47 protein-coding genes (2 of these 47 cut by a window edge) are annotated in these 57671 nt (G+C 47.4%); 20 read left to right on the top strand and 27 right to left on the bottom strand.

Features of this window, described 5'->3' with window-relative positions; all coding sequences use genetic code 11:
- From ACW6QF_RS05645 to ACW6QF_RS05620, 6 genes are all read right to left on the bottom strand, one after another.
- Nucleotides 1–1031, bottom strand: the 5' portion of a protein-coding gene (locus tag ACW6QF_RS05645; RefSeq protein WP_456087110.1) for a dipeptidase. It extends 610 nt beyond the left edge of the window; the window shows 1031 of its 1641 coding nt (coding positions 1–1031); the start codon lies at nt 1029–1031; its stop codon lies off the left edge, out of view.
- Nucleotides 1032–1042: 11 nt separating this feature from the next.
- The gene (nhaD, locus tag ACW6QF_RS05640; RefSeq protein ID WP_298552338.1) at nt 1043–2452 is read right to left on the bottom strand and encodes a sodium:proton antiporter NhaD; all 1410 of its coding nucleotides are present in this window, start codon (nt 2450–2452) and stop codon (nt 1043–1045) included.
- 158 nt (nt 2453–2610) lie between these two features.
- Nucleotides 2611–3447, bottom strand: a complete 837-nt coding sequence (nfo, locus tag ACW6QF_RS05635; RefSeq protein ID WP_456087109.1) for a deoxyribonuclease IV — start codon at nt 3445–3447, stop codon at nt 2611–2613.
- A gap of 21 nt (nt 3448–3468) precedes the next feature.
- Nucleotides 3469–3942 (bottom strand): PaaI family thioesterase, encoded by a 474-nt coding sequence (locus tag ACW6QF_RS05630; protein ID WP_456087108.1) that lies wholly within the window; start codon nt 3940–3942, stop codon nt 3469–3471.
- Nucleotides 3943–4010: 68 nt separating this feature from the next.
- Nucleotides 4011–4487 carry a DUF456 domain-containing protein gene (locus tag ACW6QF_RS05625; RefSeq protein WP_456087107.1) on the bottom strand — a complete coding sequence of 159 codons (477 nt, stop codon included), beginning with the start codon at nt 4485–4487 and terminating at the stop codon, nt 4011–4013.
- 59 nt (nt 4488–4546) lie between these two features.
- Nucleotides 4547–5878 (bottom strand): PhoH family protein, encoded by a 1332-nt coding sequence (locus tag ACW6QF_RS05620; RefSeq protein WP_456087106.1) that lies wholly within the window; start codon nt 5876–5878, stop codon nt 4547–4549.
- 234 nt (nt 5879–6112) lie between these two features.
- Here ACW6QF_RS05620 and ACW6QF_RS05615 point away from each other — a divergent pair, with 234 nt between their 5' ends.
- The 3 genes from ACW6QF_RS05615 (at nt 6113) to ACW6QF_RS05605 (ending at nt 10063) form a co-directional block, all read left to right on the top strand.
- Entirely contained in the window at nt 6113–7327 is a 1215-nt protein-coding gene (locus ACW6QF_RS05615) for a hypothetical protein (RefSeq protein WP_456087105.1), read from the top strand.
- A 103-nt stretch (nt 7328–7430) separates the two neighbouring features.
- The gene (locus tag ACW6QF_RS05610; protein ID WP_456087104.1) at nt 7431–8627 is read left to right on the top strand and encodes a hypothetical protein; all 1197 of its coding nucleotides are present in this window, start codon (nt 7431–7433) and stop codon (nt 8625–8627) included.
- A gap of 227 nt (nt 8628–8854) precedes the next feature.
- Nucleotides 8855–10063 (top strand): DUF4861 domain-containing protein, encoded by a 1209-nt coding sequence (locus ACW6QF_RS05605; protein ID WP_456087103.1) that lies wholly within the window; start codon nt 8855–8857, stop codon nt 10061–10063.
- Between the two features lie 102 nt (nt 10064–10165).
- On the opposite strand, the gene ACW6QF_RS05600 is transcribed toward ACW6QF_RS05605, so the two are convergent.
- From ACW6QF_RS05600 to ACW6QF_RS05585, 4 genes are all read right to left on the bottom strand, one after another.
- The gene (locus ACW6QF_RS05600) at nt 10166–10546 is read right to left on the bottom strand and encodes an L-rhamnose mutarotase (protein WP_456087102.1); all 381 of its coding nucleotides are present in this window, start codon (nt 10544–10546) and stop codon (nt 10166–10168) included.
- A 22-nt stretch (nt 10547–10568) separates the two neighbouring features.
- The gene (locus ACW6QF_RS05595) at nt 10569–12680 is read right to left on the bottom strand and encodes a M3 family metallopeptidase (protein ID WP_456087101.1); all 2112 of its coding nucleotides are present in this window, start codon (nt 12678–12680) and stop codon (nt 10569–10571) included.
- Nucleotides 12681–13101: 421 nt separating this feature from the next.
- A complete protein-coding gene (locus ACW6QF_RS05590; RefSeq protein WP_456087100.1) occupies nt 13102–15222 on the bottom strand; it encodes a M3 family metallopeptidase in 2121 nt (706 codons plus the stop codon).
- Between the two features lie 48 nt (nt 15223–15270).
- Entirely contained in the window at nt 15271–16770 is a 1500-nt protein-coding gene (locus ACW6QF_RS05585; RefSeq protein WP_456087135.1) for a sulfatase-like hydrolase/transferase, read from the bottom strand.
- Between the two features lie 164 nt (nt 16771–16934).
- Here ACW6QF_RS05585 and ACW6QF_RS05580 point away from each other — a divergent pair, with 164 nt between their 5' ends.
- The gene (locus ACW6QF_RS05580; protein WP_456087099.1) at nt 16935–17891 is read left to right on the top strand and encodes an NAD(P)H-dependent flavin oxidoreductase; all 957 of its coding nucleotides are present in this window, start codon (nt 16935–16937) and stop codon (nt 17889–17891) included.
- On the opposite strand, the gene ACW6QF_RS05575 is transcribed toward ACW6QF_RS05580, so the two are convergent.
- The 3 genes from ACW6QF_RS05575 to ACW6QF_RS05565 form a co-directional block, all read right to left on the bottom strand.
- Entirely contained in the window at nt 17863–19101 is a 1239-nt protein-coding gene (locus ACW6QF_RS05575; RefSeq protein WP_456087098.1) for a serpin family protein, read from the bottom strand. The genes ACW6QF_RS05580 and ACW6QF_RS05575 overlap by 29 nt on opposite strands.
- Nucleotides 19102–19193: 92 nt before the next feature.
- Entirely contained in the window at nt 19194–20444 is a 1251-nt protein-coding gene (locus tag ACW6QF_RS05570) for an efflux RND transporter periplasmic adaptor subunit (RefSeq protein WP_298553809.1), read from the bottom strand.
- 42 nt (nt 20445–20486) lie between these two features.
- Complete coding sequence (locus ACW6QF_RS05565) at nt 20487–21821, bottom strand: TolC family protein (RefSeq protein WP_298553806.1); 1335 nt, start codon at nt 21819–21821, stop codon at nt 20487–20489.
- 374 nt (nt 21822–22195) lie between these two features.
- Between ACW6QF_RS05565 and ACW6QF_RS05560 the strand changes: the two genes are divergently transcribed.
- The 7 genes from ACW6QF_RS05560 to ACW6QF_RS05530 all read left to right on the top strand — a co-directional run bounded on the left by ACW6QF_RS05560 (nt 22196) and on the right by ACW6QF_RS05530 (nt 31294).
- Nucleotides 22196–22534: a type II toxin-antitoxin system HicB family antitoxin gene (locus ACW6QF_RS05560; protein ID WP_298553800.1), complete on the top strand. Its 339-nt coding sequence runs from the start codon at nt 22196–22198 to the stop codon at nt 22532–22534.
- Nucleotides 22535–22561: 27 nt separating this feature from the next.
- On the top strand, nt 22562–23917 hold the full coding sequence (locus ACW6QF_RS05555; RefSeq protein ID WP_456087097.1) for a sigma-54-dependent transcriptional regulator: 1356 nt from the start codon (nt 22562–22564) through the stop codon (nt 23915–23917).
- Nucleotides 23917–25236, top strand: coding sequence for a sensor histidine kinase (locus tag ACW6QF_RS05550; protein ID WP_456087096.1), 1320 nt, complete (start codon nt 23917–23919; stop codon nt 25234–25236). Before ACW6QF_RS05555 ends, ACW6QF_RS05550 begins: the two co-directional genes overlap by 1 nt.
- A gap of 234 nt (nt 25237–25470) precedes the next feature.
- Nucleotides 25471–26727, top strand: a complete 1257-nt coding sequence (locus tag ACW6QF_RS05545; RefSeq protein WP_298553791.1) for an Nramp family divalent metal transporter — start codon at nt 25471–25473, stop codon at nt 26725–26727.
- 455 nt (nt 26728–27182) lie between these two features.
- Nucleotides 27183–28928, top strand: coding sequence for a glutamine--tRNA ligase/YqeY domain fusion protein (locus ACW6QF_RS05540; RefSeq protein WP_298553788.1), 1746 nt, complete (start codon nt 27183–27185; stop codon nt 28926–28928).
- Between the two features lie 12 nt (nt 28929–28940).
- Nucleotides 28941–30383, top strand: coding sequence for a tetratricopeptide repeat protein (locus ACW6QF_RS05535; protein WP_456087095.1), 1443 nt, complete (start codon nt 28941–28943; stop codon nt 30381–30383).
- A 2-nt stretch (nt 30384–30385) separates the two neighbouring features.
- On the top strand, nt 30386–31294 hold the full coding sequence (locus tag ACW6QF_RS05530; RefSeq protein ID WP_456087094.1) for a DUF368 domain-containing protein: 909 nt from the start codon (nt 30386–30388) through the stop codon (nt 31292–31294).
- A 25-nt stretch (nt 31295–31319) separates the two neighbouring features.
- Here the strand turns inward: ACW6QF_RS05530 and pgl are convergent, their stop codons facing one another.
- From pgl to ACW6QF_RS05500, 6 genes are all read right to left on the bottom strand, one after another.
- Nucleotides 31320–32021 carry a 6-phosphogluconolactonase gene (gene pgl / locus ACW6QF_RS05525; RefSeq protein ID WP_456087093.1) on the bottom strand — a complete coding sequence of 234 codons (702 nt, stop codon included), beginning with the start codon at nt 32019–32021 and terminating at the stop codon, nt 31320–31322.
- Nucleotides 32022–32036: 15 nt separating this feature from the next.
- Complete coding sequence (zwf, locus tag ACW6QF_RS05520; protein ID WP_456087092.1) at nt 32037–33506, bottom strand: glucose-6-phosphate dehydrogenase; 1470 nt, start codon at nt 33504–33506, stop codon at nt 32037–32039.
- A gap of 87 nt (nt 33507–33593) precedes the next feature.
- A complete protein-coding gene (gene gnd / locus ACW6QF_RS05515) occupies nt 33594–35066 on the bottom strand; it encodes a decarboxylating NADP(+)-dependent phosphogluconate dehydrogenase (RefSeq protein ID WP_456087091.1) in 1473 nt (490 codons plus the stop codon).
- 12 nt (nt 35067–35078) lie between these two features.
- A complete protein-coding gene (locus ACW6QF_RS05510) occupies nt 35079–36455 on the bottom strand; it encodes an FAD-dependent oxidoreductase (RefSeq protein WP_456087090.1) in 1377 nt (458 codons plus the stop codon).
- Nucleotides 36456–36703: 248 nt separating this feature from the next.
- Nucleotides 36704–37540: a helix-turn-helix domain-containing protein gene (locus ACW6QF_RS05505; RefSeq protein WP_456087089.1), complete on the bottom strand. Its 837-nt coding sequence runs from the start codon at nt 37538–37540 to the stop codon at nt 36704–36706.
- 35 nt (nt 37541–37575) lie between these two features.
- A complete protein-coding gene (locus tag ACW6QF_RS05500) occupies nt 37576–38382 on the bottom strand; it encodes a helix-turn-helix domain-containing protein (RefSeq protein WP_456087088.1) in 807 nt (268 codons plus the stop codon).
- 214 nt (nt 38383–38596) lie between these two features.
- Here ACW6QF_RS05500 and ACW6QF_RS05495 point away from each other — a divergent pair, with 214 nt between their 5' ends.
- Nucleotides 38597–39505 (top strand): DUF2156 domain-containing protein, encoded by a 909-nt coding sequence (locus ACW6QF_RS05495; protein ID WP_456087087.1) that lies wholly within the window; start codon nt 38597–38599, stop codon nt 39503–39505.
- Between the two features lie 9 nt (nt 39506–39514).
- On the top strand, nt 39515–40459 hold the full coding sequence (locus tag ACW6QF_RS05490; RefSeq protein ID WP_456087086.1) for a GNAT family N-acetyltransferase: 945 nt from the start codon (nt 39515–39517) through the stop codon (nt 40457–40459).
- An 81-nt stretch (nt 40460–40540) separates the two neighbouring features.
- Here the strand turns inward: ACW6QF_RS05490 and ACW6QF_RS05485 are convergent, their stop codons facing one another.
- The 3 genes from ACW6QF_RS05485 to ACW6QF_RS05475 all read right to left on the bottom strand — a co-directional run bounded on the left by ACW6QF_RS05485 (nt 40541) and on the right by ACW6QF_RS05475 (nt 41807).
- Entirely contained in the window at nt 40541–40954 is a 414-nt protein-coding gene (locus tag ACW6QF_RS05485; RefSeq protein ID WP_456087085.1) for a type II toxin-antitoxin system VapC family toxin, read from the bottom strand.
- On the bottom strand, nt 40951–41205 hold the full coding sequence (locus ACW6QF_RS05480) for a DUF6364 family protein (protein WP_456087084.1): 255 nt from the start codon (nt 41203–41205) through the stop codon (nt 40951–40953). The genes ACW6QF_RS05485 and ACW6QF_RS05480 overlap by 4 nt, the downstream gene beginning before the upstream one ends.
- 152 nt (nt 41206–41357) lie before the next feature.
- Entirely contained in the window at nt 41358–41807 is a 450-nt protein-coding gene (locus ACW6QF_RS05475; RefSeq protein WP_456087083.1) for a phage integrase SAM-like domain-containing protein, read from the bottom strand.
- A gap of 122 nt (nt 41808–41929) precedes the next feature.
- On the opposite strand from ACW6QF_RS05475, the gene ACW6QF_RS05470 reads away from it, so the two are divergent.
- Nucleotides 41930–43273, top strand: a complete 1344-nt coding sequence (locus tag ACW6QF_RS05470; protein WP_456087082.1) for an MATE family efflux transporter — start codon at nt 41930–41932, stop codon at nt 43271–43273.
- 58 nt (nt 43274–43331) lie between these two features.
- Here the strand turns inward: ACW6QF_RS05470 and ACW6QF_RS05465 are convergent, their stop codons facing one another.
- Nucleotides 43332–44501 (bottom strand): ATP-binding protein, encoded by a 1170-nt coding sequence (locus tag ACW6QF_RS05465; protein WP_456087134.1) that lies wholly within the window; start codon nt 44499–44501, stop codon nt 43332–43334.
- A gap of 312 nt (nt 44502–44813) precedes the next feature.
- Between ACW6QF_RS05465 and ACW6QF_RS05460 the strand changes: the two genes are divergently transcribed.
- Nucleotides 44814–45740 carry a magnesium transporter CorA family protein gene (locus ACW6QF_RS05460; RefSeq protein WP_298553732.1) on the top strand — a complete coding sequence of 309 codons (927 nt, stop codon included), beginning with the start codon at nt 44814–44816 and terminating at the stop codon, nt 45738–45740.
- 7 nt (nt 45741–45747) lie between these two features.
- Here ACW6QF_RS05460 and ACW6QF_RS05455 read toward each other — a convergent pair whose 3' ends face one another.
- From ACW6QF_RS05455 to ACW6QF_RS05440, 4 genes are all read right to left on the bottom strand, one after another.
- Nucleotides 45748–46959, bottom strand: a complete 1212-nt coding sequence (locus tag ACW6QF_RS05455; RefSeq protein WP_456087081.1) for a hypothetical protein — start codon at nt 46957–46959, stop codon at nt 45748–45750.
- A gap of 342 nt (nt 46960–47301) precedes the next feature.
- Nucleotides 47302–48357 carry a winged helix DNA-binding domain-containing protein gene (locus ACW6QF_RS05450; protein WP_456087080.1) on the bottom strand — a complete coding sequence of 352 codons (1056 nt, stop codon included), beginning with the start codon at nt 48355–48357 and terminating at the stop codon, nt 47302–47304.
- 10 nt (nt 48358–48367) lie between these two features.
- Nucleotides 48368–49660: an L-cysteine desulfidase family protein gene (locus ACW6QF_RS05445; RefSeq protein WP_456087079.1), complete on the bottom strand. Its 1293-nt coding sequence runs from the start codon at nt 49658–49660 to the stop codon at nt 48368–48370.
- Between the two features lie 93 nt (nt 49661–49753).
- Complete coding sequence (locus tag ACW6QF_RS05440) at nt 49754–50419, bottom strand: glycine zipper family protein (protein WP_456087078.1); 666 nt, start codon at nt 50417–50419, stop codon at nt 49754–49756.
- A 135-nt stretch (nt 50420–50554) separates the two neighbouring features.
- Here ACW6QF_RS05440 and ACW6QF_RS05435 point away from each other — a divergent pair, with 135 nt between their 5' ends.
- The 5 genes from ACW6QF_RS05435 to ACW6QF_RS05415 form a co-directional block, all read left to right on the top strand.
- A complete protein-coding gene (locus ACW6QF_RS05435; RefSeq protein WP_456087077.1) occupies nt 50555–52474 on the top strand; it encodes an AAA domain-containing protein in 1920 nt (639 codons plus the stop codon).
- 614 nt (nt 52475–53088) lie between these two features.
- The gene (locus ACW6QF_RS05430) at nt 53089–54168 is read left to right on the top strand and encodes a DUF4221 family protein (protein WP_456087076.1); all 1080 of its coding nucleotides are present in this window, start codon (nt 53089–53091) and stop codon (nt 54166–54168) included.
- Nucleotides 54169–54176: 8 nt separating this feature from the next.
- Entirely contained in the window at nt 54177–55349 is a 1173-nt protein-coding gene (locus tag ACW6QF_RS05425; RefSeq protein ID WP_456087075.1) for a DUF4221 family protein, read from the top strand.
- Nucleotides 55350–55473: 124 nt separating this feature from the next.
- Nucleotides 55474–56706, top strand: a complete 1233-nt coding sequence (locus ACW6QF_RS05420; RefSeq protein ID WP_456087074.1) for a Cof-type HAD-IIB family hydrolase — start codon at nt 55474–55476, stop codon at nt 56704–56706.
- Nucleotides 56703–57671, top strand: the 5' portion of a protein-coding gene (locus tag ACW6QF_RS05415) for an isochorismate synthase (RefSeq protein WP_456087073.1). 159 nt of this gene lie beyond the right edge of the window; 969 of the gene's 1128 nt are visible here — the first part of the coding sequence; it begins with the start codon at nt 56703–56705; the stop codon falls past the right edge of the window. Before ACW6QF_RS05420 ends, ACW6QF_RS05415 begins: the two co-directional genes overlap by 4 nt.

Below are 57671 nucleotides of genomic sequence, written 5' to 3'. Positions count from 1 at the left end.
TCGTTCGTATATTCCTGGCCGTCCACTTCGAAAGTCATCGGACGCCAACGATACGGAACCTTGTAAGGACCGGCACCGGCATCCTTCGTCATATCCAGATCCGTACCTTCAAAATGGTCGCGCATGCCATTCTGCACATCCTGAACAGACAGCAAACGATCAGGCTTGACATACAAAGGCATCGGCTTCTTCGTCACATCGCCCTTGATCAGGTCTGCATATTGATCCATCGATTTATCGTATTTGCGGAAGAAAGACCATACACGAGCTTCACAACCACGCAAGGAACCGAAATCATACGGACAATAGGCTTTCTGGAAGCTGAAATCCTTATCCTTCCCACTGAAATAACCTTTTTCACGGGCAAAAGAGACAACATCCGGTGAATAGATGCAGTTCTCCTTATCATCAAACGGGATCTGCTGGATACGGGATTGGTTGGCATGAGCCGAAATACAATCGTCCGGAATACGGATAGCTACCCAGACAGCCCCTTTATTGCCAGGGCCTTTACCGATCATTTCCATCACCCAGGCTTCGTTCTTATCGGCAATAGAGAATGTTTCCCCACTGCTATAGTAGCCGTAATCCTTAACCAGCCCGGTCATGACCTGGATAGCCTCCCGCGCCGTCTTGGAACGTTGCAAAGCGACATAAATCAGACTGCCATAGTCCATGATGCCAGTCGTGTCGACCAACTCGGAACGGCCCCCGAAAGTGCTTTCCGTAATCGCAACCTGATGTTCATTCATGTTACCGACTACAGAATAGGTCTGTTCCACCTGCGGGATCTGTCCCAGCGGTTTATGGGTATCCCACTCGATGATATCCAGCATTGCCCCTTTCGGCCAGGTAGCTGCCGGCCAGCGATACAGTTCCCCATATAACGTATGTGAATCCGCCGCATAACTGATCATAACGGAACCGTCGACCGAGGCTTTCTTTCCTACCAGCAGTCCTGTGCATGCAAGAGCTTCCATTCCGGAAAGCATTACGGCACAGACTGCCATCAAAATCCATGTTTTTCTCATATAAATAAAGTTTATGTAAATAATAATATATATACGCCGGCACCGCAGCAATAGCCAATCAGTGCCAGAATTGAAAATCGTTTGGTATAATACATAAAATCGATCTTTTCCAGTCCCATTACCGTTACACCGGTTGCAGAACCGATAATCAGGATACTGCCACCGGTTACGGCACAGTAGGCCAGGAACGTCCAAAAACCTCCGTCCGACACGAAGAATTGGGCATAAGGAGCCAGATTAGCCGCATCCGGCACAATCGGATACATACCCATTGTTGCCGCCACCAAAGCCACGTTGTCCACACAGGAAGATAAAACACCGATCACGAAACTGATCAGATAAGGTTCATGCACATGCTTATCCAGGAAAGCGGACATCAAGCCCAACTGGCCGGAGGTTTCCAAGGCCCCTACCGCCATCAGGATACCCAGGAAGAAAAAGATCGTCGACAGGTCGATGTTCGGAAGCAACTGGGAGATACGCAACTTATCGGATTCGTGCATATGCAGTTTGCTATACATAATATCCGTATAAAACCACAGGATCACCAAGCCAAGCAAAACACCTAAGAAAGGCGGAAGATTCGTCAACATCTGAAAGACCGGCACCAATGCCAGCGAAAGGACACCGATCACAAAGATCACCCGGCGTGAATGATTCGGAATCTCCGGTGTATATTCATCAGCCATTTCCTCCTCGCTCATCACACGCAAAGTCGCATCCTTCTTAAACAACCAGAAATTGGCAATCGTCAGCGGCACAAGCAAGTTTATCAATGCAGGAAGGAACACGTGCGAAATCTGGTGCATCGCCGTGACATTCTTGCCCACCCAAAGCAAAATAGTCGTCACGTCACCGATCGGAGACCATGAACCACCTGCATTCGCCGCAATAATCACCATACAAGCATATTTCAAACGATCCGTCCGGTCCGGAACCAATTTTCGCAACACGGCCATAATCACGATAGCAGCTGCCAGGTTGTCCAGCAAGGCGGAAAAGAAGAAAGTGGCAAAACTTATATACCACAATAATTTCCTTTTATTGGCAGTACGGATATATCCGGTAACAGCCCGGAAACCACCATGCTTATCCACGATATCGACAATCAGCATGGAGCACATGACAAAGAAAAGCGTTTCGGCTACATTCCCTAAATGATAAACAATCGAACGGTTTGTAATAAATGTAATAAACTGATCTTTCAGAGGGGCATTTGCCATTTCCGGATTTTGAGTCAGAAACTCCTGGAACAAAGGACTAGAGCGTTCGACGAAAATGTCATAGGCGTCAAACATCAATATCATCCATAGTGATATTGCCATAAACAGAGCTATCGCAGCTTTATTTATCTTTATCTTATCTTCCAATGCGATTGCAAGAATCCCTAAGACAAAGATGACAGGCATTAAAATAAACATAGCACAATATATTTAAATTTGTTATCAAATCACAAAAGAGAGGCTTTTTCACCTCAAACTCTTGCGCGTTTAAAAAAAGCATTATACATTTGGACTTTCATAGTTAAGGTTTTGGTTAAATAGAAAGGAGTGATCTGAGAAGACCGCTCCTTTCGCTTTTATATAGAATACAGATATTCAATCTCTTCCGCCCAAATAGACTCATCCGGCGTTTCGAGAATTAAAGGAATGTTATCAAACCGGGGATCTTCCATCAGCATCTTAAATGTAGTCAGCCCCATCACTCCTTTCCCAATACTGTCATGGCGGTCCACACGGGTAGCCAGATCTTTCTTGGAATCGTTTACATGCATGCCGCGCAGATAAGAAAAACCGATTACTTCATCAAAATGGCGGAATGTTTCCGTAAAACCTTCGACAGTCTTGATATCATAGCCTGCTGCCAACGTATGGGCAGTATCTATACACACTCCGACACGGGATTTATCTTCCACTTTGTCAATAATGTAAGCAAGTTGCTCGAAGGTATATCCTAAATTGGTTCCCTGTCCGGCTGTATTTTCCAATACGGCACATACCCCCGAAGTCTGGTCCAACGCCCAGTTGACCGAATCGGCTATACGCGTCAGACAATCCTCCACATCCATCTGGTTCAGATGGCTTCCGGGATGGAAATTCAGACGGTCCAGTCCCAGTTGCTCACAACGCTGCATCTCATCCAGGAAAGCATCCCGTGACTTCTGCAAACCTTCTGCTTCCGGATGTCCCAGATTGATCAGATAGCTGTCATGCGGAAGAATATGCTCCGCCGCATAACCAAATTCCTCACAACGTTCTTTAAAAAGGGAAATGCTCTTTTTCGTCAGTGGAGAAGATTTCCATTGACGCTGGTTACGGGTAAACAAGGCAAAGGCCTTCGCCCCGATCGCATTCGCATTCACCGGAGCATTCTCAACTCCACCTGATGCCGACACATGTGCTCCAATATACTTCATTTGTTATTTATGTTTTATTGTTCATTCACCTTCTGCTTTGCATCCTGCAAAATGAAATTTTTCCGTCGCCTGTTCCTGTGTGACTATAAAATAGACCAGATCGGCACGCGTACATAATTCATCTTGTGAATTATAGATTTCCGTTTCGATAAAAATTGCATTTCGTTTACGGTCTTTGATACGTCCCCGGATTGTCAGCCGGGGTTCGCGGGTAGAAAGACTTTTCAGAAAGCGGGCATCCAGGCGTGAGGTCATTCCCGAAGTCTGTAACTTCCTAAGCACCACCCAACCGGCCAATTCGTCCATCAAGGTTGTCAGGATTCCGCCATGCAACGTGTTCAACCAGCCCTGATAATGGACTTCCGGCTCCCAATAAGCCACAATATCGTCACCGTCCTCATAAAACTCCATATGAAGTCCCATCGGGTTACTCGGAGCACAGCCAAAACACATATATCCATCCAATCCCTCCCAGGGATTAATAATCTTTTTCATATTTGATAATTATTTGCCACAGCCCTATTAATCTACAAAGATAACAAAAAATGGAGAAATAAGGTTTATTAAAATAGCGCCGCAACAAAGCAGTAGATAAAATAACCGCAAACCGACACTTTCATCACCACACTGAACAGAAAACCGGCAAAAGCCCCTAATCCCGCTTTAAAAGCTTCGGCAGACTTCTTTCCCCCAAGCAACTCGCCGATTACGGCCCCTGCAAACGGACCGATCAACACACCCCAGGGTGGAAAGACGAAAAGACCGGCAATCGTTCCGATCATACATCCCCGATTTCCCCATTTACCGCCTCCACTGTATTTTGTGCCCAACATGGGCGTCACATAATCCATCACCTGGACAATAATGACCAGAAAAGCCCATAAAATCAAATGTGTAGTACTGAAATGGATTTTGTCCGTAAAGTGTAAAAGCAACAAACCCACATAAGAAACAGGCGGACCGGGCAATACAGGCAAAAAACAACCTGCCAGCCCGGCCAGCAAACAAAGTATCCCTAAAATAATAAGAAGGATATCCATATAGTTCTATTTTAGCTGTATGAGTATTCGTGCACACCTCCTTTTCAATATTTCTTTTATCAGAGCAAATCAGAAGCTAATTCGGACAATTGGCTACGTTCGCCTTTGATCAGATTGATATGGGCAAACAGTTCCTGTCCTTTCATTTTATCAACCATATAAGCGAGGCCATTACTCTGTGCATCCAGATAAGGAGAGTCGATCTGCTGGATATCCCCGGTAAATACCATTTTCGTTCCCTCTCCTGCACGGGTAATAATCGTTTTAATCTCATGCGGAGTCAGGTTCTGCGCCTCATCGATGATACAGAAGGTTTCCGATAGACTTCGACCCCGGATGAACGCCAATGCTTCAATCACAAGTTGCCCGTTCTTTTGCAAATCATCTATCTTGCGGGCATCCGATCCACCGGGTGCAAACTGTCCCTTAATCACATTCAGATTATCAAACAAGGGCTGCATATAAGGAGCCACCTTCTGCTTCTCATCGCCAGGCAAGAATCCTAAATCCTTATTTGCCAAAGCAACGATAGGACGTGCCAGCAGAATCTGTTTATAAACATTCGCCTGTTTCAAAGCAGAAGCCAAAGCCAGCAAGGTCTTACCGGTTCCGGCCTTTCCCGTCAGCCCGATAAGTTTGACATCCGGATCATTCAGCACTTCGAAAGCAAAACTCTGTTCCGCATTGCGAGGCTGAATACCATAATTACTGCCTTTGTCTACTTTCTTAAATTTATTGGTAAACGGATTATAACGAGCCAAGACAGAATTACGCACGCTCTTCAGGATAAAACATTCGTTCGGGTCCAGTTTCGACTTTATATCGAACAGATCGGCATCGATGCCGTCAGCCGAAGCATACATTTTATCAATCAGATCCGGATCTATATTTTCGTAAGTATCTTGTGCACGTTCGAAAATGTCTACATTAATAACTTTGTCGGTTATATAATCTTCCACTTCGATACCCAACGAACGCGCTTTCATACGCAGGTTCACATCTTTTGTCACCAGAATGGTTTTTACCTTCCGGTCTTTTTCCGCCTCGGCAACCGACAACGTACATGACAAAATACGATGGTCCGCGGTCTTTTCCGGGAACGACTGATAAATCTTTTCCTGATATTTGTCACCGGTCACCACATGCAAAGTACCCTTACCCGGTCCAAGCGAGGCTCCCTTTAAAAAGAGGTCGTTGCTGGTCAACGTATCCAACTCGCGTACGAACTCGCGGGCGTTGTAATTAATCTGGTCGCTCCCCTTTTTAAACTTATCCAGCTCTTCCAACACGACGATCGGAAGATAAATATCATTCTCCTGAAAGTTCTCAATACACTTGTAATCGTGCAATATGACATTCGTGTCAAGCACAAAATTCTTCTTTGCTCCCATGATCTTTCGATTTAATGATTATCTAAATTATCTATAGCTAAACCTTCTTTTCATCAATCTTTGGCCCCGACTCTCATCAAAAGGCTTCTTTACAAAGATACACTATTATATGAATCAGCATTCTTCAAAACAAAATCTTTTTTAGGTTATAATGAATTATACTTTATATTTGAGCATAATATTATCGGGACAAGTACATTATTTACGTACTTTTGTAACGTTAAAATTAAATCCATGAAAAAATTGTTCATTATCCTCACTTGTTTAGGTATCATCCTTCAACATTCCGAAGCATGTACTTCTATCATCATCTCCGGCAAGGCGACACCGGACGGAAGGCCGTTAATGTGGAAACACCGTGATACGGGTGTACCTTATAACCATATCGTTTTCATGAACGAAGGCGGATATCGTTTCCTCGGACTTGCCAACAGCGACAGCACTCAAGCGGATGCTATCTGGACAGGTAGCAACGAAACTGGGTTTTCAATTATGAATACTGCGTCTTTCAATCTGAAAGATGACGATATAAAGGATATGGATCAGGAAGGAATGCTTATGAAAAAAGCCCTCGGAACATGCAGGACGATCGCCGACTTTGAGCATTTGTTAGATACACTCCCCCGGCCTTTGCGTGTGGAAGCCAACTTCGGTGTAATCGACGCTTATGGAGGGGCAGCCTATTACGAGACAAACAACGAACGTTACTATAAAAAGGACGTGAACGACCCAGCTCTCGCTCCTGACGGCTATATTATTTACACGAATTTCTCTTTTGAAGGACATAAAGATGCAGGCTTAGGTTATATACGATATGACAATGCCCGGAAAATCTTTAAAGAAATGAAAGCAGAAGGTTTCACGCCCCGTAATATCTTTAGAAAAGCATCCTGCTCTTTTTATAACAGCCTGCTGGATATCGACCTGATGACAGAGGACGGAGATCCGAACCGTCGTTCCGGTTGGTTTGTCGAACAAGACTTTATTCCCCGCTCGGAAAGCACGGCCTCCATCGTCATACAAGGCGTCAAACCCGGAATGAATGCGGAATTGACGACAATGTGGACATCCTTAGGTTATCCTCCCACTTCCATGATGGTCCCTCTATGGGTAAAGATGGGAACAGATCAGCCGGCTCTCACCTCCTATGATGCCAATTATAAAACCGCACCTCTCTGCTTATATGCTTTTAAGTTGAAAGATCGCGTTTATTCCATCCACCGTGGAAACGGGCAGAAGTACTTACACTGGCAACTATTGTGGAATAACAGAAATACCGGTTATATGCAAAAACTCGCTTCCACCAATGATCAAGTATTCGAATTGTTTATTTCAAGACAGGCCGAATGGGAGAAAGACAGGTTAGACACTACACTGATAAAAGAACTGTACCGGGACATGGAGCTAAAAATAAAGGAAACGTATGAGCTACTAACCCATAAGGAGTAGAGACAATTATCACCTCTTAATATATCTATAATAATAACAAGACGGCGCAACCTTTCGATGATCTCAAACATCATTATTGTATCAACACATAAAACATTCAGTTATGAAAACGACACAAGGACTTTGCTTTTTACTCCTTTCGGTTATGATAGGATGCAATGATATAGATTACGAGCATTCCGCCATGGATTCTTTCAGTGCATATCCGGTTATAGGAGATCAATCTATCCGGATAGACCTGAGTAAAACCCCTAAATTTGTCTGCGGAACAGTTGACGGGCCACCAACCGAATACTACGCACCGGATCATTGCGAACTTTATGTCTCCGACAATCCGGACGGACCTTTTGACAAGATCTACACAGCCGGCCAATTGAGCAACGATGGCGACTCCTATACATTCAAGGCAACAAACGGTAAGCCGTATTACATTTATACCTTGTCCCATAAAAAAGGATTCCCTACAGTCCAAACTCCGACAATCATGGTTGTTCCCAATCCGCAACCGGTACAACATACCATAATCTCAGTGGCACGACAAGATTATACCTATGGGCAACATATCTCATATAATCCTGTTAAAGGCAAAATCGTTTATTACAATTCCAATTACGAAGATTCTTCTTCGATTTTGTTAACCGATCTCAACGGATCATCTACGGAACAGATTGTAACGGACGGAACCAACCCAAGTTGGGACAGGACAGGAGAGAAAATATTTTTCAAGAACAAAGAAGAGCTGCTTCACCTGTACGACTGCAAAACAAAAAAGATAATACCTTTTCCAACAGACAATCCTTTAAAATGTAGCAAAGAGGCACTCATATCCCCCAATAATGACCGGCTTATATATCAAGATGCTTCATTAAAGAACCTACATATATTCAACCTCTCATCCAAGAAAGACACGGTTATCCTGAATCTCAATAAAAATTATGGTCTTTCAAGCTTTTGTTGGATAGACGAGAATGAATACCTTTTCAGTGGAGGACAACAAAACGAGAATATCCGCAGAGCCTCCATATCAGGCAAAAACATCATATCGACTATGACTTCCGATTGGAACGATTATGCACCTTCACTGTCTCCGGACCAACAGAAACTTGCTTTTATTTCAGACCGGTCAGGGAGTCTTCAAGTATGGATTTACGACTATGCTTCTCAATCTTACAGGCAAATAACCGGATACCAGAAAAAAGATTTCACAAATCCCGTTATAATACAAAGCAACATCGAATGGATAGACAACTCGACCATATGCTTTATATTCGACAATCAAATAATCCGGGTGAACCTATAATTTATATTTCTACCGGTTCATACCGCAAGTGCCAACGGAACATTGCAGGCAGAAGCAATTCCGGAGCATATGAGCACAAAAAAAGTATAAATAGCTTTTAAACAATAAATCTGCTCAACAAACTGATGGTTACTTTTGAAAACTTAACGAATATTCCCTACTTTTACAACCGGATTTTGAGAAACCGGCATCAACGAATACATTAAAATTAAACACATAACAAATTTATGAAAAAGATTTTCAGTTTATTGTTGGCAGCTTCCGCGTTTGCGTGCACGCAGGAGAAAGTGGTCGAGATAACCATCAGCAATCCGTCTGCCACGGACCGCACGAACGAAATCACCGAAATCACTTCAGACGCCGTCGCCAAACTGAAGGGTGAGACATTCGTCATTTCAGACAACACAGGTTCGCAAGTTCCTTACCAGGTAACGTATGACAACAAGATCATTTTCCCGGTTTCCGTTAAAGCCGGTGAAAACGTAACATACAAAATCATGCCTGGAACACCCGAAGCGTTCAAAACAATTGCCTGCGGTAAACAATATCCCGAACGTGTGGACGATGTTGCCTGGGAAAACGACCGCATCGCCTTCCGCACCTACGGCCCGGCCTTGCAAGCTACCGGCGAGAAAGCTTATGGTTGCGATATCTGGGTAAAATGCGTATCCGAACCGATCGTCGACATGCGTTACAAAACCGAACTGGATCCGGAAACAAGGGCTAAAATTGCAGAACTGCGCAAGACCGATCCGAAAGCAGCACAGCAGTTGGCCGAATCTGTTTCCTATCATATCGATCATGGTAACGGATTGGATTATTATAAGGTAGGCCCGACGTTAGGTGCCGGAACTTCCGCCCTATTGGTAAACGACTCTATTGTCTATCCATATTGCTACAAAGACTACCAGATTCTAGACAACGGCCCGTTGCGTTTCACGGTAAAGCTGGTTTACAATCCGCTGACCGTGAAAGGAAACAATAATGTGATCGAAACCCGTGTGATCTCTCTCGACGCTGGTTCGCAGATGAATAAATTCACCATCACCTACGATAACCTAGCCGAAGCGACTCCTGTTGTGACCGGTATCGTTTTGCATGAACCAAGCGAAGACTACCAGGCCGATGCGACAAAAGGCTACATCGCCTATGCCGACCCCGCTGATCCCGTAAACGGACAAATTTATGTAGCAGCCGTATTCCCGGAAAAGATCAACGAAGCTAAGGCCGTCACATTCTCCGACAAAGAAAAAGCTGAACGCGGCGCAGACGGCCATGTTTTGGCCTGCAGCACCTACACCCCCGGTAGCAGCTATACCTATTACAGTGGCGCCGGTTGGAGCAAATGGGGGTTTGAAAACTCCGGCAAATGGTTCGATTATGTACAGAAATTCGCACAGAATCTGAAAGAACCGTTGACTGTAACGATAAAATAAATCCGAATCAAATAAAAAAGAAAAGGGGACATCCGATTTTTTCGATGCCCCCTTTTCTTTTATTCGCCCCTATCTTCTTTAAAAAGATCATCCATTTCGGGATCAATATAAATGGAACATCCGCTCCATCATCCGCCATTTCTCGGCAGAGGTAGCACCCGGACGGGCTACTTGGAAGATAGACATATACGTTTCCCACTCCTCCTGGCGAGGCAAAGCGGCCAACCGCTCAAAAGCCTCGTCCCAGTCAAAATCGAGCGGAGTCTCCACAATCATAAAAAGACGGTTATCCAGGATATAAATCTCCATTTCCAAAATGCCGACACTCCGTAGACCTTGCAGGATCTCCGGCCACGCTTCATTCTCCGTATGCCGCTTCCGATATTCGGCGATCAGTTCGGGATCATCTTTCAGGTCCAATGTCTGGCAATACCGTTTTGTCGGCACGCCATATTCCTTCATCTTATATCCAGCCTGTTTCATCTTCTAAAATCCGGTTATGGAATTATTTAAGCCCCCTGTTCTTCAATAAAGGTTCCGTATTCGGCTCCTTGCCGCGGAAATTCTTATACATATCCATCGCATCGTCGATTCCGCCCGGTGTCAGAACATATGTCCGGAATTTGGCCGCCATTTCAGGATTGAAGATATCTCCGGTTTCTTTAAACGCCTCATAAGCATCGGCATCCAGCACTTCCGCCCAGATATAGCTGTAGTAACCGGCCGTGTAGCCGCCGCCCATCGTATGGTTGAAGTAGGTCGTCCGATAACGGGAAGGTATTTGTTTCAGCAAACCCCGGTCACCCAAGACCGCCTTTTCAAACATCATGACATCCGCACCGTCGTGTACTTCCTTCAGGACATGGAAATCCATATCGAGCAAGGAAGCAGCCAGATATTCGGTCGTCGCGAACCCCTGCCCGTATTTGCCGCTCTTATCCAGTTTCTCGATCAGGGCAGCCGGAATGACCTCGCCCGTTTGGTAATGCTTTGCATATACTTTCAGGACCTCCGGTTCGAACACCCAATGTTCCATGATCTGAGACGGCAACTCGACAAAATCGCGGGGAACGCCCGACACTCCGTAATAATGAACATCCTTGAAGAGGTTATGCAGGCCGTGGCCGAACTCATGAAACAATGTCTCCGCTTCGTCGGCACTCAACAGGGCAGGCTGTCCTTCCGCCGGCTGGGAAAAGTTGCACACGATCGTGACAACCGGAGCCAGCCGCTCGCCGTCCTTATAGGTCTGTGAACGATAGGTTCCGCACCAAGCCCCTCCCCTTTTGCTTGCACGCGGGAAGAAATCGAAATACAGGATGCCTAAATGCGTACCGTCCTTATCCTTACATTCGAAAGCCTGCGCTTCGGGATGGGGCAACGGGATATTCCGGACCGGTGTAAAAGTGATACCGTACAATTTACCCGCGACATAAAAAGCACCGTCGCGGACATTATCCAATTTCAGGTAAGGACGCACTTGATTCTCGTCCAGATCGAACTTCGCCTTCTTCGCCTTTTCGAAATAATAACGCCAGTCCCAGCCTTCCGCTTCGAAGTTACCGCCCTCTTTCTTGATTTCGGCATTGATATCGGCCAGTTCCTCTTTGGCCTTCGCAAGGGCAGGCGTCCAAACTTCATTCAGCAAAGCATATACTTTATCCGAAGACTTCGCCATGCGATCCTCCAAAACAAAAGAAGCATAATCGTCATATCCCATCAGTTTAGCCTTTTCCAGGCGTAAGGTGATCAGATCGCGGACCACCTTCTTATTATCGGCCTCATTGCCGTTATTCCCCCGGTTGATATAACCGTTGAAGATTTTCTCACGCAAAGCGCGATTATCCGCATATTGCAGGAAAGGCATCACGCTCGGATTATGCAACGTGAAAACCCATTTTCCCTCCATCCCGGCAGCTTTAGCCGCTTTGGCTGCATTCGCAACCAGGCTTTCGGGCAAGCCGGAAAGCTCTTCCTTTTTATCGATCACTAACTGGAAATCGTTCGTTTCCTTCAGCATATTTTGCCCGAAAGTAAGCTGAAGCATGGAAATGCCGCTGTTCAGCTCACGCAGCTTCTCCTGTTTGTCAGCAGGCAGATTGGCTCCACCACGCACAAAATCCTTATAGGTTTCTTCCAGCAGTTTTTTCTGCTCCTTGTTCAGATTGAATTTGGCCTGGTTATCATACACCTCTTTCACACGGGCAAAAAGGGCCGGATTCAGGCTGATATCGTCACTATGTTTAGAAAGCAGTGGAGAAAGTTCGCGGCTGAGTGCCTGCATTTCGTCATTCGTATTGACGCTGTTCTGCCCATAAAACACGGAACTCACTCTTTTCAGCAGCTTTCCGCTCTGGTCGAGCGCGACAATCGTGTTTTCAAAATCAGGCATGGAACGCTGTTTCACGATCGCTTCGATCTCCTGTTTCTGCTCTTCCATACCTTGCAAAAATGCAGGCTTGTAATCGGCTAACGTAATCTTATCAAACGGAGGAACGCCAAACGGGGTGGTGAACTCTGTCAGAAAAGGGTTCTCTGTTGTTTTTTCGTTCTTGTCGGTCGAACCGCATGCATTCAACATGACGGCCAGACCGGCAGCAATAAATGTTCTCTTCATTCTTTTTCCTGGTTTATATATGAATAAATAGCTATTTCCATAATCGCTACAAAAGTAGGCAATATCTTGTTTTTTTCATTCCCTTATTGTCATATTTATAAAAATGCCATTGGTCCGAATTGAAACTACTACCGCATCTATTTTGATTTTCTACCCCATTTAATTCAAATTACATGCAAGGGTAATATTTTTTAACAAACATACCTTTTCATCATACCACTAAATATCAAACAATTACACCATAATTCACATTTCAAGGGGGATATTGTTGTTTTTGCAAAATCAGACTTGCGTTCTGTTGCCGGACCATCCCGCCTTGCTTCAATAAAAAAGGGCTGTGCCGCAATTGTCCTTTCCCTGCGTCAAGCATGGGAACAGGACAGTTGCGGCACAACCCCTTTCACCAAATAAAACCTTATTCTTATTTCAAACCGCGATTCCGGAGTAACGGGTCGATGCTCGGTTCCTTGCCACGGAAGTTTTTGTACATGACCATGCCTTCGTCAATGCCACCCGGTGACAAGACATAGGCGCGGAACTTGGCGGCCACTTCGGGATTGAAGATATCGCCCGTTTCCTTGAACGCCTCGAACGCATCGCAATCCAGCACTTCCGCCCAAATATAGCTGTAGTAGCCGGCCGTATAACCGCCTTCCATCGTATGGCCGAAATATGTGCCCCAATAACGAGGAGCGATCTGTTTCAACAAACCTCGACCGTACATGGCATCCGATTCGAACTTTTCTATATTCAAATCCGCCGGAATCTCTTTCAAAACATGATAGTCCATATCCAACAAAGAAGAAGCCACATATTCGGTTGTTGCAAAACCTTGTCCGTACTTACCACTCTTCACTATTTTATCGACAATAGCCTGGGGAATCACCTCGCCTGTTTCATGATGCTTAGCATAGACTTTCAACACTTCCGGTTCGAACACCCAATGCTCCATCACCTGCGAAGGAAGTTCTACGAAATCACGGGGCACACCGGAAACACCATTATAATGTACATCGGCAAACAATCCGTTCAAGGCATGCCCGAACTCATGAAAGACCGTTTCAGCTTCGTCGGCACTCAGCAGGGCAGGTTGTCCGTCAGCCGGCTTGCTGAAGTTGAACACAGTCGTCACTATCGGAGCTACGCGTTTGCCCTCCTTATACGTCTGGTCGCGATATCCGCCGCACCAAGCACCACCGCTCTTTCCCGGACGGGTAAAGAAGTCCATATAAAGCACGCCCAAAGTCGTCCCGTCCTTGTCCTTGCATTCGAAAACCTGCGCATCCGGATCGGGAAGCGGCATGTTCTGCAACGGAGTAAAAGTGATGCCGTACAGTTTGTTCGCCACATAGAAAGCGCCTTCCCGGACATTGTTAAGTTCCAGGTACGGGCGAACTTCGTTCTCGTCCAGGTCAAACTTAGCTTTCTTGGCCTTTTCGAAATAATAACGCCAATCCCAGGCTTCCGCTTCAAAATTGCCGCCTTCTTTCTTAATCTCGGCATTAATATCCGCCAGTTCTTCCTTGGCTTTTACAAGCGCGGGAGTCCAGATCTTGTTCAACAGATCGTAGACGTTCTTTTCGTCCTTCGCCATGTTTTCTTCCAACACGTATGCGGCAAAGTCTTCATAGCCCATCAATTTAGCTTTCTTCAAACGGGCGGAAACCAACTTCTTGATCACGTCCTTATTGTCGTTCGCATTGTTGTTATTACCGCGACGAACATAGGCATTATAGATTTTCTCCCGCAAGGCACGATTGTCGGCATATTGCAGGAAAGGCATCACACTCGGATTATGCAACGTGAAAACCCATTTTCCCTCCATCCCGGCCTCTTTAGCCGTGGCAGCGGCGGCGGCAACCAATGTTTCGGGCAGGCCGGACAGGTCCTCCTTCTTATCGACCACAAGCTGGAAAGCATTTGTCTCTTTCAACGAATTTTGTCCGAAAGTCAGTTCTAACAAAGAGATCTGTTCGTTGAGTTTACGGAGTTCCGCCTGCTTGTCCGCATCCAGGTTGGCACCGCCACGGACGAAGCCTTTATAGGTTTCTTCGAGCAACTTCTTCTGTTCCTTGTCCAGGTTCAACTTTGCCTGATTCTCATATACGGATTTTACGCGGGCAAAAAGTTTCGGATTCAGGCTGATATCGTCACTATGCTTGGAGAGCAGCGGAGAAAGTTCCTGTTCGAGAGCCTGGATCTCGTCGTTCGTGTTGACACTTGCCTGACCGCTGAAAGCGTATGCAACCTTCGTGAGCAGTTCCCCGCTCCGGTCCAATGCAACGATCGTATTCTCGAAAGTAGCTTCGTCGGGATTGTTTACGATCGCTTCTATTTCCGCCGTTTGTTCCTCCATGCCTTTCAGGAAGGCGGGTTTGTAATGTTCTACTTTGATTTGTTCAAAAGGAGGAACACCGAACGGTGTCGTGTACTCGGTAAAAAAAGGATTGGCGCCGGCTACATCTGCCACGTCGCTTTTCTTTGATGAGTTACATGCTCCTAAAACAACTGCCAGGCCGGCAGCCATAAGTGTCTTGTTCATGTCTGTAATTATATTTATATGTTCTGACCGCAAAGGTATGTAATTAAACTAAAAATTGGTCTTCTTGCCCGTTTCTCTTTTCAATTGTTCAAAACGCATCATCATCTGTCGGAGACGGCGCGGCTCCCTGGTCGCCAGATTATTGCGCTGCCCCGGATCCTCCTTTACATTATATAATTGATAGCAATCGCTGAAACCCGCAAACTCCGCTTCTTCCTTATCGCCATAATAATCGGGATAAGGCGGGATCATCACCCAGTCGCCCTGGCGGAAAGCATAGTTGTAGTAACCTTCTATCACCAGTTCGCGGCGTCCCTGATCGCTATTTCCCAAAAAGACAGGCAATGTGTTCTGGCTATCGGTCTTATCCGGATAGGCCTGTCCCGTCAGCGCCGCCAGCGAAGCCAGCAGGTCCATCTGGCAAACCAGCGCGTCCGAAACAGCCGGTTTGACCACAGCCGGCCAGCGGAGCAGGAAAGGCACGCAGGTCCCTCCGTCATACAGACTTGTCTTGCCGCCACGGTACGGTCCGGCGATCTTATGATCACCCACCAACTCGACCGCCCGGTCCTGATAGCCGTCATCCAGAACAGGACCGTTATCGCTCGTAAAGATCACCAGCGTATTCCCGGCCAGGCCGAGGCGGTCCATTTCCTTCAGGAACTCCGTCACGCACCAGTCCGCTTCGAGGATCACATCGCCACGCGGCCCCATCCCCGACTTGCCTGCAAACTTCTGATTCGGCACGCGAGGCACATGCGGTTGATGCAAACCGTAATAAAGGAAGAAAGGTTGGTCCTTATTCGCCTGCATAAAGCCTTTTGCCTTTTCGAGGAACAACTCGGCCATATCTTCATCTTTCCATTGGGCCATCTTACCACCCTTCTGGAAACCGATGCGGGGGACACCGTTCACGATGGAGCCGGCATGCCCTACACTGGGATGCATGCGGAGCAGTTCGGGGTTATCCTTCCCGGTCGGTTCACCGGGAAAGTTTTCCTTATAGCTGACATAAAGAGGATCATCCGGTTGCAGGCCGACCCCTTTCCCGTTTTCGATGAAGATACAAGGAACCCGGTCATTGGTAGCCGCCTGGATAAACGAATAGTCATACCCGACTTCCTTTGCTCCGGGATAGACGGTTTTGTTCCAGTCCACTCCCCCGTCACCCAAGCCCAGATGCCATTTGCCTACGGAGCCGGTCACATAACCGGCCTGTTTCATCACTTTCGGCAAAGTCACTTGTTGCGTGTTGATGATCAGGGCGGCGTTTCCGGGCAGGATCTTCGCATCGGTATTTGTCCAGGGGTAAAGACCGGTCAGAAGGGAATAGCGGCTCGGCGTCGAGGTGGCCGCCATGCAATAGCCCTGCGTAAAGCGCAACCCTTCGTTGGCGATCCGGTCCATACCGGGCGTATGAAGGGCAGTCGCACCATAACAACTCAAGTCTCCGTAGCCCAGGTCATCCGCAACAATTACTACGATATTTGGTTTTTGGGGAGATGTTTGCGCCAGCACCGGCAAGGAAAAAGCTCCCAGAGTTCCCATCAAAGGAATAGAATAGTGTCTCATTCGTTTATCGATTTGTGTGTTAGATTGTAATAGCCTTTACTTAAAACTTGTGATAAGTCGCAAATATAGCTATAGTTGATGAGAATAAGCTACATATTTTATTAATATTGCAATCTATACGAACTAAATAAAAGATGAATATGAATAGAATAAGTCAACTTTTCGGTATTCAATACCCGATTATACAAGGCGGAATGGTTTGGTGCAGCGGTTGGCGGCTCGCCTCGGCGGTCAGCAACGCAGGTGGTCTCGGATTGATCGGTGCAGGCTCCATGCATCCGGACGTTCTACGCGAACATATCCGTAAATGCCAGGCAGCCACCGACAAGCCCTTTGGCGTAAATGTCCCTTTGATGTACCCGGAGATCGACGCCTTGATGACTATTTTGGTGGAAGAAGGCGTAAAGATCGTTTTCACCTCCGCCGGCAACCCCAAAACATGGACGGGATTTCTGAAAGGACACGGAATGAAAGTCGCTCATGTCGTCAGCAGCTCCAAGTTCGCCGTCAAATGCGAACAGGCCGGCGTCGACGCCATAGTCGCCGAAGGGTTTGAAGCCGGCGGGCATAACGGCCGCGAAGAGACAACGACTCTTTGCCTGATCCCCGCCGTACGCCGCGCCACCTCTCTCCCGCTAATGGCTGCCGGAGGGATCGGAACAGGTAGCGCCATGTTGGCTACTTTCGTTCTCGGAGCCGAAGGAGTCCAGATCGGTACGCGTTTCGCCTTGACGAAAGAAAGTTCCGCACATGAGAACTTCAAGCGATTGTGCCTCAACCTGAACGAAGGCGACACGAAGCTCTTGTTGAAGAAACTCTCTCCCACCCGCCTGGTAAAAGGAGGTTTCACAACTGCCGTCGAAGAGGCCGAAGCCCGTGGCGCGTCCGTCGAGGAAATGAAAGAACTGTTAGGGAAAGGCCGCGCCAAGAAAGGCATTTTCGAAGGCGATCTGGAGGAAGGCGAGTTGGAGATCGGACAAGTCGCATCCTTATTCCGGGAAACACAGACGGTGGACGAAGTCGTGAAAGAGATTATAGAAGATTTCCGCAATGGATATCTAAAAACCTTTACTCAATCCGGTTCACCTCTCCTATGAAATAGATTGCTCCTGTGCTGTATTCGCTTATCAGGTAGATGAACGGACGGTTCACGAAGAAATCCATCTTCTGCATTTCCGGCCGGGGGCCGGGGGAAGAAACCCATCCCTCGCCCAAGGTAACCGTTTCGGCTTTCGTCCCTTCTTCATCGACTTCGATACGGGCCTTTTGCAGGGCGCGTGACAAGAAAATACGTCTCGTGCTCAATTTGGAGAAATCAGCAGCATCGGAAGAATAGGCGGAAACAATCCCTAACGATTGCAACGCGTCATTGAGGTTAATATCGTAAGAGGTTGCGAAACGGGGAAGTTTCAAATGAATCTTGTAACCATTGCGATTCTGGAAAAGTTGTTTCCAAGACGCACCATTCAGCGAGGCGATCACTTCGGCATTCGTCACACCTTCATCCGGCAACAGGACGGACATGGAAAAAGCGCCGTTGCCATACGAACGTGACAACATACGGTATTTTTCATGTTCATATACGATACCGTCATAAGTGGCATTCATCATCTGCACTTCCTGTTCACGCCCCTTTGCATCCGTAAAGACCTCCTTTTTCGTACTGCTTTTCTCGAAAGGCGTGCTCCATTCGCCCCGAAAGGCAATCGCATTCAGCAGATAGATACAGGCATTCGGACTGATCTTTTTCAAAATCTCAGGAATCCTGCCATCCGTATTCTTGGCCGTCCAGCCGTTGATCTGTTCCAATGCATCCGGCTTGGAAAAATCCAGATTGCGCACGGATGCCTTGTAATAGGATTCATTGCTTTCCCGGAAAGCAGGCAGAATGTCGAAACCGTCCCTTACCCAAATAGAGTTTGCCGTATGCACCGTTACCTGCGGATCGAGATCAGCCGAGGCGACGATCATCTTCCGGTTATACGCGTTTATTTCCTCCGGCTTGGATTCTCCGAATCCAAGTGTACGGGATATTTCTTCCGTCGTCTTGCCGGCTGCCCCGTTGTTCAACATGGACATCATGTAGTTCACACTGATCGGCGACAGGATAATATTGGACGGTTGCGCATGGCTGCTACTGACCCGGCGGAACAAAGAGAAAGCAAAGTCATTGCCGGCATCCGCCAAGGCCTGTTCGGACTTCGTCAGCGGAATATCCGTGCGGTCTTTCTTACGGGGGATATCGTCACCATTGTCACAAGAAGCGAATGCACAAAGTGCAAGCAAAGCAAAAACAAGTTTTTTCATGATTCTTTTCGTTGTTTGATTATCGTTTATATACAATAAATGCAAGGCGAAAAGAAACCTTGCATTTATTGGAAAGAAAATTTACATCTAAACTATTCCAGTACCAGCACCTCGTTGTCCTTATAGCTCTCATAGCTGGAAACGATTACCTTCTCACCGGCCTCCAGGCCATCGATGACTTCGTAATATTGCGGGTTCTGTCGGCCGATCTTGATCTTGCGGCGATAAGCTTTCTTGCCGTCTTTGTCAAGAACGAATATCCAGCTGCCGCCTGTGCTCTGGAAGAAGGTTCCACGCGGGATGATGATGCTTTCCGTCGGTTGTCCGAGTTCGAGGTTAATGTAATAAGTCTGTCCGCTACGGATATTGTCAGGACGTTCTCCGGTGAAGACGAAATCCGTACGGAACTTGCCGTCACGCACTTCCGGATACACTTTGCGCACGCTCAATTCAAAATCGGCTCCCTGGCGTTCGAACGTCGCGGACAAGCCTTTTTTTACCCGGTCGATATAATGTTCGTCGATCAGAGCTTCGATCTTATAGTCCGACAAGTCGTTTATCTGCCCGATCTTCTGCCCGGCCGAAACATTCTGGCCCAATACGACATCCAGCAATCCCAATTCACCGTCGATCTGCGAGCGGACATTCAAATGCTCCTTGCGTTCATGCACCAAGGCAATATTTTTACGCATATTGGACAAACTGGTTTCCATTTCGTCCATCTGGATCGTGCGGGAGATCGAATCCTGGCGCAAACGTTCCACGACCAAGTCATATTTCTTGCTTGCCAATTCAAAATCTTCTTTCGCTTTCAGGAATTCCTCCTTTGCAATCAGGTTTTCCTCATACAACTTTTTTTGCTGGTTATAAGCACGACGGTAACGCGTCATGTCGACATCCAACTGGGCTTTTTCGAGCTGATTGTTCAATTTATCCTGTTCCATCGCCACCTGCGTATTACGAAGGAAGTTCTGCTTTTCAGCCAATTGGGCTTCGGCGTCGAGAATTTGCAAGTCGAGGTTTGAATTGGAAAGACGGATGATCACATCCCCTTTCTTCACCTGCGCCCCTTCTTCCACTACTTTCTCCTGTACGATACCGCCTTCTTCCGGGCTGAGCTGCACGACCGTAATGGGCTGTACCTGGCCGTTCACACGGACGAAATCATTGAACTGCTCTTTCGTCACATTCCCGATATTGACACCACGGGCGTCCACCTTCAACGTCGAAGCATGATCACCGAAAACGATCCATCCCACCAAAACCAGGAAAAAAGCGCCACCTGCTACATAAGGAATATGCTTCTTCTGAAGACCTTTCTTTTTCTCTAACTGTATATCCATGATCGTATATTTTTTTATTTTTTATTTTTTAATTCTTAATTCTTAATTTTTAATCAACGGTTGCCCTTTATAATAATCAACCTGGCGGCATTTCATCAAGTAGAGCAAACGCCTCTGTAAAAGATCGGCCTTCGAGTTCAACAAAGTCGTCGCATTTGTCTGCACATCGAGCGGACTCATCAATCCTTCCTCAAATTTACGCAGAGTAACCTGATAAGCCAAAGCATCGGCCTTCACTTTCTTCTCCATCTGGATCGTTTCTTTCGCATAGCCCTCCCGATCGAGAACGGCTTGCTCTACATCATTCTGCAACTGACGCAACGTTTCAGTTTGCTTTTCATAAGCGATCCGGACATTGTTGCGGGCCTGGCGCATATTGGTAATCCGGGACAGGCCGTCAAACAAAGGGAAACTGAAGCTAAAATAAATATATTCTCCACGGTTGTTTTTAAATTGGCTTTTAAAAGCAGCGGGAGCGTTTTCCGATTTCAAATTCTCAAAATAGCTGGTACTGATACCGGCTTCGACGGAAAGAGACGGAAGTAATTTCCCTTTTGCTATCAGATAGTTCATCTTACTGGTTTTCAATTGGAAAGCGGCCTGCAAAGCAGTCGGGTTGTTTGCCATAGCATAATCCTGAATGGCACTGACCGATTCCCCGGCCAATAGATCTTGTACGGGAGGAACAACCGTATCGACATCGAGTGCCAAATCCGACGGATAGTTCATCGCGTTCTTCAGAGTCATCATCGCCGTATTATAAAGGTTCTGCTGATGCGTCAGATTGTAATCGTCACCGGCTACCTGCGATTCGATCTGGGCAACGTCCGCCTTTCCTTTCAAACCCAATTCTTCCTGACGGCGTGTTTTGTATAAAAGGCGCTGGCTGTCTTCTAATTTTTCGGAACACATCTTCACCAGTCCCTGATAATAGACAACCGTAATAAAGGCATCCATAATGCTGATTGCCAAATCATCTTTCTGCTTTTGCAAATCATTTCTCCCCATGTGGCGGTTCACATTTGCCAAACGCCATTTGTTGATCAATTGCCCCCCTCTGAAAAGCGGCAGAGAAGCATAAGCCCCGTAACCGTTGTTAAAGGTAGAAGTGTTTACGTATGTATTCGTTTCGGGGTCTACCGAACGTCCGAACCGGTACTGCGCATCCACTTGCGTGCTGATCGAAGGCAAAAAAGAAGCTATGGCGGACTGATGTTCGGCCTTGTACGTATTGTTGGTATAAAGCTGCTGCTTCACCTTCGGGCTGTTCTCCACCGCATATCGCATGCACTCGTCCAAACTCCATATTTTATCCTGCGCCATTACCGAGGTTGCCAGGGCAAAAGAAAGTACTGTTGTAAATATGATCTTTTTCATTGCTATGTTATTTTCTACCTGATAAAAAGCAAAGAGCGTGCCAAAACAGTCAAAATATTAGATTTCAACGCATTAATAAATTCATCTTTTTTATCGAGTGTCCAAAAATTAGACACTGCTGTAAAAGAATTGGACAATGGAAACGGCTTTCGGGCCGTAATCGGAACTTTTCAATACCGATCATACAATCTCATCGACTGTTGTTGGATTGTAACTATTTTGTAGTTACATTTGCAGAAACTTAAATACATAAATGGGAACAAAAGAAAAACTTATCGAACGTTTCAAGTCGTTACCTACAAATTTCACATTTGAGGAAATGGAACGTCTACTATCCATATTTGGTTATGAGAAATCAAATAAAGGAAATAATTATGAATACATTAAAATACAAAGGGTTTATTGGTTCCGTCAACTTCAGTGAAGAGGATAGTGTTTTCTTCGGCAAAATAGAAGGAATTAACGGTATGGTCAATTTTGAAGGACAAAGTGTTCAAGAACTAACGGATGCTTTTCATGAAGCAGTCAATGATTATATCGCATTTTGCGAAGAAGAAGGGATACAGCCTCATAAGAGTTATTCGGGATTATTGAATGTGCGCCTGACCCCCGAAATACATAGCCGCGTTGCAATGCTGGCAAAGCGCACCGGCATTTCGATTAATGCTTTTATCAAGCAAGCATTGGAGAAACAAATCACGACTATGTTATAGACATTTATCAAAACGTATAAACCATACATGACAAAACAAGGCACCATACTGGTAGTAGACGATAACAAAGGGATCCTTACCGCAGTACAGATGTTGTTAGGCACGTGCTTCGAGAAGGTGATCACGATCTCTACTCCCAATAAGATAAAAGCGACACTACACGACGAGAATATAGACGTAGTCCTGCTGGACATGAATTTCAGCGCCGGTATCAACACCGGCAACGAAGGGTTGTTCTGGCTTTCGGAAATAAAAAAGGAAGATGCTTCGATACAGGTCGTTCTTTTTACGGCCTACGCGGATATCGACCTGGCCGTACGGGGGATCAAGGAAGGGGCGACCGATTTCGTGGTCAAGCCGTGGGACAACGCCAAGCTGCTCGAAACATTGAAAACAGCCTATAATATCCGGACGGCAAACCGCAAAGGCATTGCGATCGACACGGGCAAACTCGTCGTCTCCAAAGAAAGCGGAATGTTCTGGGGAGAAAGCAACGCCATGCAACAACTCCGTTCCCTGATCGAAAAAGTCGCCCGGACGGACGCCAACATATTGGTCACGGGTGAAAACGGGACCGGCAAGGAGATGCTGGCCCGCGAGATCCACATGCTTTCCAACCGGAAAAAGGAAACATTGGTGCCGGTCGATATGGGAGCCATTACGGAAACGCTTTTCGAAAGCGAACTGTTCGGGCACGTCAAAGGCGCCTTTACCGACGCACGGGCAGACCGTCCGGGGAAATTCGAGGTCGCCGACAACGGCACCCTGTTCCTGGACGAGATCGGAAACCTCTCCTACCATTTGCAAGCCAAGTTACTGACCGCCTTGCAACGCCGTAGCATCGTGCGTGTGGGAAGCAATACGCCTATCCCGGTCAACATCCGCCTGATTTGCGCGACCAACCGCGACTTGCAGGAGATGGTTCAGAAAGGGGATTTCCGCGAGGACTTGCTCTATCGCATCAACACGATCCACGTGGAGATACCGCCTCTCCGGGAACGGCCGGAAGACATCGTTCCGCTCACCGAAATATTCCTTTCCAAATATGCCAGAATCTATGGGAAAGCCGCCATGCGCCTCAGCCCGGATGCCCAAGAGAAGCTGAAAGCGCAACCCTGGTTCGGAAATATCCGGGAGCTCGAACACACGATCGAGAAAGCCGTGATCATTGCCGAAGAGAGTGTGTTGGACGGTAACGATTTCGACTTTCCGCGGACGAAAAAAGAACCGGCTCCCCAAGAGGCGACAACGCTGGAAGAGATGGAATATAACATGATCAAAAACGCGATGGACAAGTATAGCGGCAATTTGTCGCTCGTCGCAAGCCAGTTGGGGATTTCCCGACAGACTTTATACAATAAGATCAAACGATACGAACTATAATGCCGTTGAAAGGACTTTACCATAATTACCATTTCCGCATCGCCGTTTTCACATTCCTGACAATGGCGGGCACTTGTGTCGCCCTTCAAAAGGAATGGATATGGTTTGTCCCGGTCTTGGCCGTATGGTTTTTCTTCCTCCGGCTGGTCCTGCTGTCCGACAAGCGGAACGCCCAAAAGGTGGCTTTCATGTTCGACGCGATCGATAATAGCGACTATGCTTTCCAGTATGCGACACGCGGACGCTCGTCGAACGACAAACTGGTCAGCGAATCGCTGAACCGCATCACCCAGATTCTATTCCAGGCCAAAGCGGATGCCGCCCAGAAAGAGAAATATTACGAGCTGATCATGAATTGCGTCAATACCGGTATTATCGTGCTCGATGACAACGGCGTGATTTATCAGACGAACAACGAGGCTTTGAGGTTGCTCGGACTGACCGTCTTTACGAACGTGCGGCAACTTGCCCGCATAGACGAGAACCTGAAAACCACCATACAAAACATCCAGCCGGGCGACAAGCACCAGATATCCTTTGCCAACGAACGCGGCAACGTGCACCTTTCGATCCGCGTTTCGGAAATGACGCTACAAGAAAAGCATGTGCGCATCCTGGCGATCAACGATATCAATAGCGAGCTGGACGACAAGGAGATCGATTCGTGGATCCGCCTGACCCGTGTCCTGACACACGAGATCATGAATTCGGTCACTCCCATCACTTCCCTTAGCGACACGCTTCTCTCCCTGCACCAGAATGCGGACGACGAGATACGCAACGGCCTGGAAGTGATCAGCACGACGGGAAAGAGCCTGATCTCTTTCGTGGAGTCATACCGCAAATTCACGCATATCCCGACGCCGGAACCCACGCTCTTCTATGTCCAGAAATTTGCGGAACGCATGGTGAAGCTGGCCCGCCACCATACCGATTTTCCCAACATCGCGATCCATGTCAGCGTAGAGCCTTCCGACCTGATCGTCTATGCGGACGAGAACCTGATCTCGCAAGTTGTCCTGAACCTGCTGAAAAACGCCATGCAGGCCATCGGTAGTGAACAGGCGGACGGCCTGATCGAGGTAAAAGCCTATTGCAACGAAGAGGAAGCCGTCCTGATCGAAGTCAGCAACAACGGGCCCGTGATCCCGCCAGAAGAGGCCGAACACATTTTCGTCCCGTTCTTCACCACCAAAGAGGGCGGTAGCGGCATCGGGCTTTCCATCTCCCGCCAGATCATGCGCCTTTCGGGAGGCAGCATCGCCCTTAAGAGTGCGCCGGCCGCCAAACGGACGACATTCATACTGACATTCCCTTGATAAATTGACAATTATAAAGATAAAACAGATCAGCCGATAAAAATTATCAATTATCATAAACATTTCTACCGGCAAATATTTTATATCTTTGAACGGTAAATAATGATTTATTTCAGGCACGGATTACACGGATTAACACGGTTTTTATTTGAAATCAATATATTATCCGTGTAATCCGTGCCTAAATATCACACCGGTAAATGATGATTTACAACAATAACATAAACTATTAATATGAACATATTAGACAAACTCAAAATCAACCACCGACCGAGTGCCGGCGCTCTGGACCTGCTGAAATATATCGGGCCGGGACTACTCGTTACCGTAGGTTTCATCGATCCGGGGAACTGGGCGACCAATCTGGCTGCCGGTTCCGAATTCGGCTATGCCCTGCTCTGGGTGGTCACTTTCTCTTCTATCATGTTGATCATCATCCAGCATAACGTCGCCCACCTGGGGATCGTCACCGGACTCTGCCTTTCGGAGGCGACCAACAAATATATGCCGCGCACGCTGAGCCGCCCTATCCTGATCTCGGCCATGCTGGCCAGCATTTCGACCTCGCTTGCCGAGGTGCTGGGAGGCGCCATCGCCCTTCGGATGCTGTTCGGGATGCCGATCAAAATCGGGGCCGTCATCGTGACGATCGTCTGCCTCGGCATGTTGCTCACCAACACATATAGCAAGATAGAGCGCTGGATCATCATGTTCGTTTCGATCATCGGGCTGTCGTTTTTGTATGAATTGGCACTGGTGGACGTACAATGGGGAGCCGCCATCGAAGGATGGATCAAACCGACTTTCCCGGAGAACTCCATGCTGATCATCATGAGCGTGCTGGGAGCCGTCGTCATGCCCCACAACCTGTTTCTCCACTCGGAAGTCATACAGAGCCGCGAATGGAACCTCGAAGACGAGCCGGTGATCAAAAAGCAATTGAAATATGAGTTCTACGACACACTTTTATCCATGGTTATCGGCTGGGCGATCAATTCGGCCATGATCATACTGGCAGCGGCAACCTTCTTCAAGCAGAATATTGCGGTGGACGAACTGGATCAGGCCAGGCAGCTATTGGTTCCGCTGGTCGGAAACAACGCCGGAGTCATATTCGCCGGAGCGCTCCTGCTGGCAGGCATTTCCTCCACGATCACGTCGGGAATTGCCGGAGCCTCCATCTTCGCGGGGTTCTACGGAGAAGCATATAACCACAAAGACCTCCACTCCAAATTAGGAGTTTTGCTGTCTTTTATCCCCGCTTTACTCATTATTTTTGTCGTAGGAGACCCGTTCAAAGGCTTAATTTACTCGCAAATGTTGCTGAGCGTGCAGTTGCCGATCACCGTTTTCACACAAGTTTATCTGACATCCAGCAAAAAGGTGATGGGCAAATTTGTGAATTCGAGGTCCACAACTATTCTTTTAGTCACCTTGGGAGCACTTGTCACGTTCTTGAACATTGCGCTATTAATCAGTCTTTTAGCATAAAATTTCACGACATAAGACAATGCCGGTCGCGTGACAATAATGACAATAATGACAATTATAATAACTGAATTTTGATTTTGTAGAATGTTATAGAATAGTATTTATATATATATATTATATATATAAATACTATTCTATACTCTTGATTTCAGTTTTATTATTATCAGATTGTAATTGTCATTATTGTAATTGTCATTATTGTCATTATTGTCACACAGGATTGCTCCCCCCAAAACATAGTGTTCCCCTCCATGAAACTATGTTTCACCCCCCCTCGAACACCGATCTTCACATATTAACTTATTTTTACACCTTAACCCCTACTTGTTTTTGGAAAAGGGCCTGATCATCCCGTATCTTTGCCTCAAAGAAAAAAGGAAAACGAAAAAGTTGCATTTCAACCTGTTTTTCTCTACCTTTGCGTTCTTTGACATAGAAAATATTAAACTACAAAGATGAGCGATATCAAAACAAACGAACCGGAAGAAAGCAAAAAGAGCTTGAACTTCATCGAAGCAATGGTCGAAAAAGATTTGGCGGAAGGCAAGAACAAGGGCCGTGTACAGACCCGTTTCCCGCCCGAACCCAACGGTTACCTGCATATCGGACACGCCAAAGCCATCTGCATGGATTTCGGCATTGCCCAAAAGTACGGAGGCGTCTGTAACCTGCGCTTCGACGACACCAATCCGGTAAAAGAAGATTTGGAGTATGTGGACGCCATCAAGGAAGACATCGAATGGCTGGGTTACCACTGGGATAATATCTACTACGCATCCGACTACTTCCAGCAACTCTGGGACTTCGCCATCCAGCTGATCAAGGAAGGAAAAGCATACATCGACGAGCAGACGTCCGACCAGATCGCATCCCAGAAAGGGACGCCGACACAACCGGGCACAAACAGCCCCTACCGCGACCGTCCGGTCGAAGAGAACCTGGAGCTGTTCCACAAGATGAACAGCGGCGAGTTGGAAGAAGGTTCGATGGTGTTGCGTGCGAAGATCGACATGGCAAACCCGAACATGCACTTCCGCGACCCGATCATCTACCGCATCGTCAAGACCCCGCACCACCGTACGGGCGACAAATGGAAGGCTTACCCGATGTACGACTTCGCACACGGGCAGAGCGACTATTTCGAAGGTGTCACCCACTCGTTGTGCACGCTTGAATTTGTCGTGCACCGTCCGTTGTACGACCTGTTCATCGACTGGCTGAAAGAGGGCAAGGACCTCGACGACAACCGTCCGCGCCAGACGGAGTTCAACAAACTGAACCTGAGCTACACGCTGATGAGCAAACGCAACCTGCTGATCCTGGTGAAGGAAGGCTTGGTACACGACTGGGACGACCCGCGCATGCCGACCATCTGCGGTTTCCGCCGTCGCGGTTATTCACCGGAAGCGATCCATAAGTTCATCGACAAGATCGGCTACACCACCTATGATGCGCTGAACGAATTCGCGCTGCTTGAAAGTGCCGTCCGCGAAGACCTCAACACCCGCTCCACCCGTGTATCGGCCGTTCTGAACCCGGTCAAGCTGATCATCGGGAACTACCCGGAAGGACAGGTAGAGGAGATGGAGGCGATCAACAACCCGGAAGATCCGACGGCAGGCAGCCACACGATCGAATTCAGCCGCGAGCTGTGGATCGAGCGTGAAGATTTCATGGAAGACGCTCCGAAAAAGTTCTTCCGTATGACACCGGGTCAGGAAGTGCGTCTGAAAAATGCCTATATCGTGAGATGCACGGGCTGCAAGAAAGACGGGAACGGCGAGGTCGAGGAAATCTATTGCGAATACGATCCGAACACCAAGAGCGGTATGCCGGACAGCAACCGGAAGGTGAAAGGCACGCTCCACTGGTTGAGTTGCGCACATTGTCTGCCGGCAGAAGTCCGTCTGTACGACCGCCTGTGGAAAGTGGAGAACCCGCGCGACGAAATGGCGGCTATCCGCGAAGCAAAGAACTGCTCGCCTTTGGAGGCGATGAAAGAGATCATCAACCCGGACTCCCTGAAGGTGTTGACAAATTGCTATGTCGAAAAGTTCCTGGCAAACGCCAAGCCGCTCGACTACCTCCAGTTCCAGCGCATCGGCTATTTCAATGTAGACAAGGATTCTACGGCCGACAAATTGATCTTCAACCGTACCGTATCCCTGAAAGATACCTGGAGCAAGGTGAAAGATAAATAAAAAGAGATTTGTATGAAGAAAAAAGATATTTCACGCCTGTTACAACGCTATCTGTCCGGTCGCCAGGAAGGCAAAGAGGCCTATTTCGATGCCGATGAGATCGATGAGTTGTTGGACAGCTTTGAAGAATCTGATGATTATACTTACTATGATGAAGTCCTGGCCTTAGGGCTGAGGCTTCATCCCGGTAATCCCGATTTGCAGGTCAGGCAATGCAAGTCGTATGTCTACAACGAAGACTATGAAAGTGCGCTCGTCCTGATCGAATCGATAGCCGAAACCGACAACCAGGATCTCGACATGCTACGTCTCGAATGTTACGTCATGCTGGACTCGTACGACAAAGTGATCGAATATGTAGAAAAACTCATCGCCGACAAATGCGAGTACCTGGAAACGTTGTTCGAATATATCGCACCGATCCTGGGAGACGTGGAGATGACCGATGAGGCACACGATTTCATCAATCGCGGCCTAATGCTTTTCCCCGACAACCTGATCCTGAAAGACGAGCTTTGCTATAATTTGGAAATAGAGGGCGATATAAAAAAAGCGATCGAGATTTGTAACGAACTGATCGACAAGAACCCCTACTCCAACGACTACTGGTTCACTTTGGGCCGCCTCTACTCCATCAGCGGAGACTATGAGAAAGCGATCGAAGCGTTCGACTTCGCCCTCACCTGCGACGACTCGGACGAAGAGTTGAAGATACTGAAGGCTTATTGCCTGTACATGAACGAAAGCTACGAGAAGGCGATCGAGGTCTATAATGAAATCGCGACGACCCAGGAGGTCCGCGACCGTATCACTCCCCTGCTTGCCGAATGTTATATCAAGCTGGAGAACTACGAAAAGGCTTATGCCTTGCTGAAAGAGCTGCTAAAACAGAACAGCCTGAAGGAGGACTCAAGCACGTATATCAATTATATCCAATGTTGTGTCGAAACAGAACGTGAAGAAGAAGCCTCCGATGCCCTGATGCAAGCATCCAAGCTATTCCCGAAGAACATCCGCATCCTTTCCTTGCTGGCCCTTACCTATCTGGAAAACGGGGACGAACATAAGGCGATGGAAGCGACCGAAAACCTTTTCAACGCACTCGACCAAGTGGAGGATAAGCAGCCGGAAGACTTCGAGAGCTTGTATCGCGCCGGACAATACCTATTCATGAAAGGAGATATCGACAAGGCCTTGCAATACTACAAGAAGGTGTTGGAAGCCCATCCGGAAATGCCTTATATGCACCTTCATATGGCAATGGCATATCTGGCAAAGGGAGATATGAAACGTTTCAGCGAGCACTACAAGCAGACCTCTCACGAAGAATTGCTCGATTACCTGAAAAGCGCCGGACTCAATTATGAAGGGATAGTCGAGCGCATCGACGGCAAATATATTCCACCGGAAGACCTGGTGAAAGAATTCCTCAAGAATAAGGATAACAATAATTAAACATGAAAAGAAATCTAAAAGACTACGGCCTCTTAGTTCTAAAAGGCATGGGCATGGGCGCGGCAGATGTCGTGCCCGGCGTATCAGGCGGAACCATCGCCTTCATTGTTGGGATCTATGAAGAATTGATCGACTCGATCAAAAGTATCAACGGAGCCGGCCTTAAGCTGCTCTTCACCGGAAAAGTCGTTGCATTCTGGAAAGCGATCAATGCCAACTTCCTGCTATCCATCGTCGCCGGGATCGGGATCAGTATCTTCTCGCTGGCAAAAATCATCACCTGGTTGCTGACAGACCACCCGATCCTGGTCTGGTCCTTCTTCTTCGGATTGGTACTGGCTTCCACCTGGTTCGTATCCAAAGACATCAAGAAGTGGGATTGGAAAACGATCCTGAGCTATCTCGTCGGGATCGTCATCGCGTTCTACATAACCGTCGCGACACCGGCCGAGACGCCTTCCAACCTGTTCTTTATTTTCCTTTGCGGGGCGATCGCCATTTGTGCCATGATTTTGCCGGGTATATCGGGAAGTTTCATCCTGGTGCTGTTAGGCAAGTATTTTTATATCATGGAGGCGGTAAAGACATTCAATATTCCCGTAATGTTAGTGTTCATCTGCGGCGCGGCAATCGGTATCACCAGTTTCTCCCGTGTGCTTTCGTTCGCTCTTCGCCGGTTCCACGACATTACGATCTCCGTATTGGCCGGTTTTATGTTGGGTTCGCTGAACAAGGTTTGGCCCTGGAAGGAAACGATCGAGACCTATACGGACAGCCACGGCATTGTAAAACCGTTGGTCGAAGCCAACATCATGCCGGACCAACTTGTCTGGGAAGCTCTCGGCCTGATGATTTTAGGCTTCGCCATCGTCTATTTCCTTGAGAGACTCTCGATGAGGACATCGAAATAATAAAGTACAACTCCATCCCGCCTTGTCATAAGGTCGTGTAGACAAACGCCTCTACCGCATGAGTAAGGATATAGGCGGCAGGCGTAGGATGGGTTGCCGAATAGCCTTTTTTCAGCTCTTCGAGCATCTCTTTCTTTCCCGCCCCCAAGACCGGGACCAGCAACGGCGAATCGTTCAGGATCAGCGGGCCGGTCATCGTGATACGGAACTGATGGGATTCGGGATGTTGGGAAACGGCGTAATTACGGCTGTCCGTCAACAACGGCAAGGTGTCCGGGAAGATGGATGCGGTATGCGCATCGCCTCCGATCCCCAGGATGATACAATCGAAATAGGGCAATTGCCCGTGCCGGGGCAGATACTCCTTCACGACACGCGAATAGCGCATCGCTTCCGTACCCGGTTCCACCTCGCCATGAATGCGGTGCACATGGTCGGCGGGTATGTGTAGCGGCTTGAACAAAAGCTCGTTTGCATGTCCATAATTGCTGTCCGGGTCGGTTGGCGGAACACATCGTTCATCCACCCAAAAGAAACGGATCGCATCCCAGTCGATCACGTCTTTATATTCATCCGCCCAAAGAGCGAACATCTTCTGTGCCGTCCCTCCTCCCGACAAGGCGAGGTTGAAAGGCAGGTCATCCTCTTTCCGGTCCATATACCGGATCAGCTCTCCGGTCATTGCCCGGAGGGCCTCTTTATCATCTTTAAAATTCTCTATGATCATAATCATCCTTTTTTATCATTGACAACTTTGGCAAGGGCAATCCTTCGGTGTCATCCCCAACTTGGCCTTTTCGATCGGGCCGTCTTCACCGGGAGCGTAGAAGAACAGGTTCTTCGCGCCCTCTTCTTTCCAATGATGGAGGATCGGGTCGATCAGTCGCCAGCTTGCCTCCAAAGCGTCGCTACGGGCATACAAAGTCGAATCGCCCAACATGGCATCGAGCAACAGGCGTTCATAGGCATCGGGCAGATAGTTCTTCGAAAGCGAATCATAGCGGAAATCCATACCCACCTGCTTCACCGTGAAACCGGCCCCCGGCATCTTCAGGCCGAACTTCAGCGTGATGCTCTCGTCCGGCTGGATACGGATAATCAGTTTGTTGCAGGAACCTCCCGAACATTGTCCGACGAAAAGCTGGTGAGGAGTGGACTTGAAGTTCACGACGATCTCCGAACTCTTTTCCGGCAATTTCTTTCCGGTGAAGATATAGAACGGGACATCGCTCCAACGCCAGTTATCGATAAACATTTTCATAGCGACGTACGTCTCCGTAGTGGAGTCAGGCGCCACATTCTTCTCTTCCCGGTAGCCGTCGTACTGGCCACGCACAATCAGGTTGTCCATATCGTGCGTCTTATACGGACGCAAAGCGCGGAACACCTTCACGATCTCGTCGCGGATCGGCTCCGGGTCGAACACCGAAGGCGACTCCATCGCCGTAAATGCCATCAGTTGCATCAGATGGTTCTGGATCATGTCGCGCAAGGCTCCCGCCCCGTCATAATATTTCCCGCGATTCTCCACGCCAAGCGTTTCCGAGGCGCTGATCTCGATCGAGTCGATGTAATTACGGTTCCACAACGGTTCGAATATGCCGTTGGAGAAACGGAGCACCAGGATGTTCTGCACCGTCTCTTTCCCCAGATAATGGTCGATACGGTAAATTTCCTTCTCATCGAAGATATGGATGAGATGCTTGTTCAGGCGTTCGGCCGATTCGAGGCTCGTTCCGAAAGGCTTCTCCACGATCACGCGGCGCCAACCGTCCTCGCTTCCGGCAACATTCATCCCGTTTTCTTTCAGGCAGGTCGGAATCAACTCGTACATCACCGGCGGCGTGGCAAGATAATAGATGATCTTGTCCGGCAACTGCTGCTCGTTTTGCAACTGGCGGATACGATCTTTCAGTTTATGATATTCGGAGGACTGGGTCGAATCGAACGCAAGGTAAAAGACGCGGCGGAGGAAATTGTCCAGTTCCGTTTCGTCCACCTCCTTGTTCTTCAGGGATTCCCGGATATGCACCTTTTCGAAAGCGCGGTACTCGTCATCCGTATATTCCGTACGGGCCGCCCCCAAGATGCAGAAACGTTCCGGCAATAAGCCCCGAACGTGCAATTCGTAGAGCGAGGGCAAGAGCTTCCGCCCCGTCAGGTCGCCGGAAGCTCCGAATATGACTAATAATTGATTGCTTGCTGTTTTCATTTGCTTTTAAAATTTAATGATGTCGGAAAGTTCCGAAAAGCCGGAAAATCGTTTTTGAAGGCGGCGGAACTTTCCGAAACGATGGAATCAGACGCTATACGTCCCCGAAACCGTATTTCCTCCCTCCCCGGTCCAATTGGTGTGGAAGAAATGACCACGTTCGCGATCGGTACGTTCATAAGTATGGGCGCCGAAATAGTCGCGTTGCGCCTGAATCATATTCGCGGCCGAATGCAACGTGCGCAACCCGTCGAAATAGCTCAGGGCCGAGCTCATGGCAGGCAGGGCGACACCGCTCAGCGCACCTTCGGCGACAATCCGGCGCCAGGCGGGAAGAGCCTCCTGTATCTTAGTGTGGAAAAAGTCATCGAAGAGCAGGTTTTCCAAGTCCGGGTCCTTCCGGTATGCATCCGTGATCTTTTGCAGGAAGACGGAACGGATGATACACCCCTTACGCCAGATGCGGGCAATCGTCCCGTAATCCAAATCCCAGCCATAATGCCCGGAAGCACGGCGAAGCAAGGAGAATCCCTGTGCATAGGAAATCAGCTTGGCCGCGTATAGTGCCTGACGGACGTCCTCAATCGACAATTGAGAATTGACATTTGACAATTTTTCTTCCTCTTCCAATTGTCCATTGTAAAGGCTTGCCGCCTTCATTCGTTCGGGATACAAGGCCGAGAGCAAGCGGGCGTAAACCGCTTCGGTGATCAACGTCAGCGGATCGTTCTCGTCCATCGCCGCGATCGCGCTCCATTTGCCGGTTCCTTTCTGCCCGGCGACATCCAGTATCTTGTCGAGCAACGGTTTTCCGTCTTCGTCACGGAAACGCAGGATGTTGGCGGTTATCTCGATCAGGAAACTATCGAGCTCCCCTCCGTTCCATTCGTCAAAGACGACGGCCATCGCATCGTTGTCCAGTCCTTTCCGGTTTTTCAATAGCGAATAGGCTTCGGAAATAAGCTGCATATCGCCATACTCGATGCCGTTGTGCACCATCTTCACAAAATGGCCGGCGCCACCCGCTCCGATCCATTCGCAACAAGGCGAACCATCGTCCAGCTTGGCGGAAATCCCCTGCAAGATGTCTTTCACCAGCGGCCAGGCTTCCACCGAACCTCCGGGCATCACGGACGGGCCGTGCAAGGCTCCTTCCTCGCCTCCCGAAATTCCGGTCCCGACGAAATAGATCCCTCTCTTCTCCAACTCCTTCACACGGCGTTCCGTGTCGTGGAAATCGGAATTCCCCCCGTCGATAATCACATCGCCCGGCGAAAGGAAAGGGAGCAGTTGCGAGATCAACTCGTCTACGGGACGTCCCGCCTTGACCATCATCATGATGACGTGGGGAGTTTTTACCGAGTCGACCAATTGTTCGATAGAATGCGTTCCGATAAAATGCCTGCCTTTTCCCCGGCCATTGATAAAACGGTCCACAACGCCCTCTTCGCCCGGTGCGCTCCGGTTATATACGGCAACCGTGAAGCCTTTGCTTTCCATGTTGAGAGCCAGGTTCTCGCCCATCACGGCGAGCCCGATCAATCCTATATCTGCTTTCATATTTCAGCTCTTTTATTTTATGTTGAATAAATCGTTCAAAGACTCACTCATAGAAGGGTGAGTGAAAATATTGTCACGAAGGAGGACATAATCATTATCGGTACGCATCGCCAACGACACGAGGTTGATGATTTCGCTCGACTCGGCACAGAACAGCGTTGCTCCCAATATCTGGTTCGTATCGGCATCCACGACCGCCTTCAGCAACCCTTCCGGTTGTCCGATCGTACGGGTTCTCGGCATCGAAGCGGCCATGACTTTGGAGACTTTTATGTTACGTCCCGTCCGGCGTGCCTGCTCTTCGTTCAGGCCGACATGCGACAGGGGCGGATCGATGAACACCGAATAGGCGACCGCCTCCCGGTCATTGGTATTGCGTTTGCCGTCTCCAAAAAGTTCATCGCGTATGATGCGGTAATCATCCAGCGAAAGATACGTGAATTGCAAACCGCCTCGCACATCCCCGATTGCCCATATATGATCCGCGGTCGTATGCAGGCGGTCATCCACCTCGATTGCCCCGCGCTCCGCCAACTTCACGCCGGCAGCCTGCAAGTTCAGTCCTTCGGTATTCGGACGGCGTCCGGTAGCCAGCAGGATGGCATCGGCATCGATCCGTGACGTATCTCCTGTCAGGGCATCACGGTAGACGACGGTAGCTTTCCCGGCATCGTGCTCGATCTCCTGTACGACGGCGTTCAGGCGGATCGAAATGCCTTTCTTTTCCAAAACGGTCTTCACGGCTTCGGCGATATCGCGGTCTTCACGGGGAATAAACTTGTCGCCTCCCTCCAGAACCGTCACGTCCGATCCGAAATTAGCAAAGATCGAAGCAAACTCAAGCCCGATATAGCCTCCTCCCACGATCGCCAGGCGACGGGGTAGCCGGTCCAGTTCCATGATCGAAGTGCTGGTGTAGACAAAAGGATTGCCTTCGATCCCTTTTATATTGGGGACGATGGTGGAAGCGCCGGTATTGATAAAGATTTTATCGGCTTGCAACACGATAGTCTCACGATCGGTTTTCACTTCCACTTCCGTTGGAGAGAGGAACGAGGCGATACCGGTATAAACAGTCACCGTCTCTTTGTTGTCGAGATTCTCAAAATTCTTCTGACGCAAAGCAGCCGTGATCTTCCTTTTTTCCTCGATCGCCTTATGAAAGGCATCGGCATATTGCTCGAATGTCGTGAAGTGGGAATATTGCGCCACTTTGGAAAGATGTACCAGCGTCTTGGTCGGAATGCATCCGATATTGATACATGTCCCGCCATACATGTCTTTCGAACGTTCCACAACGGCAACAGTCCATCCGCGGCTGCCTAAATCAGCGGCCAGCGTCTTTCCGCCCTTGCCGAAACCAATGATGATTGCATCATACTTTTTCATCTTTTGTCATCCTCCTTTTTATTTTCTACTTAAGGAACATTTCTTTTAACCTGATTGTTCCCGATAAGTATCTGTTTATTGTCCTGTTTTTTCTATGATGCAAAAATACACAGCCTTTTGATTTCAGAGGATAATGATTTTGCCCTAAGATTTGGCAATATTCCCTGCCAATCAGGGAATCATTGTTCACCGCCGGATGCAACTCTATAGGGATATAAGTATCGTGACATCCGTCATCGCGACTATTGTCATTTTTTATATTGGCGGCGATATTCGGTCGCGCTCAGCCCGGTTGCGTTCTTGAAGAAACGGCTGAATGCCGCCTGGTCTTCGAAACCTAACAGCAGGGCGATCTCTTTCGAGCTTTTGGCCGTATAGAGGAGCAAGCGTTGGGCTTCGGCCTGGATGCGGTTATGGATGATACGGATGGCGGAAGGCTGCTGATAGGCGGAAAGGATATTGGCCAGTGTCTTCGGGGATTTGTTCAGCATATCCGCATATTCCTGCACCTGTTTCTTCTCCTTAAAATAAGTATCGACCAGGACATGGAACTTGCGGATCGTCTCGAACTGGAAACTGTTCTCCCGAACGACTCCCTGCCTGTCTTCCGCTATTCGCGTGCATAATATGATGAACCGCTTCAACAATACCCGGAGCATCTCGTCTTGCAGGTGGTCGGTACTGAGAAACTCTTCCTGCATGATCCCCGTCAGCGTATCGATCTTCCGTCGCTCATCCTCCGAAAGGATGAAAGTCAACACATGCGACGAACCGTGAAACAGCAATCCGTTGCACGACACCTCATGGTCGTTGCCATGTATGCAATAGAAGTTACTGTTGAACATCAGAGCATAGTATCTGCCTTCGACGCGCAGAAATTCCAGATGATGCAAATGGGAAAGCGGAACGAGCTGCCCCTTTTCCAAAACAATCTGCTGATGGTCGATATCCAACTCTACTTCGCCGGAATCCACCCATATAAATTTATACAGCGTTTTGTCTTTCAGAAGATCCGAGTCTTCATGGAGCGAATCGGTCAAGACGACCCGCCCCTTTATCTTCGCATTCTCAAATGTCCATCTCATGGTATTATTTTTTAATTCTCAATTTTCAATTTCCATCACCTCCAGTTCCCCGGCAATTCTCCCGTATGCCGCCTGAACCAACGTGCAAAGGTATCATAATTTGAGAAATTAAGCATCACGGCAATGCGGGAAGGTCTCATGCGAGTCTTAATCAGCAAATCTTTTGCCTCAAGCAATACATACTGGCTGATCCATTCCGCTGCCGAAATGCCGGAATGCGATTTGCATTTGTTATTCAGTTCCGTCGAAGTCATCCCCAACTTCTCTGCGAAATAATAGACCGGATAATGATGGTAACGGCTAATCAGCAAAGCGAAATCGTGGAAAAAAGGCGGAACCTCGCTATCCCGGTCGTCTGCCAAATGTCCTCCCTGCTGGAGGAAGAAAATAAGGGCACGCAAAAGCGATTCCACCACTTTGACCCGGACATCGCTCATTCGCTCGATTTGTGACTGTATCAGCCGGATATAAAGCCCGGACTCTTCCAACTCGTCCGGTGTAATCGTCCGGAACATCAGACGTTGCCGGTTAATCAGCAAATCACTGCCGGCATAAATCACGATCCCTTCAAAACCAGTCTGCGAAAAACGGGATATGTCACTCACATCCTCCGCAGACGCCAGGAACACCTGCCCGGCAACTATGGAGATTTCCTTTTCAAGCGCTTTGCATGCGAACTTTCCTCCCCGGCAGATCACCGCAAGAGTTCCCGGTTCCAAAGGCAACAGGTCATGATCCTGCCCGGCTTCGACGTGAATGATCTTCAATGTACTTTCCAATGTCAAATTAGCAGTCGACACGGCATGATAAAGATCGATCGGTAATATTTTATCTGTATTCATTTCCTTCTCACTTTTAAATAAAAATCATTTCACTTCGAACATTTAAAGATAGATGTTAGTTTACTATGCACAATCATTTTTATGTTTAGTTAAATTGCTATTAATAACATTTATAGGGTTTATCACGCGATATACAAAATCGATTGTTTTTATTTCGCATAAAACATTCATACATTCTTATTAGTTTTATATTTGCACATCAAAAAAGAAAAAGATGAAGATACCGTTCAAACCTATCAGAATCGAAGATAGAGATATTATAACCTCCTTTACGATCCCGAGCAATTACAAGAATTGCGACTATTCATTTGCCAACATCTGTAGTTGGCGATTCCTCTACGATAGCGAGTTTGCCGTTGTCGACGGTAACTTGTTGATCCGCTTCTGGATCGAAAACAAAACGAGAGTCGCTTACATGACGCCAACCGGACAGGGCAATCTGAAACAAGCGATCGATCTGCTGGAAGCCGACTCGCTCGAACAGGGCCATCCGCTTTGTATGTTAGGCGTAACGCCCGATGCCAAAGAGGAACTCGAAAAGGCAATCCCTGGCGGCTTCTTCTACATCCCCGAACGGGATTATTTCGATTACATCTACTTGCGTGAAGACCTGGCAATCCTGAAAGGGAAGAAATACCAGGCGAAACGCAATCATATCAACAACTTCAATAAGAAATATTCTTACAAATATATCCCTATCACACCGGAACTGGTCCCCGAATGCCTCCAACTCGAATGTAAATGGTTCAAGGCAAACCGGGAAGATAACGACGTGGAGGACCTGAACGACGAACGCCGTTCCATCATCTATGCCTTGGACCATTATGATAAGTTGGGGCTGATAGGCGGCGCTATTTGCGTAGACCATCAGATCGTTGCTTTCACCTTCGGCGCCCCGATCAATCACAACACCTTCGGGGTGCATGTCGAAAAGGCGAATGTGAACTATGAGGGGGCTTATGCTGTTATCAACAAAGAATTCGCCTCCCACCTTCCGGAGAAATATATATATGTGAACCGGGAGGAAGACTTGGGGATTCCCGGTCTGCGACAGGCTAAACTTTCGTATAACCCGTTCATCCTATTGGAAAAATCCGCAGCAATAAAGAAACCTGCAAAATAATATTGAACGATGGATAACAACAAGCCTCAATTGATCGACCTGTGGCGTACTTCTTTCGACGACAGCGAAGAATTTATCAAACTGTTCTTCGACCGGGTCTACAAAAAGGAAAACGCCCTGTTTATAGAGAAAGACGGAAAGATCGTTTCCGCCCTTCAAATGCTTCCGTTTGTCATGACCTACTATGGGACGGAGATATCCGTGAACTATATATATGGTGCCTGCACCCTTCCTTCCGAACGCGGGCAGGGGCTCATGCGCCAACTGATACAAGAAGCCTTCAAGGTGATGGAAAGCCGGAAGGTGGCTCTGACGGTCATTATCCCGGCCGATCCGTGGCTGTTCGATTATTACCGCGATTTAGGATATACGGAGGCTTTCGACTATTCGGAAGAGACGTATGTCCGCCCTTATGAAATAGCTTGGGAACAGGGGATCTTAGTGGTTCCGCCGGAAGTTCCTTCTATGGAATCTCTTTATAAGTTCTTCAATAAGAAGCAGCGGGAACGTACCTGCTATGTGCTGCACGGTTATGACGATTTCGTCACCATCCTGCGCGACTTGCAGATCTCCGGCGGACAGATGCTGACCGCCCTGAACATTCAGGACGAACCGATCGGCATGATCTTTTTCCATCCTGCCGGCGACCATATCTATGTCAAAGAATTGATGTACGACAACGATCACATCAAGAACCTGCTCTTGCAGGAAGCGACAACCCAAAACAAGGTGGAAAAAGCCGTCTACCGCACTCCTTTCACCGGACCGGGAACTTTTCCCTTAGGCATGGCACGTGTCCTCGACCGCGACCGCCTTATCCATCACTGGGCTTCCACCCACGAAAACTCCGTTCTCAACATCGGCGAACTGAAAGAAATGGACACCCAATCGCTCACCCGCCTGTTGCTCGACTACCAGAGCCGAGAGGCTTATATGAGTTTGATGCTCGATTAGTTTTCAATTTTACTCTAAAATAAAGTCCCTCGCCATTTCATCATAGCGAGGGACTCTCCTAATAAATATTTTCCTATATAATTAATAGCTTCTTTTCAAGAATTCATCTGGTGTAATTACAGGAATAGCCGAAGCCTTATAATCTTTTACATTACGAGTAACTATTACCTTAACACCATTTTCTATAGCAGAATAATATTGTATTGCGTCCTCAAAGTCGGTAAAGTCCGAGTCTAAAGCCTTATCCACAGTGGTATCCTTCACCGGGAGTATATGCACTAACATTCTGAAACGCCGTAATATGTCTATCGCATCTTTGGCTCCCAATTGTTTGCGTAACAAATAAAATATGGTAGAAAAAGATAACGATGAGATATACAATTTTATATACTTTTTATCCCCTAATGTGAACAAAATAGCAGCTGCATCATAAAATGGCTCACGTTTAGATAATAAATCTATCGCAATATTCGTATCTAAAAATACATTCTTCATTGATATTTATTTTCAAGATAGTCCGAATAATCATTCTTATAATCAAAATCAGCAGGGACTTTCAACACTCCACTTAACTCTTTCACTAATGGAGTCAATTCTATTTGCTTACTTGAAATATCATTTGTTGAAACGACAGAATCCAAATACTGTTCTACCATTTTAGAAAGACTCATATTCCGCGACCGCGCATATTCTTTTGCTTTCTCTATTATCGACTCATTTAGTCTTAATGTTAATTTTGTTTCCATAGCCATTCACTTTTCTGCAAAGATAATCATTCTCAATCAATATTCTATATAAAGCACTTATGTTATCCATCAACTGTTCTTCTCGGATAAGATAAAAGGGAAGAACCTCGCGGCCCCTCCCTTTCCTCACTTTGAATCAAATGTTCCTGCTCTTATGAGAAGGATTCATTCCATTCTTTCTGTACCAATGTTAATGTACAAAGACTTTGGTTGTAGTCGTAGTACCGGATGCGGACAGACATCTCCATTACCTTCACCGTCACGGCACGTTTCACGGTCTCTTCCCGCTTTAACCGGATCCCTTCGAACGGATGTATCTTCGGTTTATAACGGGCTTTCCGGCAAATCTTGTTATACATGGACCGGAAACAACTAATATAACTGTTTACCGTATTCACACGCAAGCCTTCATTTCTCAGGGAAGACATAAAATCGGTCACTTGCAGGGGCTTTAATTCCTTAAACGAAAAAGTATCATTCCCGCAGAAACGTAAAAAGCGGTTCCGCACCGCTCGGTAGAGGTCAGCAGTACTCTCTGCACCAGCCTCCCGCTTCTTCTTTTCCTGCTCCCGCATCAATTCATAAAAATCATTCTTTTCCATAAGCTAATCACCTCTTTTTAAAAAAGGTAAATATACAACAGGATACCCGAAGGAATGGTTATCTGATTAAATTCGTACTTTTGCAAACTCATACAAAATTATATGGATAAAAAGAGCTGATAATGTTACGGAAAGGAGACCTTACCCAAGGAGGCATAACCACCACCCTGCTACAATTTACATTGCCGATGCTGGCAGGATCGCTTTTGCAACAATGCTATAACATAGCCGATACGCTGATCGTGGGACAATGTATCGGTGCAAATGCGTTGGCCGCGGTCGGTTCCGCCTATACCTTGATAGTTTTCCTGATCTCTATCCTGCTGGGGTTGTCGATGGGGAGCGGTACGGTTTTCTCGCTGCAATACGGAGCCGGCAACCTGTCCGCCCTGCGACGTAGCGTCTATATTTCTTTCCTGTTGATCGGCACGGTGACCGTCTTGTTGAATGGGGCGGCGTTTTTCTGGCTCGATCCGATTTTGCGATGGTTGCAAGTTCCCAATGATGTTTATCCGTTGATGCACGGCTATCTATGGATCATTTTCTGGGGGATAGCCTTTACTTTCCTGTATAATTTTTATGCGGCATTGCTTCGCGCCGTGGGCGATTCCGTGACACCTCTATGGTTTCTGGCCGTATCGGTTGTTTTGAATATCGGGCTTGATTTGTTCCTTATCCTCATCCTGGACCGGGGTATCGAAGGAGCAGCGGTCGCAACGGTCGTCGCACAAGGAGCGGCAGCATCCGGCATTCTGTTATATACTTACAAGAAACGTCCCGAACTGCGGTTGCACCGGGAGGATATGCGCTTCGACCGTTCCAGCCTGAAAGAAATCACTTCCTTCTCCACACTGACTTGCATCCAACAATCTGTGATGAACTTCGGTATATTGATGGTACAAGGGTTGGTAAATAGTTTTGGCACGGCTGTCATGGCAGCATTCGCCGCGGCAGTCAAGATCGACTCTTTCGCCTATATGCCCGTTCAGGAATTCGGGAATGCTTTTTCCACTTTTGTCGCCCAGAATTTCGGGGCGCGGAAAGGAGATCGCATACGCCGGGGAGTACGCAGCGCATTTCTTATAACGATCGTCTTTTCCCTTGTCATCTCGCTGTTGGTTTTCTTTTTTGCCAAGCCGTTGATGCTTATTTTCGTCCGTCCGGATGAAACCGAGATACTTCGCATCGGAGTAGAATACCTACGCATCGAAGGGACTTTCTATTCAGGTATCGGTATCTTGTTTCTCCTTTACGGTTATTACCGTGCCGTCCGTATGCCGGGAATGTCCGTCGTGCTCACTGTTCTGTCTTTAGGCACACGTGTCGTTCTTTCTTACTGGCTGGCCTCCATTCCTTCTATCGGGGTCACCGGTATTTGGTGGTCTATTCCTATCGGTTGGTTCCTGGCCGACTTGGCCGGCATCGCTTATTACCGCTACCGCAAATATGCAGCCTTACGGGCCTGACAAAAAAGGAACAGACATAACAGGATAACAGATAGAACGGCTATCGGTCAGAAGGATGTTAATACTCCAAGCCGAATTGCCACAAAGGGATTACATTCATATAGCCGGTTTCGATATCATCTTTCACAATGAAACCATTGTCCAAACCCTGCAGTTGCTTTTGTTTCTTATTTCTACCCCCTACCTCAAACGTGAGATCATCAATCAAGAAATCAGAAACCGGGGAAACAATTACATCATGCCTGACACGCATTTGGTTTAAAAAGAAAGTCTCACGGATATTACCGACATCAGAGGCTTCATGACCTAAACAATAAATCAGATTCGTATTGTCAAGATAAATTTTATCAACCTTTCCCAAACCACGGATTCCCCCCGTCGCATCCCGCAGCTGTACAATCAACTCGGCTTTTTCGATATAGAGGCAATAATCAGCGATGCTGTTCCGGCTTGCTCCCAGCATCATGGCAATGCTGCTCATATTCGGCTTAAACGGGACACTTTTAGCGATAATGGCAAACAGTTGTTTCAACTTACGCCCTGTAGAAACATTCAAATCCGCAAACAACGGGATATCGGATTCAAGTGTTTGATTTATTATTTGCTGTAACCGCAAATCAAAATCTTCATCCAAGGCAAAAGGATAATATCCTCGTTTCAGATAATCCGAAAAGAATGTGAACGGATGAAAGCCTTCCGGCAAAATCACTTTATGTTGAAGAATATCCGACAACGTATATATATCGATATCGATATTATGAAACAATTTCAGATATTCCCGAAAAGACAGACCCTGCATTTGATACATAACAGCCCTGCGGCTCAAATCAGATACACCTTTATTGATGTCAAGTACAGAAGAACCTGTGAAAACGACATTCAGTTCAGGATGATAGTCATAAATCAATTTAAGTTCTTTAGACCAGTCTTTATATTTATGAATTTCATCTATAAACAGATACTTTCCTCCCAACTTTACGAAACTATCAGCTAAGTCTATCAATTTATGGCTGGCAAAATAAAAATCTTCGGCTGTGACATATAAAGAAACATTCCTATCCAATTCTTCTTTGATATATTGCAGGATTAGCGTTGTCTTGCCAACCCCTCGCGGGCCGGTCAAACCAATCATCCGGCTCTTCCAGTTGATCCGGGAATACATATAACGATGAAAACCGGTTGTAGTCTCTTGCAACAGTTTACTAAAATGCTCTTGAAGTTTATTCATGATCTTTATTTCTTGTCTCAGACAAAGATAGCCATTTTGCACTTTGATAGTGCAAAATGGTATATAAAATTGCACTCTCACAGTGCAATTTCGTATAATATCTACATAACAAGAGGATGAAACAGTCAAAAACATCTATTCCAAGAGATTTGACTCTTGCCGGATTTTTCTATCTTTGCAGCCGTAAAAAGTAATGATAAATTATGGACGACAGTATTCCGCGAGAAACAGAAACAGTAAGTAACACGTAACGCGCAGGGGTAAAAACAGCAAGGCCTCTGTACGTTGACAAAAAAACGAAAGGAGGCAATAATGAGAACTTTTCTTTATTGTGAAGCCGGCTTTGTGGAAAAAGACCAGTGGCTTCCAAACAGCTGGATCAATGTAGAATGTCCCACACCGGAGGATATCCATTACCTGACAAACCAATTCAATGTTCCCGAATCTTTTTTAAGCGATATTGCCGATACGGACGAACGCCCGCGTATCGAATATGAAGGGAATTGGTTATTGACCATCATTCGAATCCCGGTGCAGAGCCAGGAACAGGGTATTCCTTTCACGACTATCCCTTTAGGGATTATGACAAACAATGAAATCATCATATCCGTTTGCTATTATAAGACGGAACTGATACCGGACTTTATCCGCTACACCCGCCGTAAAGAGATTGTCGTACGTCATAAATACGACCTGATCCTGCGGCTGATCCATTCGTCCGCCGTATGGTTCCTGAAATATCTGAAACAAATCAACAACGAGGTGGCGCATGCCGAAAAAGCTTTGGAAAAAAGCATTCGGAACGAAGACCTGCTTCGCCTGATGAAGTTGGAGAAGAGCATGGTTTACTTCAATACTTCCATCCGTGGCAATGAAGTGATGCTCACCAAGCTTCAAAGCATCTTCCAAGAACCGGTTTATATGGACAACGAGCTGGTGGAAGACGTGGAAACCGAGTTGAAGCAGGCGCACCTCACAGTCAATATCTATAGCGACATCCTGACCGGCACGATGGACGCGTTCGCCTCCATCATCTCCAACAACGTGAATACCATCATGAAACGCATGACCTCCATCTCCATCATCCTGATGGTCCCCACCCTCATCGCCAGCTTCTACGGTATGAACGTCCCGATCTATGGTGAGAACATGCCATACGGTTTTGCCGTCATCGTCATTGTCTCTATCACATTGTCGGCCTTATCGTTCTTTATTTTCAAGAAGATAAAATGGTTCTAAAAACAAACTATTCTTGATTACCAGTATGGTTAGGGCCATACTGGTAATCAAACTCAACATTGACGCCACTATATTTTTTTATACTGATATGATGAGTAACCCATATATCTTGAAAGAATAATATGAATCTAAACGTTATATCTTCCACACGTGCAAAACATTTAACTTCCATTTTGGTATCTCCGCTCACTTTGGCAACGCCTAATGAGAGATCCGTTTCATCTATTCCGAATAAAGAACCATTAATGGAAGCCAAGACCCTGTACAAAGTAGCAGTCGTATATTTGCAGTCGTCATCAACCAACCCAGGGTAATTTGAATAATAATCATCCATATTCGTTGTAATCTCCCAACCCATTTTTTGTTTGACCATGACTTCAACCTCTTTAGATGATAAATTGCCTAAATTATCAATCGTGACTTCACCCAAGCTCTCTAAAGACGTATCGGTGGAAACTATTTCAAATACAGGGCCTATGGAATGTTTCACATAAGAGGATTGTATGGTTGTCTTAAGAACATTCTGTCCCCAATCAAAAGTGGAAACATCTCCTAACAGGGTCCACTGCCCGTCTATTTCGGCATACTGAACAATATTTCCGACGCGAATGAGAGGATGCGCCTGATTTTTTATTTCAACAGGCAAAGTACCCTCCATCCCCGATATTTCCAATTCAAAGGTGGAAAAGCTTGCACGTTTAGCATTTTCCATTGCCCCATTTATAAACTCTGTTGCAGAAACTTCAATCGGTTTATTAGTTATACCCGCCGGAAATATTATAGAAGTAAGTTTATCGGCTCCCGGATAAATAATAACCGTATCTTTTGATGGGTCTATTGTAACCGTCGCGTTTTTCTTAGTCATTTGTAAAGGCAAGGAGACAGTACTCCCGGTATGCATATTTCCGGGAATCGTGACAGATGATGTCAGCGGTATATATCCGTCTTTCGTAAACGATACGACATAATCTCCTTTCTTTTTCACAGGCAATTGATACATGCCATCTTGCGATGTTTTGACCGTGACGCCGGAAGCGCTCACAGCAACATCTTCCACAGGCATATTTCCCTGATTCAATTTGCCTACGATATAATAAACTTCCTCTTCCAAAGGATTTTTGACAATCTCCAATGTATTTTCTTTACTACAAGATACCCAACCTATGTTTATGAGGAACATGGAAAGAATAATGAATATCGGGATTTTCTCTGATTTCATAATAATAGATTTATACATCCTGTAAAATTAGCAAAGATTATTTATTAATTCCTTGTTTACCAATAAAAAATCCGCTTTACCTTCACAGGCGAAGCGGATTTAAAATCGATAAGTTTTTTCTAATCAAATATCTAATCAGAAAACAATATCTTGGGAAGGATAATATCTAATTTTGATAAATAAGTTGCAAAGGACGTGCCAGAAATGAAAAACAGGATGTATTTATAAATAAGATACTGATATACACGGTTATAAAAACGACACATAGTATAAAAGGAATCGGGAAAGTGTGGAACAAATTGGGGAAAGTGTGTAAAAATTCCACAACCGGTTGTGGAATTCCTACTTTTTGATGTGGAAAGAGCAATAATAATCGACAGCCTTTTTCAGCAAATCTTCCGGGAGATCGAAGGATTCATCGAACAAAGAAGTTTCGACAGCAAGTACTTTCTTCTTCGGATCTTTTTTCCAGTTGCCGACGATACGGCCATTATACAGGATAACAGGGTAAAAGATGCCGTACGTATTGAATGCCTTAGGATGATGTTCGCGTAGCATAACGGTCGTCCGGTCTTTATAACTGATCAGATATTCATCATACGAAGGCAACAGATGCAGCACTTTCCGGCAACGGGCCTTCAAGTCACAGGTTGTATGCAGATAAAAGATTTCCGAATCAAACTTTTCGGCAAGCAGATCGCCTTCAATCAAAGCAACCGCTTGCCGCGCCTCAGTCGTCGTCAAACCGGACCACCAGACAAAATCGGGCAATGTCGCCGGAGAATGGCTTTGGAAATACAAGGTAGCCAACCGGGCAAGCGCCTCTTCCCGAAGGAGTTCTTTCACAGGCGGCACACGTTCTTCCAACAAAGCATAGGTCGGCTTCCTGTTCTTATCCACCCCGCTGCATATAAGGCCATCCGTTTCGGCACGGACCAGGAAATAATGTATCAAGTGATTGTCTGCCTCGACCCCTGCCCGGCCGAACTCATCCATCAACTCCTGTTTTGTCAGGCTCTTGTTCCCGCCCAACAATTGTTCCAGCAGTCTGCAACCTTTCGCATAGAAACTTCCGGTTATCTCCATCTTCCGGCTTTTGGCATAAGAATCGAAAGCCGTCCGTATACGGCCTCCCGACAATTGCAACATCCAGCGGATATCCTCTGCTGCAATGAAATGCCAGGTCGGCCGTAATATATGGGTACGCAGGATTTCCCCCTTTGCAAGCGCATCGTCCACCGCCTGCAACGATGACGATTTCAAGCGGGTTCCGACCGCCCATTTCGCCATTGCATATTCCTGTGCCTGGATAGCTCCCATCCAGGCAACCACTTCCTTCGGACTCTTGAACCGGGGTTTTGCCAATTGCTGGCTTAACAGGCGGATATCGGTCAGCATATTCTTATTGTCAGCAGGATTTTCCGGTCATGATATCCAACACCAGCTTATCGGTGGCTTCCATACCTTTGGAACCGATGGAAGTCAGGTTGATGATCGACTTGTCGACATCCTCATCGATAATGCCTTCGACCGGAGTCACCACCTTGTTTTCCATTGCCATCAGCGCGGACAACATCGCGGTCGAAACGCCGCTGGAAACTTTCATGGCGCAACTGGGTTTAGCCCCGTCGCAGATCATGCCGGTGATGTTGCCGATCATATTCTTGATCGCATAGGAAATCTGCACCTTATCGCCCCCCATCAGATAGGTGATGCCGCAACTGGCTCCCGTAGCGGCCACCACGCAACCGCAAAGAGCGGACAGGCGTCCTAAGCTTTGTTTGATATAGATGACCATCAGATGGCTTAGCATCAGGGCGCGGATCAACTGTTCTTCCGTACATTCGATGTCTTCGGCAAAAGAAAGGACGGGAAGCGTCGCGGCAATCCCCTGGTTGCCGCTGCCGGAGTTACTCATCACCGGTATCATGGCGCCATCCATGCGGGCATCGCAGGCGGCAGCCGTCATAGCCAACATGTGGGTATAGGCAGAATCGCCCATATATTTACGTCCGTATGCGCCGGAAACGGTCTTGCTGACCGTATGCCCGAAGTTCCCCTTCAGGGAAGCCTCGGCCGCTTTCCGGTTCAGATCGGCAGTCTCCAGGATAAAGCGGATCTCGTCAAGCGGCATTTCCATCGCAAACTCATACACGGTAGAGAAAGAGAGCCTCAGTTCGCCTTCATCGTCCGAAGCATCGCAGGCAACGCCTTCTTTCCTCCGGTCTGTCAGGACAGCGCCATTCTTCTCCACATACACGATATTCGTATGTTCATGGCAGATCACCACTCGCGAAGTTTCATTTCCGGTGGAACAAACCACTTCGATATAGAGCTTGTCGACATTTTCCTTTAAAGCGATATGAATCCGTTTATCTTCGATCACCTGCTTTCCTTCGGCGAGCGCTTCCGGTGTCAGGTCGCGCAAGACTTCAAGGCCGTATGCGGACTTGCCGATCAGCGTACCCAAAGCGATCGCTATCGGCAACCCGACCATTCCGGTTCCGGGTATTCCGACGCCCATCGCATTCTTCAGGATATTGGCACTCAGGAATACTTCCGTCTTCTCCGGCTTGCAGCCTAAAACCTCGGCAGCCTTAGCGGCAGCCAATGCGACCGCAACCGGTTCCGTACAGCCGATAGCGGGAATCACTTCCTGATGTATAAGTTTGATGATTTGTGTTTGAGTTGTTTTATCCATGATATAGATCTTTTTTTCTTCGACTTTATCCGGCAAAGGTAGCTTATTAATTGAAAATTGAGAGTTGAAAATTGAAAATTATACCACAATCCGCTATTTATCATCGTTGCCGACAGTTTCGACCGTGAACGTCTCCTCCTCCGTGCCATTGCCACGTCCCTCTTTCAGGCGGACGCTGAACACAGCTTCGCCCGTACGCAACTTCGGGGAGGCCTGCACCGTGACGTTATAGGTGATACGGTCGTCGCGGGTGATTTTAGCTATCTTGACCGGTTCGGAGAGTTTCAGATGCTTTCCTTTCTCAACTTTCACTATCGGTTCCACGTCCAAAGCATCCTGAAAGCTGTTGTTCACGATCACGAGGGAGATACGGCAGGTTTCGCCTGCATTGATCTTGTTATCGCGGGTGACGCTGTCCTCTTCCAGCAGGATGTCTTCGATCTGCAAATCAGGAAGCAAAACATGCGAGGACGGCGTATAATTTCCCGGATTCCTCTTCTCCACTCTTACCTCGTCGCCTGTATTTGCAGCAATCTGCGCACCGGCGATTCCTCCGACCGCCGTCCCGACAAACGCCCCTATGTCACCCCCGATATCATCGTCTATGGCATTTCCGACCGCTCCGCCGAAAAGCCACCCGACAAAGGCGCCGATCTGGGCTCCTACGCCTGCCCGGTCTTCCCGGCTCATATTCTTCATCGACCCGCATCCCGTCAGAATTAACAAAGACATAATCACGCATAGAATTTTATTTTTCATACTCAGCTATTTTAATCCTTCCAAATTAATAAACAAAGATAGTCATCCGTTTGACTTAATGACAACGGAAAGGAGAAAAACCCCTATCCGATTGCGTTTTTTTATGTAAGTTTGCGCCCGATTAAACAAAGAATGATGGCAACTCAATTCAAGACTCCGGCAGCAGAATTACAACACCAGTACGATCTTCTGCAAAAAGAATTCGAATATGAAAAGGAGATGTACCGCCAGCAAACCGAACGGGCCGGCATACACCGCCGCATCCAACAAGGGCTTTGCTGGTATCCTGTCGTACCGGGGAAGAGCTACTATAATTCCCTGAACCAGCTCGTCGTCGAAGTCGAACGGCGGGAGGACAAGGAGATCGAACACAATTTCGAATATGGCCGTCCGGTCTGCTTCTTCACGACAAACGGAGGCGGAAAACCCGGATATTTGAATTTCCCGGCTGTCATCAGTTATGTGGAAGACGACCGGATGGTTGTCGTGCTTCCTTCACCCGCCGCACTGTTCGACCTGCAAAAGGCAGGCGAGATCGGCGTCCAGCTTTATTTCGACGAGACCAGCTACAAGACGATGTTCAACGCCCTGTCTGCCGTTATCCAGGCGAAAGGGAACCGGCTGGCTTACCTGCGGGACGTCTTGTTAGGCAAAATTCCCGTCGCCCGGCGCACGCTTTTCCCCGTGCGCTTTCCCTGGCTGAACCTGTCGCAGGAGGAGGCGGTCAACCACGTATTGGCGGCAAAAGATGTGGCTATCGTGCACGGTCCTCCCGGGACCGGCAAAACGACCACTTTGGTTGAAGCGATCTATGAGACTTTGCACCGGGAGAACCAGGTAATGGTCTGTGCCCAAAGTAATACGGCCGTAGACTGGATATCCGAAAAACTGGTCGATCGCGGCATCCACGTCCTGCGTATCGGCAACCCGACGCGGGTAAACGACAAGATGCTTTCCTTCACATACGAACGGCGTTTCGAGTCGCATCCCGACTATGCCGAATTATGGGGAATCCGCAAGGCGATCCGCGAAATACAATCCAACCTCCGCAAAAAGAGCCACAGTGAGAAAGAAACAATCCGCAACCGCCTCTCCCGCCTCCGTTTCAGGGCAACGGAACTGGAAGTGAAGATCGACACGGAACTGTTCGACGAGGCGCGTGTCGTAGCCTGCACGCTGGTCGGATCTGCCAACCGGGTGCTGACCAACCGTAACTTCACGACTCTCTTTATCGACGAGGCCGCCCAAGCGCTCGAAGCCGCCTGCTGGATTGCGATCGGCAAAGCGGACCGAGTCATTTTGGCGGGCGACCATCACCAACTCCCTCCTACTATCAAATGTATGGAAGCGGCACGCGGCGGCTTGGATCACACCTTGATGCAAAAAATAACCGACCGGAAACCCGAAACCGTCTCGCTTTTGAAAACACAGTACCGGATGAACGAGGACATCATGCGCTTCCCTTCCCGCTGGTTCTACCATGACGAGCTGCAATCCGCACCGGAAGTCAAACATCGCGGCATCCTGGAATTCGATACGCCTGTCGTCTGGCTCGACACGGCGGATTGCCATTTTGAGGAAGACCGGCTCACCGACAGCATGAGCCGTATCAACAAGGATGAAGCGGCATTGCTTGTCTCGACATTGCAGAAGTATATCGAAAAGATCGGCAAAGAGCGGGTCCTGGACGAAAGCATCGACTTCGGCCTGATCTCGCCTTACAAATCGCAGGTTCAGTATATCCGCGGACTGATCAAGCGCAACGCTTTCTTCAAACCCTTCCGCCGCCTGATAACCGTCCACACCGTAGACGGCTTCCAGGGACAGGAGCGCGACGTGATCATGATCAGCCTCGTACGCGCCAACGACAAAGGACAAATCGGTTTCCTCGGCGACCTGCGCCGCATGAACGTCGCCATCACCCGCGCCCGCATGAAACTGATGATCTTGGGAGACGCCCCGACACTGACACGGCATGCCTTCTACAAAGAGTTATATGAGTATATCCGACTGAACGGACAGGTGGTAGAAGTTCATCCCCTTCCACCACCATGACCCCTTATTGTCATATTCATAAAAAAGACATTAGTCCAAATCGAAACTACTACCGCATCTATTTCGAATTTATACCCCATTTAATTCAAATTACACGCAAGGGTAATATTTTTTAACAAACAACTATTTTTACAGACTATTGTAAATCAAACAACTATACAAAATCGCCATTTTCAAGGGGGATATTGTATTTTTTTGCAAAGTCAGCATCGCCTCTTCCGTCAAAAAACTGCGCAAAGCGCCTCTCGACAAAAGCCTTTTCGAGGAATACGGAGATTGGGAATATTATATTTAATATTCTTCAAGAAAAGATCTGTTTATTCAAAAAAAGTTATTAAATTTATGGCATTCATATGAAAAGGATAGCTGCCATATTGTTGTTGTTGCTATTTTCCTGTTCAGAAAAGAAGCAGAGCTTGCCGGAGTTATTGGAAACATGGCAAGGCAAGACTGTGAGTTTCCCTGATGAATGTGACAAACCCAAGCACTCCTTGTGCCAAGATAAGACAGTATGGTTGTGCTCCATGTGTAAGATTTATAGATTGGTTTTATTTATAATTTTATATGGCATATCCTTATCTTGTTCAGATCACACAAGAAATTCCTCTTCCGATATGGAACCTTTGGATATCGTCGAACTTCGTCCTGCGGATAAATGGCTGAAGTTTCCGGTGGATGAAGATACGGAGGTAGACTGGTATCCGACGGTAATAGAGGAAAATGGTAAAGAATATATTGTGATTAGTAATGCAGGAAGTCCACAGTTATTGATATATGATGTACAAATAGAACGTTGTATTAAGAAAATAACATGTCAGAGAGAAGGTCCTAATGGAGTAGGTAATGCATACCGTTATTTTATCAAGAATATGAATGAAATCTATTGGGATGCTGTAGGGGGTGCACCGTTACTGGTAAAGGTCAATGGAGAAGGATTGGTTCAAGGACGTTATTATTACAGTGTGGATAAACAAGGTAATTATTTACCGGCATCAGAAGCCGTTATGGTTATAGATTCTTTGATATATATAAGGTTGTCTCATTATAATCACAATCAAGAAGATAAACAGACACATGTGGCGGCTGTTTTAGATACGATGAAGTTGCTCGTTAAACAGTTACCTTTTTATCATTCGACAAGTCCGACAATGGAAGATAAAAATTCAGGGAAATTGAGAGAAGGTGACACTTACGTCTCTTGGGTTTACAATGGCAAAGAATTTATTTATACATTCGGGCAAAATGATTCTCTGTATGTAGTGTCTCCTAATCATGAAGAAATATGTACTTACAACGCAAAAAGCAAGTATTTGAAACCAGCTAAATATATTCCAAAGCCTCATTATGTACATAAGAGTTATTTGTATGAAAGTAACCAGCAGCAATTTTATCATTACATTTACTACGACAAATACCGTGAAGTCTATTACCGCATTGCCTATCCCGAATCGGAGGTCGATCCGAAAGAGAACCAACTGGATATTTGGAGCTTCGGCCGACGGACCTGTTCGATTGTGATCTTGGACAAGAACTTTCGCATCATCGGCGAGACGTTGTTGCCGGACTACCGCTATCAGAACCGTTCGATTGTCGTCCTGAAAGACGGCCTTTACATCTGCGACAGCCATTACAAACGAGACGATTACGACGAGAACGTTTGGAGCTTCCAACGGTTTGACTTGGTAAAGAAATAGAGATAAAGATGATAGGTAAATTGAATATACTGATAACATTGCTCTGTAGCATCTCCCTTTCATGCTCAGACCATCCTCAAAGTTCCTCTTCCGATATGGAACCTTTGGATATCGTCGAACTTCGTCCTGCGGATAAATGGCTGAAGTTTCCGGTGGATGAGGATACGGAGATCGGGTGGTATCCGAAAGTAATAGAAAAGGATGAGCGAGAATATATCGTGATTGGGAATGTCGGACAGCCTCAACTTTTATTTTTTGATACATCTATTGAAAAATGTACCAGAAAAGTAACTTGTCATAAAGAAGGCCCCAATGGCATAGGTGATGCGTATGATTATTATGTGAAAGATTGGAATGAAATATATTGGAATGCTCCCGGTGGAGGCCAGTTTCTAATGCGTGTAAATGGGAAAGGAGAAAGACAAGGCAATTATTCTTTCAGTCAGGATATCAATGGAGACTATTTGCCACCCTTTAAAGATGTCATATTTGTCGATTCTCTTTTTTATATACAGTTATACCATTTCAATCATAATCAAAAAGAAAATATGACACATGTTGTGGCAACATTGGACACTATCAATATAGCAGTCAAGCAATTGCCATTCTACCATCCTACGGAGCCTACGATGGATGATTTGTATCAAGGGCGATTATGTGTTGGCGATGAAGATGTGGATTGGTTATATGATGGGAAGAACTTTGTCTATGTATTCGGTCAAAACGATTCAGTCTATGTAGCATCTCCGAACCATAAAAACATAAAGGCTTATGGTGCCAAAAGCAAATATTTGAAGCCTGCTAAATATCATGCCAAGGCACCTTTTCCGGATCTGAATAGCTATTTCATTGGATGTAATAAGTTGCAATTCTATGATAGGATCTACTACGACAAATACCGTGAAGTCTATTACCGCATTGCCTATCCCGAATCGGAGGTCGACCCGAAAGAGAACCAACGGGATATTTGGAGCTTCGGCCGCCGGACCTGTTCGATTGTGATCTTGGACAAGAACTTTCGCATCATCGGCGAGACGTTGTTGCCGGACTACCGCTATCAGAACCGTTCGATTGCCGTCCTGAAAGACGGCCTTTACATCTGCGACAGCCATTACAAACGGGACGATTATGACGAGAACGTTTGGAGTTTCCAACGGTTTGACTTGGTAAAGAAAAAATAAGAGGAGATTTTTGCACTTTTGCAGGGCAGACAAAGTTATTTTTAGCACGGTTGTCCTCTCGGTTAAGCGGGCGGAAGCAAAAATTCCGTATATTTGTATCATTAACAAAAAATACAGAGAGGCCATGAAGTATAAATTATTAGTTCTCGACGTAGACGGGACGCTGCTCAACAACCAGAAAGAGATCAGTCCCCGTACCCACGCTGCCCTTCTGAAGGTACAGCAAATGGGGGTACATATTGTATTGGCATCAGGAAGACCGACTAACGGAGTCATGCCCATCGCTGAAAAGCTGGAACTGAATCATTACGGAGGTTACATTCTTTCTTACAACGGCGGTCAGATCATCAACGTGCAGACCGGCGAGCTATTATTCGAGAAACGTATCGATCCGGAATGGATTCCCTATTTTGAGAAGAAAGCGAAGAAAAACGACTTTGCCATCTTCACCTATCACAAAGATTTCATCCTGACGGACAAACCGGATAACAAGTATGTCATCCAGGAAGCCAACCTGAACAACATGCAGGTGATCGGCGTCGACAACTTTGCCGAAGCCGTCGATTTCTCACCCTGCAAATGCATGTTGGCGAGTGACGACGAGGAATCGTTGGTCGGCTTGGAAAATCATTGGAAGAAACGTCTCGACGGTGTGTTCGAGGCATTCCGGTCGGAACCTTATTTCCTGGAAGTCGTTCCCCAGTTCATCGACAAGGGAAACACATTAGGCGTGCTGATGACCAAACTGTCCGTATTGCCGGAAGAAGTGATCGCCATCGGCGACGGCGTCTGCGACGTGACCATGTTGCAACTTGCCGGTGTCGGAATAGCGATGGGAAACGCGGAAGATTCGGTGAAGGCCTGTGTGGATAAAACGACGCTCACCAACGAAGAGGACGGCGTGGCCATAGCCGTCGAACGGGCAATCCTGGCCGAGATACGTCCGACGGAAGTACCGCTCGACCAGTTGAATATGCGTGCCCGACACGCCTTGATGGGAAACCTCGGCATCCAGTACACCTACGCATCCGAAGATCGCGTGGAAGCCACCATGCCGGTAGACGAACGTACCCGCCAGCCGTTCGGCATCCTGCACGGCGGGGCGACGCTCGCACTGGCCGAAACGGTTGCCGGATTGGGATCGATGATCCTCGCCAAGCCGGACGAAATCGTGGTCGGCATGCAGGTCAGCGGCAACCACATGTCATCCGCCCACGAGGGCGATACCGTTCGCGCCGTCGGAACCATCATCCACAAAGGACGCTCTTCGCACGTTTGGAACGTCGACGTGTTCACATCCACAGACAAATTGGTATCGTCCATCCGTGTAGTCAACAGTATATTAAAAAAGAAATGACACCAGACGAATCAAAGGTTTGCAACGCTGTCGATACATTCATCAAACAGGACCGGAGTTTTGCACTCTGGCGGATACCGGGAGAATCGCCCCGTTTCGCCATGCAGGCCTCCGGTTCTGCACGTCTTCTCTATAACATCGAAGAGCTGGACGGACAGAGCGGTTTCGTCGTTGCCCCGTTCCATGTCAGCAAACGGCATCCGATCGTACTGATCCGGCCCGACATACAGGAACTTCCGCTCGACGAGGAGAAAGACGCTCCATGCCCACGGGACAAAAGTTTCATGCTCATGGATCAAACGTTTCACGCTCATGTAACAAACGTCTCATGCAAAGAGAACCCGAAGGAAGATTACAGCCGCCGTTTCAATTCCTTCATCGAACCGTTGCGCCGAAAACAATTCGAGAAGCTCGTGCTGTCACGCAGCCAAACGATTCCGGCAGGCAAAGCGGACTTCTCCCCTGCCGCCGCTTTCCTCAAGGCAACCGGACGGTACAAATATTCGTATGTTTATCTCTGCCATACTCCCGCGACAGGCACATGGCTGGGCTGCACGCCCGAAATCATCCTCTCCGGCGAGAAAGGAGAATGGCATACGGTCGCCCTTGCCGGTACCCAACCGCTCCAAAACGGGGAACTGCCGACAGAATGGGACGACAAAAACAGGGAAGAGCAGGAATATGTGGCCTTTTACATCCGCAAGCAACTGCAAGCATTAGGCATCAGACCGACAGAAACCCCGCCGGCCCCGGTACGCGCCGGCGAACTGTCGCATCTGAAAAGCGACTTCTGCTTCCCTCTGCCCGACAATAAGAAACTCGGCGACCTGCTGAAACGACTCCATCCCACGCCTGCCGTCTGCGGGCTGCCCAAAGAGGAGACGTATCGTTTTATCCGGGAGAACGAAGGCTACGACCGGAGCTACTATTCAGGCTTCATCGGCTGGCTGGCCCCCGAAGGGAAG

This window comes from Parabacteroides sp. (genome assembly GCF_977054455.1).
Note: the sequence above shows the minus strand (reverse complement) of the source record. Positions and strands in the feature narration are given on the sequence as shown.

Coding starts and splice junctions, on each gene's coding strand:
- nhaD (WP_298552338.1), bottom strand. CDS start 2,452: ATGTTTATTTTAATGCCTGTCATCTTTGTCTTAGGGATTCTTGCAATC.
- nfo (WP_456087109.1), bottom strand. CDS start 3,447: ATGAAGTATATTGGAGCACATGTGTCGGCATCAGGTGGAGTTGAGAAT.
- ACW6QF_RS05630 (WP_456087108.1), bottom strand. CDS start 3,942: ATGAAAAAGATTATTAATCCCTGGGAGGGATTGGATGGATATATGTGT.
- ACW6QF_RS05625 (WP_456087107.1), bottom strand. CDS start 4,487: ATGGATATCCTTCTTATTATTTTAGGGATACTTTGTTTGCTGGCCGGG.
- ACW6QF_RS05620 (WP_456087106.1), bottom strand. CDS start 5,878: ATGGGAGCAAAGAAGAATTTTGTGCTTGACACGAATGTCATATTGCAC.
- ACW6QF_RS05615 (WP_456087105.1), top strand. CDS start 6,113: ATGAAAAAATTGTTCATTATCCTCACTTGTTTAGGTATCATCCTTCAA.
- ACW6QF_RS05610 (WP_456087104.1), top strand. CDS start 7,431: ATGAAAACGACACAAGGACTTTGCTTTTTACTCCTTTCGGTTATGATA.
- ACW6QF_RS05605 (WP_456087103.1), top strand. CDS start 8,855: ATGAAAAAGATTTTCAGTTTATTGTTGGCAGCTTCCGCGTTTGCGTGC.
- ACW6QF_RS05600 (WP_456087102.1), bottom strand. CDS start 10,546: ATGAAACAGGCTGGATATAAGATGAAGGAATATGGCGTGCCGACAAAA.
- ACW6QF_RS05595 (WP_456087101.1), bottom strand. CDS start 12,680: ATGAAGAGAACATTTATTGCTGCCGGTCTGGCCGTCATGTTGAATGCA.
- ACW6QF_RS05590 (WP_456087100.1), bottom strand. CDS start 15,222: ATGAACAAGACACTTATGGCTGCCGGCCTGGCAGTTGTTTTAGGAGCA.
- ACW6QF_RS05585 (WP_456087135.1), bottom strand. CDS start 16,770: ATGGGAACTCTGGGAGCTTTTTCCTTGCCGGTGCTGGCGCAAACATCT.
- ACW6QF_RS05580 (WP_456087099.1), top strand. CDS start 16,935: ATGAATAGAATAAGTCAACTTTTCGGTATTCAATACCCGATTATACAA.
- ACW6QF_RS05575 (WP_456087098.1), bottom strand. CDS start 19,101: ATGAAAAAACTTGTTTTTGCTTTGCTTGCACTTTGTGCATTCGCTTCT.
- ACW6QF_RS05570 (WP_298553809.1), bottom strand. CDS start 20,444: ATGGATATACAGTTAGAGAAAAAGAAAGGTCTTCAGAAGAAGCATATT.
- ACW6QF_RS05565 (WP_298553806.1), bottom strand. CDS start 21,821: ATGAAAAAGATCATATTTACAACAGTACTTTCTTTTGCCCTGGCAACC.
- ACW6QF_RS05560 (WP_298553800.1), top strand. CDS start 22,196: ATGAATACATTAAAATACAAAGGGTTTATTGGTTCCGTCAACTTCAGT.
- ACW6QF_RS05555 (WP_456087097.1), top strand. CDS start 22,562: ATGACAAAACAAGGCACCATACTGGTAGTAGACGATAACAAAGGGATC.
- ACW6QF_RS05550 (WP_456087096.1), top strand. CDS start 23,917: ATGCCGTTGAAAGGACTTTACCATAATTACCATTTCCGCATCGCCGTT.
- ACW6QF_RS05545 (WP_298553791.1), top strand. CDS start 25,471: ATGAACATATTAGACAAACTCAAAATCAACCACCGACCGAGTGCCGGC.
- ACW6QF_RS05540 (WP_298553788.1), top strand. CDS start 27,183: ATGAGCGATATCAAAACAAACGAACCGGAAGAAAGCAAAAAGAGCTTG.
- ACW6QF_RS05535 (WP_456087095.1), top strand. CDS start 28,941: ATGAAGAAAAAAGATATTTCACGCCTGTTACAACGCTATCTGTCCGGT.
- ACW6QF_RS05530 (WP_456087094.1), top strand. CDS start 30,386: ATGAAAAGAAATCTAAAAGACTACGGCCTCTTAGTTCTAAAAGGCATG.
- pgl (WP_456087093.1), bottom strand. CDS start 32,021: ATGATCATAGAGAATTTTAAAGATGATAAAGAGGCCCTCCGGGCAATG.
- zwf (WP_456087092.1), bottom strand. CDS start 33,506: ATGAAAACAGCAAGCAATCAATTATTAGTCATATTCGGAGCTTCCGGC.
- gnd (WP_456087091.1), bottom strand. CDS start 35,066: ATGAAAGCAGATATAGGATTGATCGGGCTCGCCGTGATGGGCGAGAAC.
- ACW6QF_RS05510 (WP_456087090.1), bottom strand. CDS start 36,455: ATGAAAAAGTATGATGCAATCATCATTGGTTTCGGCAAGGGCGGAAAG.
- ACW6QF_RS05505 (WP_456087089.1), bottom strand. CDS start 37,540: ATGAGATGGACATTTGAGAATGCGAAGATAAAGGGGCGGGTCGTCTTG.
- ACW6QF_RS05500 (WP_456087088.1), bottom strand. CDS start 38,382: ATGAATACAGATAAAATATTACCGATCGATCTTTATCATGCCGTGTCG.
- ACW6QF_RS05495 (WP_456087087.1), top strand. CDS start 38,597: ATGAAGATACCGTTCAAACCTATCAGAATCGAAGATAGAGATATTATA.
- ACW6QF_RS05490 (WP_456087086.1), top strand. CDS start 39,515: ATGGATAACAACAAGCCTCAATTGATCGACCTGTGGCGTACTTCTTTC.
- ACW6QF_RS05485 (WP_456087085.1), bottom strand. CDS start 40,954: ATGAAGAATGTATTTTTAGATACGAATATTGCGATAGATTTATTATCT.
- ACW6QF_RS05480 (WP_456087084.1), bottom strand. CDS start 41,205: ATGGAAACAAAATTAACATTAAGACTAAATGAGTCGATAATAGAGAAA.
- ACW6QF_RS05475 (WP_456087083.1), bottom strand. CDS start 41,807: ATGGAAAAGAATGATTTTTATGAATTGATGCGGGAGCAGGAAAAGAAG.
- ACW6QF_RS05470 (WP_456087082.1), top strand. CDS start 41,930: ATGTTACGGAAAGGAGACCTTACCCAAGGAGGCATAACCACCACCCTG.
- ACW6QF_RS05465 (WP_456087134.1), bottom strand. CDS start 44,501: ATGAATAAACTTCAAGAGCATTTTAGTAAACTGTTGCAAGAGACTACA.
- ACW6QF_RS05460 (WP_298553732.1), top strand. CDS start 44,814: ATGAGAACTTTTCTTTATTGTGAAGCCGGCTTTGTGGAAAAAGACCAG.
- ACW6QF_RS05455 (WP_456087081.1), bottom strand. CDS start 46,959: ATGAAATCAGAGAAAATCCCGATATTCATTATTCTTTCCATGTTCCTC.
- ACW6QF_RS05450 (WP_456087080.1), bottom strand. CDS start 48,357: ATGCTGACCGATATCCGCCTGTTAAGCCAGCAATTGGCAAAACCCCGG.
- ACW6QF_RS05445 (WP_456087079.1), bottom strand. CDS start 49,660: ATGGATAAAACAACTCAAACACAAATCATCAAACTTATACATCAGGAA.
- ACW6QF_RS05440 (WP_456087078.1), bottom strand. CDS start 50,419: ATGAAAAATAAAATTCTATGCGTGATTATGTCTTTGTTAATTCTGACG.
- ACW6QF_RS05435 (WP_456087077.1), top strand. CDS start 50,555: ATGGCAACTCAATTCAAGACTCCGGCAGCAGAATTACAACACCAGTAC.
- ACW6QF_RS05430 (WP_456087076.1), top strand. CDS start 53,089: ATGGAACCTTTGGATATCGTCGAACTTCGTCCTGCGGATAAATGGCTG.
- ACW6QF_RS05425 (WP_456087075.1), top strand. CDS start 54,177: ATGATAGGTAAATTGAATATACTGATAACATTGCTCTGTAGCATCTCC.
- ACW6QF_RS05420 (WP_456087074.1), top strand. CDS start 55,474: ATGAAGTATAAATTATTAGTTCTCGACGTAGACGGGACGCTGCTCAAC.